The organism is Mycolicibacterium sp. P4_G11 (genome assembly GCF_056555145.1).
Genome location: NZ_JBFUJW010000007.1, coordinates 115,343 through 172,558, shown reverse-complemented (window position 1 = coordinate 172,558; position 57,216 = coordinate 115,343). Strand labels below are relative to the sequence as shown.

Annotated in this window: 52 protein-coding genes and 1 tRNA gene (1 of these 53 running past the window's edge); 32 read left to right on the top strand and 21 right to left on the bottom strand. The window is 65.9% G+C overall.

Annotated elements, in window-relative coordinates:
* The 5 genes from AC1U2B_RS18355 to AC1U2B_RS18335 form a co-directional block, all read right to left on the bottom strand.
* Positions 1-679: the 5' end (the start) of a mechanosensitive ion channel family protein gene (locus tag AC1U2B_RS18355; RefSeq protein ID WP_480217910.1), read on the bottom strand. It extends 719 nt beyond the left edge of the window; 679 of the gene's 1,398 nt are visible here — the first part of the coding sequence; its start codon is at positions 677-679; the stop codon falls past the left edge of the window.
* Positions 679-2,805, bottom strand: coding sequence for an adenylate/guanylate cyclase domain-containing protein (locus AC1U2B_RS18350; protein WP_480217893.1), 2,127 nt, complete (start codon positions 2,803-2,805; stop codon positions 679-681). The genes AC1U2B_RS18355 and AC1U2B_RS18350 overlap by 1 nt, the downstream gene beginning before the upstream one ends.
* A gap of 71 nt (positions 2,806-2,876) precedes the next feature.
* Positions 2,877-3,368 (bottom strand): GNAT family N-acetyltransferase, encoded by a 492-nt coding sequence (locus AC1U2B_RS18345; RefSeq protein ID WP_260939949.1) that lies wholly within the window; start codon positions 3,366-3,368, stop codon positions 2,877-2,879.
* Complete coding sequence (locus AC1U2B_RS18340; protein WP_480217909.1) at positions 3,365-4,411, bottom strand: isochorismate synthase; 1,047 nt, start codon at positions 4,409-4,411, stop codon at positions 3,365-3,367. The genes AC1U2B_RS18345 and AC1U2B_RS18340 overlap by 4 nt, the downstream gene beginning before the upstream one ends.
* 35 nt (positions 4,412-4,446) lie before the next feature.
* Positions 4,447-5,106, bottom strand: coding sequence for an acid phosphatase (locus tag AC1U2B_RS18335; RefSeq protein WP_377042012.1), 660 nt, complete (start codon positions 5,104-5,106; stop codon positions 4,447-4,449).
* Positions 5,107-5,120: 14 nt separating this feature from the next.
* On the opposite strand from AC1U2B_RS18335, the gene AC1U2B_RS18330 reads away from it, so the two are divergent.
* Positions 5,121-5,924 (top strand): ParA family protein, encoded by an 804-nt coding sequence (locus tag AC1U2B_RS18330; protein WP_043392459.1) that lies wholly within the window; start codon positions 5,121-5,123, stop codon positions 5,922-5,924.
* Between the two features lie 9 nt (positions 5,925-5,933).
* Here AC1U2B_RS18330 and AC1U2B_RS18325 read toward each other — a convergent pair whose 3' ends face one another.
* Both AC1U2B_RS18325 and AC1U2B_RS18320 read right to left on the bottom strand, forming a co-directional pair.
* Positions 5,934-7,148, bottom strand: coding sequence for an Rv3212 family protein (locus tag AC1U2B_RS18325; protein WP_480217892.1), 1,215 nt, complete (start codon positions 7,146-7,148; stop codon positions 5,934-5,936).
* A 20-nt stretch (positions 7,149-7,168) separates the two neighbouring features.
* Positions 7,169-8,731 (bottom strand): DEAD/DEAH box helicase, encoded by a 1,563-nt coding sequence (locus AC1U2B_RS18320; protein ID WP_480217891.1) that lies wholly within the window; start codon positions 8,729-8,731, stop codon positions 7,169-7,171.
* Positions 8,732-9,033: 302 nt separating this feature from the next.
* Between AC1U2B_RS18320 and AC1U2B_RS18315 the strand changes: the two genes are divergently transcribed.
* Positions 9,034-9,735, top strand: coding sequence for a ferritin-like fold-containing protein (locus AC1U2B_RS18315; protein ID WP_043392464.1), 702 nt, complete (start codon positions 9,034-9,036; stop codon positions 9,733-9,735).
* A gap of 33 nt (positions 9,736-9,768) precedes the next feature.
* Here AC1U2B_RS18315 and AC1U2B_RS18310 read toward each other — a convergent pair whose 3' ends face one another.
* The gene (locus AC1U2B_RS18310; protein WP_480217890.1) at positions 9,769-10,668 is read right to left on the bottom strand and encodes a hypothetical protein; all 900 of its coding nucleotides are present in this window, start codon (positions 10,666-10,668) and stop codon (positions 9,769-9,771) included.
* Positions 10,669-11,027: 359 nt separating this feature from the next.
* Here AC1U2B_RS18310 and AC1U2B_RS18305 point away from each other — a divergent pair, with 359 nt between their 5' ends.
* Positions 11,028-11,264 carry a DUF3107 domain-containing protein gene (locus AC1U2B_RS18305; RefSeq protein WP_043392935.1) on the top strand — a complete coding sequence of 79 codons (237 nt, stop codon included), beginning with the start codon at positions 11,028-11,030 and terminating at the stop codon, positions 11,262-11,264.
* A gap of 69 nt (positions 11,265-11,333) precedes the next feature.
* Here AC1U2B_RS18305 and fasR read toward each other — a convergent pair whose 3' ends face one another.
* Positions 11,334-12,011, bottom strand: coding sequence for an HTH-type transcriptional activator FasR (gene fasR / locus AC1U2B_RS18300; RefSeq protein ID WP_043392938.1), 678 nt, complete (start codon positions 12,009-12,011; stop codon positions 11,334-11,336).
* Between the two features lie 256 nt (positions 12,012-12,267).
* Between fasR and AC1U2B_RS18295 the strand changes: the two genes are divergently transcribed.
* The 6 genes from AC1U2B_RS18295 (at position 12,268) to AC1U2B_RS18270 (ending at position 18,294) form a co-directional block, all read left to right on the top strand.
* A complete protein-coding gene (locus tag AC1U2B_RS18295) occupies positions 12,268-13,314 on the top strand; it encodes a DUF3152 domain-containing protein (RefSeq protein WP_480217889.1) in 1,047 nt (348 codons plus the stop codon).
* Positions 13,315-13,379: 65 nt separating this feature from the next.
* Positions 13,380-14,558 carry an adenylyltransferase/sulfurtransferase MoeZ gene (moeZ, locus tag AC1U2B_RS18290; RefSeq protein WP_480217888.1) on the top strand — a complete coding sequence of 393 codons (1,179 nt, stop codon included), beginning with the start codon at positions 13,380-13,382 and terminating at the stop codon, positions 14,556-14,558.
* A 36-nt stretch (positions 14,559-14,594) separates the two neighbouring features.
* The gene (locus tag AC1U2B_RS18285) at positions 14,595-15,449 is read left to right on the top strand and encodes a TIGR02569 family protein (RefSeq protein ID WP_043392475.1); all 855 of its coding nucleotides are present in this window, start codon (positions 14,595-14,597) and stop codon (positions 15,447-15,449) included.
* Positions 15,450-15,506: 57 nt separating this feature from the next.
* Complete coding sequence (locus AC1U2B_RS18280) at positions 15,507-16,901, top strand: purine-cytosine permease family protein (RefSeq protein WP_480217887.1); 1,395 nt, start codon at positions 15,507-15,509, stop codon at positions 16,899-16,901.
* A complete protein-coding gene (locus AC1U2B_RS18275; RefSeq protein WP_480217886.1) occupies positions 16,898-17,338 on the top strand; it encodes a nucleoside deaminase in 441 nt (146 codons plus the stop codon). Before AC1U2B_RS18280 ends, AC1U2B_RS18275 begins: the two co-directional genes overlap by 4 nt.
* On the top strand, positions 17,335-18,294 hold the full coding sequence (locus AC1U2B_RS18270; protein WP_480217885.1) for an isopenicillin N synthase family dioxygenase: 960 nt from the start codon (positions 17,335-17,337) through the stop codon (positions 18,292-18,294). Before AC1U2B_RS18275 ends, AC1U2B_RS18270 begins: the two co-directional genes overlap by 4 nt.
* A gap of 39 nt (positions 18,295-18,333) precedes the next feature.
* Here AC1U2B_RS18270 and AC1U2B_RS18265 read toward each other — a convergent pair whose 3' ends face one another.
* Entirely contained in the window at positions 18,334-18,630 is a 297-nt protein-coding gene (locus AC1U2B_RS18265; RefSeq protein ID WP_043392484.1) for an MGMT family protein, read from the bottom strand.
* A gap of 2 nt (positions 18,631-18,632) precedes the next feature.
* Positions 18,633-19,418: an alpha/beta fold hydrolase gene (locus AC1U2B_RS18260; RefSeq protein WP_390892792.1), complete on the bottom strand. Its 786-nt coding sequence runs from the start codon at positions 19,416-19,418 to the stop codon at positions 18,633-18,635.
* An 88-nt stretch (positions 19,419-19,506) separates the two neighbouring features.
* Here AC1U2B_RS18260 and AC1U2B_RS18255 point away from each other — a divergent pair, with 88 nt between their 5' ends.
* Together AC1U2B_RS18255 and AC1U2B_RS18250 are read left to right on the top strand one after the other, a co-directional pair.
* Entirely contained in the window at positions 19,507-22,638 is a 3,132-nt protein-coding gene (locus AC1U2B_RS18255; protein WP_480217884.1) for an ATP-dependent helicase, read from the top strand.
* Entirely contained in the window at positions 22,629-25,889 is a 3,261-nt protein-coding gene (locus AC1U2B_RS18250; protein ID WP_480217883.1) for an ATP-dependent helicase, read from the top strand. Before AC1U2B_RS18255 ends, AC1U2B_RS18250 begins: the two co-directional genes overlap by 10 nt.
* Here AC1U2B_RS18250 and AC1U2B_RS18245 read toward each other — a convergent pair.
* Positions 25,872-26,279 (bottom strand): DoxX family protein, encoded by a 408-nt coding sequence (locus AC1U2B_RS18245; protein WP_480217882.1) that lies wholly within the window; start codon positions 26,277-26,279, stop codon positions 25,872-25,874. The two genes, AC1U2B_RS18250 and AC1U2B_RS18245, sit on opposite strands and share 18 nt — an antisense overlap.
* Positions 26,280-26,339: 60 nt before the next feature.
* Between AC1U2B_RS18245 and AC1U2B_RS18240 the strand changes: the two genes are divergently transcribed.
* Entirely contained in the window at positions 26,340-27,419 is a 1,080-nt protein-coding gene (locus AC1U2B_RS18240; protein WP_043392491.1) for a potassium channel family protein, read from the top strand.
* A gap of 8 nt (positions 27,420-27,427) precedes the next feature.
* Entirely contained in the window at positions 27,428-28,354 is a 927-nt protein-coding gene (nudC, locus tag AC1U2B_RS18235; protein WP_480217881.1) for an NAD(+) diphosphatase, read from the top strand.
* Between the two features lie 48 nt (positions 28,355-28,402).
* On the opposite strand, the gene AC1U2B_RS18230 is transcribed toward nudC, so the two are convergent.
* Positions 28,403-28,639, bottom strand: coding sequence for a mycoredoxin (locus AC1U2B_RS18230; protein WP_043392495.1), 237 nt, complete (start codon positions 28,637-28,639; stop codon positions 28,403-28,405).
* An 83-nt stretch (positions 28,640-28,722) separates the two neighbouring features.
* On the opposite strand from AC1U2B_RS18230, the gene AC1U2B_RS18225 reads away from it, so the two are divergent.
* The 3 genes from AC1U2B_RS18225 (at position 28,723) to AC1U2B_RS18215 (ending at position 31,670) form a co-directional block, all read left to right on the top strand.
* Positions 28,723-30,834 (top strand): ATP-dependent DNA helicase UvrD2, encoded by a 2,112-nt coding sequence (locus AC1U2B_RS18225; protein WP_480217880.1) that lies wholly within the window; start codon positions 28,723-28,725, stop codon positions 30,832-30,834.
* Positions 30,835-30,996: 162 nt separating this feature from the next.
* Positions 30,997-31,257, top strand: a complete 261-nt coding sequence (locus AC1U2B_RS18220) for a hypothetical protein (protein WP_131630703.1) — start codon at positions 30,997-30,999, stop codon at positions 31,255-31,257.
* A gap of 149 nt (positions 31,258-31,406) precedes the next feature.
* Positions 31,407-31,670, top strand: a complete 264-nt coding sequence (locus AC1U2B_RS18215; RefSeq protein ID WP_043392947.1) for a WhiB family transcriptional regulator — start codon at positions 31,407-31,409, stop codon at positions 31,668-31,670.
* Positions 31,671-31,747: 77 nt separating this feature from the next.
* Here AC1U2B_RS18215 and AC1U2B_RS18210 read toward each other — a convergent pair whose 3' ends face one another.
* The 3 genes from AC1U2B_RS18210 to AC1U2B_RS18200 form a co-directional block, all read right to left on the bottom strand.
* Positions 31,748-33,067, bottom strand: a complete 1,320-nt coding sequence (locus AC1U2B_RS18210; protein ID WP_480217879.1) for a macrolide-binding ATPase MABP-1 — start codon at positions 33,065-33,067, stop codon at positions 31,748-31,750.
* Positions 33,068-33,116: 49 nt separating this feature from the next.
* Positions 33,117-33,968 (bottom strand): bacteriocin biosynthesis cyclodehydratase domain-containing protein, encoded by an 852-nt coding sequence (locus AC1U2B_RS18205; RefSeq protein ID WP_480217878.1) that lies wholly within the window; start codon positions 33,966-33,968, stop codon positions 33,117-33,119.
* A gap of 78 nt (positions 33,969-34,046) precedes the next feature.
* On the bottom strand, positions 34,047-35,441 hold the full coding sequence (locus AC1U2B_RS18200; RefSeq protein WP_260939897.1) for a zinc-dependent metalloprotease: 1,395 nt from the start codon (positions 35,439-35,441) through the stop codon (positions 34,047-34,049).
* 89 nt (positions 35,442-35,530) lie between these two features.
* Here AC1U2B_RS18200 and AC1U2B_RS18195 point away from each other — a divergent pair, with 89 nt between their 5' ends.
* The 3 genes from AC1U2B_RS18195 to AC1U2B_RS18185 all read left to right on the top strand — a co-directional run bounded on the left by AC1U2B_RS18195 (position 35,531) and on the right by AC1U2B_RS18185 (position 39,863).
* Positions 35,531-36,556, top strand: coding sequence for a YlbL family protein (locus AC1U2B_RS18195; protein ID WP_480217877.1), 1,026 nt, complete (start codon positions 35,531-35,533; stop codon positions 36,554-36,556).
* An 89-nt stretch (positions 36,557-36,645) separates the two neighbouring features.
* Positions 36,646-39,636 (top strand): UPF0182 family protein, encoded by a 2,991-nt coding sequence (locus AC1U2B_RS18190; RefSeq protein ID WP_480217876.1) that lies wholly within the window; start codon positions 36,646-36,648, stop codon positions 39,634-39,636.
* Positions 39,637-39,789: 153 nt separating this feature from the next.
* Positions 39,790-39,863 (top strand) — tRNA-Met (locus AC1U2B_RS18185).
* Between the two features lie 436 nt (positions 39,864-40,299).
* Here the strand turns inward: AC1U2B_RS18185 and AC1U2B_RS18180 are convergent.
* Positions 40,300-40,611 (bottom strand): hypothetical protein, encoded by a 312-nt coding sequence (locus AC1U2B_RS18180; protein ID WP_480217875.1) that lies wholly within the window; start codon positions 40,609-40,611, stop codon positions 40,300-40,302.
* 732 nt (positions 40,612-41,343) lie between these two features.
* Here AC1U2B_RS18180 and AC1U2B_RS18175 point away from each other — a divergent pair.
* The 5 genes from AC1U2B_RS18175 to AC1U2B_RS18155 all read left to right on the top strand — a co-directional run bounded on the left by AC1U2B_RS18175 (position 41,344) and on the right by AC1U2B_RS18155 (position 46,329).
* Positions 41,344-42,036, top strand: a complete 693-nt coding sequence (locus tag AC1U2B_RS18175; protein ID WP_480217908.1) for an MspA family porin — start codon at positions 41,344-41,346, stop codon at positions 42,034-42,036.
* Between the two features lie 2 nt (positions 42,037-42,038).
* Positions 42,039-43,298: a hypothetical protein gene (locus AC1U2B_RS18170; protein WP_480217874.1), complete on the top strand. Its 1,260-nt coding sequence runs from the start codon at positions 42,039-42,041 to the stop codon at positions 43,296-43,298.
* 134 nt (positions 43,299-43,432) lie between these two features.
* Positions 43,433-44,848, top strand: coding sequence for a hypothetical protein (locus AC1U2B_RS18165; protein WP_480217873.1), 1,416 nt, complete (start codon positions 43,433-43,435; stop codon positions 44,846-44,848).
* Between the two features lie 113 nt (positions 44,849-44,961).
* Positions 44,962-45,537: a DUF5642 family protein gene (locus AC1U2B_RS18160; RefSeq protein ID WP_480217872.1), complete on the top strand. Its 576-nt coding sequence runs from the start codon at positions 44,962-44,964 to the stop codon at positions 45,535-45,537.
* 51 nt (positions 45,538-45,588) lie between these two features.
* Positions 45,589-46,329 (top strand): SMI1/KNR4 family protein, encoded by a 741-nt coding sequence (locus AC1U2B_RS18155; RefSeq protein ID WP_480217871.1) that lies wholly within the window; start codon positions 45,589-45,591, stop codon positions 46,327-46,329.
* 1,208 nt (positions 46,330-47,537) lie between these two features.
* Here the strand turns inward: AC1U2B_RS18155 and AC1U2B_RS18150 are convergent.
* The 3 genes from AC1U2B_RS18150 to AC1U2B_RS18140 all read right to left on the bottom strand — a co-directional run bounded on the left by AC1U2B_RS18150 (position 47,538) and on the right by AC1U2B_RS18140 (position 50,500).
* Positions 47,538-48,539, bottom strand: coding sequence for a GTP pyrophosphokinase (locus tag AC1U2B_RS18150; protein ID WP_480217870.1), 1,002 nt, complete (start codon positions 48,537-48,539; stop codon positions 47,538-47,540).
* 1 nt (position 48,540) lies between these two features.
* The gene (locus AC1U2B_RS18145) at positions 48,541-49,596 is read right to left on the bottom strand and encodes a nucleoid-associated protein (RefSeq protein ID WP_480217869.1); all 1,056 of its coding nucleotides are present in this window, start codon (positions 49,594-49,596) and stop codon (positions 48,541-48,543) included.
* 580 nt (positions 49,597-50,176) lie between these two features.
* Complete coding sequence (locus AC1U2B_RS18140) at positions 50,177-50,500, bottom strand: hypothetical protein (protein WP_480217868.1); 324 nt, start codon at positions 50,498-50,500, stop codon at positions 50,177-50,179.
* Positions 50,501-50,546: 46 nt separating this feature from the next.
* Here AC1U2B_RS18140 and AC1U2B_RS18135 point away from each other — a divergent pair, with 46 nt between their 5' ends.
* From AC1U2B_RS18135 to AC1U2B_RS18125, 3 genes are all read left to right on the top strand, one after another.
* A complete protein-coding gene (locus AC1U2B_RS18135) occupies positions 50,547-50,711 on the top strand; it encodes a TIGR02391 family protein (RefSeq protein WP_480217867.1) in 165 nt (54 codons plus the stop codon).
* Positions 50,708-51,244, top strand: a complete 537-nt coding sequence (locus AC1U2B_RS18130) for a hypothetical protein (protein ID WP_480217866.1) — start codon at positions 50,708-50,710, stop codon at positions 51,242-51,244. The genes AC1U2B_RS18135 and AC1U2B_RS18130 overlap by 4 nt, the downstream gene beginning before the upstream one ends.
* A 459-nt stretch (positions 51,245-51,703) precedes the next feature.
* Entirely contained in the window at positions 51,704-52,168 is a 465-nt protein-coding gene (locus AC1U2B_RS18125) for a hypothetical protein (RefSeq protein ID WP_480217865.1), read from the top strand.
* Positions 52,169-52,264: 96 nt separating this feature from the next.
* On the opposite strand, the gene AC1U2B_RS18120 is transcribed toward AC1U2B_RS18125, so the two are convergent.
* Positions 52,265-52,492: a helix-turn-helix domain-containing protein gene (locus AC1U2B_RS18120; RefSeq protein WP_480217864.1), complete on the bottom strand. Its 228-nt coding sequence runs from the start codon at positions 52,490-52,492 to the stop codon at positions 52,265-52,267.
* 759 nt (positions 52,493-53,251) lie between these two features.
* Here AC1U2B_RS18120 and AC1U2B_RS18115 point away from each other — a divergent pair.
* The 5 genes from AC1U2B_RS18115 (at position 53,252) to AC1U2B_RS18095 (ending at position 56,874) form a co-directional block, all read left to right on the top strand.
* Entirely contained in the window at positions 53,252-53,965 is a 714-nt protein-coding gene (locus AC1U2B_RS18115; protein WP_480217863.1) for a DUF5642 family protein, read from the top strand.
* Between the two features lie 22 nt (positions 53,966-53,987).
* A complete protein-coding gene (locus AC1U2B_RS18110) occupies positions 53,988-54,722 on the top strand; it encodes a hypothetical protein (protein ID WP_480217862.1) in 735 nt (244 codons plus the stop codon).
* Positions 54,723-54,916: 194 nt separating this feature from the next.
* A complete protein-coding gene (locus AC1U2B_RS18105) occupies positions 54,917-55,198 on the top strand; it encodes a transposase (protein ID WP_480217861.1) in 282 nt (93 codons plus the stop codon).
* Positions 55,199-55,248: 50 nt separating this feature from the next.
* The gene (locus tag AC1U2B_RS18100) at positions 55,249-55,446 is read left to right on the top strand and encodes a hypothetical protein (RefSeq protein WP_480217860.1); all 198 of its coding nucleotides are present in this window, start codon (positions 55,249-55,251) and stop codon (positions 55,444-55,446) included.
* Positions 55,447-55,992: 546 nt separating this feature from the next.
* Positions 55,993-56,874, top strand: a complete 882-nt coding sequence (locus tag AC1U2B_RS18095; protein ID WP_480217859.1) for a glycoside hydrolase family 5 protein — start codon at positions 55,993-55,995, stop codon at positions 56,872-56,874.
* Positions 56,875-57,216: the final 342 nt, after the last annotated feature.

Sequence of the window (57,216 nt, the reverse complement as noted above, 5' to 3'; positions counted from 1 at the left end):
GCCGGCTCAGATTGGTGAACGACGCCCCGGCCAGCACCGAGTTCGGCGTGATCCGCAGACCGGAGCCGGTCTCCAGATGTACTGCGCGCCAGTTGACTTCGACCACCCGCCCCCGTGCGGCGGTGGTATCCAGCCAGTCGCCGATCTGAAACGGCTGCTCGAACAACATCAGCAGGCCCGAGATGATCTGGCCCACCGAGTTCTGCAGCGTCAGGCCGATGACGATCGAGGTGATCCCCAGCGCCGTGAACAGGCCACGGACGTTCGCGCCCCAGATGTACGAGAAGATCACCGCGAGCCCGACCGCGATGAGCACGAACCGGGCGACGTCGACGAAGATCGTCGGCACCCGCTTGCGCCACGTTCCGGCAGGGGCGCCCTGGAACAGTGCGGCGTTGACCCCGGACAGCAGCAGGACCAGCACGACGAACGCGAAAAGCGTTGCGACGGTGCGCACCGAGGTGGATCCCGCCGGGACCTGTCGGGCCTCGGTCAGCAGGAGCAGCAATGCGCCGATCGGCAGCAGGTAGTTGCGCAATACGGTCACCGGCCGGAGCAGGAAGCTCTGCTTGCGGCGCAGCGCGTGCTGCCATTCGGTGAGCGCGACCAGCCCGATCGGCAATCCGATTGCGATGCCCACGGCCCAGTAGAACCAGGCCGAGGTGAAGACGTCGGCGATCACCGCGGTTCCACCAGTCGCCAGATCGGCTCGTCCTGTCCGTCAACCGATATCGTGCCGACGGACGTGAAGGTCATGGTGGCCTGCAGCGCCTGATACACCCGGTCGGTGACGTCGATTCCCGGTTGTGGTGAACCGCTCTTGACCTGGTACGCGACGTTGACCGCCGCGCCCCACATGTCGTAGACCACCGAGTGCTGACCGCCCAGGCCACTACTGACGGTGCCCGTGTCGATGCCGGCCCGCAGGCTCAGGTGGTTGCCCGATTCACTGTTGAACCGATCGATGATCCGTTCGCATTCCAGGGCGAAGTCGACGGTCCGCCGGACGTTGTCCAGTCTCGGTACGTTGAGACCGCAGCTGCCCAGGTAGCCGTTGCGGATCGGGCGGCCGCGCTCGATGCCGAGACTGTCTGCGGCCGCGTCGAATTGGCGCTCGATCTCGTTGACGACCGCGAGCGAGCCCTGTGACGTCAGCTGCGCCTGCAGCCGGTCCAGCCCCATGATCTCGGTGAAGATCACCGTGACGTTCTGGTGCTCCTCGGCGACGATCTCCTCGCCCTGCTGGTAGCGCTCGGCGACCGGTTCGGGCATCAGCAGCGCCAAGAGCTTCGCGTTCTCCTTGCGCTGCTCGACGAGGAGCTCTTCCTTGACGGTCAGGCTTCGGCTCATCTCGTTGAAAGCCTCTGTCAGCTCGCCGATTTCGTCTCGCGTCTCGACGGGGACGGTGACGTCGTAGTCGCCCGCGCTGATCCGCTGTGCGCCCGCTTCGAGCCGCCGGAGCGGCCGGACGAAAAGCTGGGCCAGGAACATCGCCGCGATGCAGACGGCGAAGATGATCCCGACGGTCGTCAACACCATGGTCCTGGTGAATGCGGTCTCCCGCTGGAAGGCCTCCGAGGTGTCGATCTTGCCGATGATGGTCCAGTGCAGTTCGGCGTCGGGAATCACGATGGGCGCGTAGGCCAGTAGCACCTCGTGGCCCAGATAGTCGGTGGCCAGTCGGGTTCCCGATTCGCCCCGCAGGGCCTGCCGGTTGGTGTCCGGCGGCACGGGCTGTACCAGGGTGGTGCCGCCCAATTGGATTGCCCGAGCGGCGACGTCGGCCGGCGTGCCCGCCGCGACGACGTCGCGCTTGTAGGCCTGCGGATCCTGCAGGAACATCCGGGAGTCCGAACGCATCAGATCGTCGGGTCCGACCAGGAAGACCTCGCCGGTATTGCCCAGGCCAGATTCGTTCCAGCGCTTGTCGAATGTCATCAGGCGGTTGATCTTCGAGACGGGGAACTGCAGGGCCAGCACGCCCATCGCGCGCCCCGCGGTCACGATCGGCGTGACCATCCAGGCGGTGGGTTCGTTCTCCGCCGGCTGGTACACCTCGAAATCGGTGATGCCGACGTAGTCGACGGCGTTGGCGGACATCGCTTTCTCGTATGCGCCACGGAGTTTGGAGCCGCTGTACGGTCCGGTCAGGATGTTGGTGCCCAGGTCGACGTCCTTGTATGCGGTGTAGACCATGTTGCCGCGGTTGTCGAGCAGGATGGCGTCCTGAAATTCGAAGCGGTTGACGATCTCCCGGAAGAAGTCCTGATACCGGGCATTGGCCGCCGACCAGGTGCTGCCGTCGCGGGCGTCGTCGACTTTGATCGCCGTGTCGTCGTTCTTCCGGACGGCGGTGTAGTTCGCCTGCAGATACCGCTGGGGGTTCTCCCGCGGGAGCAGTTGATCGACGTTCAGCTTGGCGCCGCTGGACTGCTGCACCTGGTTGAGAAACGTGTTGGTGTAGTAGTCGGTGATCGCCTGGGACTGGGCCGGGTTGATGGGCTTGTCGGCCAGTGCGTCGAAGCCCGCGGTGAAGTCCGCCAGCGCGGCCTGGGTGTGGGCGCCGCGCGCGTAGATGATCATCGAGTTCCTCAGATCAGTCAGCTGATCCTTGAGCTCGCGGGACTGGGACTGCCGAAGTTCGGTGAGCCGGTTCAAGACCGAGTCCCGCAGCGAGGCGCGGCCGGCCCAGAACCCGATGACGCCGACGACGGTCGCTGCCACGATGGTGCACAGCACCAGCATCACCACGAGCTTGGACTGGATGCTCACCTTGGACAGCAGTTGCCGACGCTGGAATCGCATTGCCGTCCCTCCGGTTGACCCGGGCGCAGATTAACACCGTTGTGGCGGGTGTGACCCTGGTGTTTGAAAGGTCAGCCCTGGGCCAATGCGGTCAGCTCCGGGCCGGACACCCGGTAGGTCGTCCACTCGGACTGCGGTTTGCCGCCGACCTCGTCGTACAGCGCGATGGCGTTGACATTCCAGTTCAGCACCGCCCACTGCAGCCGCGTGTACCCGCGCTCGACGCATTCGGCCGCCAGCGTCGACAGCAGCTTGCGGGCCAGGCCGCGGCGCCGGAAGTCGGGGCGCACGAACAGGTCTTCGAGATAGATGCCGGAGACGCCGTCCCAGGTGGAGAAGTTCAGGAACCACAGGGCGAATGCCGCCGGCCGGCCGTCGACCTCGACGAAATGCCCCGAAACGGCGGCTTGCCCCGACTCGGCGCCGCCGAACAACGCGGTCCGAATCTGGGCTTCGGTCACCGTGCACTGGTCGGCGGCCTTCTCGAAGGCGGCCAGTTCGTGGATCATCGCGGTGATCTCGACTTCGTCGCCCGGTTGGACTGGGCGGATGATCGTTGTCATAGCGGTACTCCCAACGCGGTCAGCATCGTCCTGAATTTTGTTGTGGTCTCGGTGACTTCGTCATCGGGGTCGGACTCGGCGACGATACCGCCGCCGGCGCGGGCATCGATGGACAGCCGGTCCGCGGCCAGTTGGCCGCACCGGATCGACACCACCCACCGGCCGTCGCCGGCACTGTCGCACCAGCCGACCGCGCCGGCGTAGAACCCGCGGTCGCCCTCCAACTCGGTGATCAGCCGGGCCGCCGCCGCGGTGGGGACCCCGCCGACCGCCGGTGTCGGGTGCAGCGCGATGGCCAAATCCAGTGCGGTGGTGGAGGGTTCGCGCAGGCGTCCCACGATGGGTGTGCTCAGATGCCAGACGGCCGTGGTGGCGCTGACCTGTGGCTCGGCGGCGATGTCGAGTTCACTGCACAGCGGTTCGAGCGCCTCGCGCATGATGTCGACCACCAGCTGGTGCTCATGCCGGTTCTTGGCGGACGCCGCGAGCGCGGCGCCGTTGGCGGCGTCCGTCTCGGGGTCGGGGGACCGCGGCGCCGACCCGGCGAACGGCTTGCACGTCACCACGTCGCCGCGGCGGGCCACCAACAGTTCCGGGCTCGCGCCGAGCAGCGCGGTGCCGGAGTACGGCGGACCGGCCGCGCTGAGATCGGTGAAAAATACTGTGGCGCTGTGATCTTCGGCGAGACGGGCCAGCACCGCATACGGATCCAGCGCGTCCTCGGCGACCAATTGCAGCGCCCGGGCCAGCACCACCTTGTGCAGGCCTGTCGACGGGTCGCGCAGGGCCTGCACCGCGGCGGCCACCCGGGCCCGGTGCTCATCGGGCGACGGCAGGCTGGCCGCGATCCGGACTGCCGGCAGCCGGTCGGCGGTGAAGGGCAGGGCATCGGCATAGGTGACGGCGGCCGGCGCCATCAACGCTGCCGGGGAATCCAGGTCAAAGGGCAAGGCGCCCACCAGAATCGGCACGTCGTCGGCGGCCAGCGCCTGCCGCGCGTCGTCCAGATCCGAGAACGCCTCGGCGGGCCCCTCGGCCAGCATGACCCCGTCGGGACCCGCCAGTACAAAGACCGGGTTCACTCGGGCAGGCACGGGTTGGGGTGGCCGGTCAGACCGAGCGCGACGAGCTGGCGCACGCCATGCTCGAAGCCGCACACCGAGATCGAGGCCGCCGCCATGGAGATCCGGATGCCGTCGGTGATCGGAAGCTCCATCCAGCGGGTCATCACCGCGCGCGAGAAGTGACCGTGCCCGACGAACACGACGTCGCGCGTCGCCAGGTGTTCCAGGGCCAGCGCCACGGCACGGTCGGCGCGGGCGCTGACGTCGGCCAGGCTCTCGCCGCCGGGGCAGCCGTGTGTCCACACCAGCCAGTCGGGGACCTGCTCGCGAATCTGCGGGGTGGTGAGGCCCTCGTAGTCGCCGTAGTCCCACTCGGCCAGTAGCTCGGTGGTCTCGGCGACGTCCAGCCCGGCCAGTTCGGCGGTGACGACGGCGCGTTGGCGCGGGCTGCTGATCACCAGCGGATCGTCGAGCTTCAGCTCGGCCAGTGCCGAGGCGGCGCTGCGGGCCTGCTGCCGGCCTTCCTCGGTCAGCTCCAGGTCGGTGCGTCCGGTGTGCCGGCCGCTGCGCGACCATTCGGTCTGCCCGTGGCGAAGCAGGAGCAGCCGGTGTTTTGACGGGTCGGCTGCGGTACTCACGCCCGAGATTCTGCCCCACGGTGAGCGGCGCCACATGGCCGCGTGTCAGGATGGGCACCGTGACGCGGGTACTTGCGGTCGCCAACCAAAAGGGTGGCGTCGCAAAAACGACAACAGTGGCTTCTCTGGGTGCAGCGCTGACCGAGGAAGGCCAGCGGGTTCTGCTTGTCGACCTCGATCCGCAGGGCTGTCTGACCTTCTCCCTCGGCCAGGATCCGGACAAGCTGCCGGTGTCGGTGCACGAGGTGCTGCTCGGTGACGTGGAACCCGACACTGCGCTGGTCTCGACCGCCGAAGGCATGACGCTGCTGCCGGCCAACATCGACCTGGCCGGCGCCGAGGCCATGCTGCTGATGCGGGCCGGCCGGGAGTACGCGCTCAAACGCGCGCTGGCGAAGATCGCCGACCAGTTCGATGTGGTCATCATCGACTGCCCGCCGTCGCTGGGCGTGCTGACCCTGAACGGTCTGACCGCCGCGAACGACGTCGTCGTGCCGCTGCAGTGCGAGACGCTGGCCCACCGCGGTGTCGGCCAGTTCCTGCGGACCGTCACCGACGTGCAGCAGATCACCAACCCCGACCTGCGGCTGCTGGGCGCGCTGCCGACGCTGTACGACGCCCGCACCACGCACAGCCGGGACGTCCTGCTCGACGTGGCCGACCGCTACAGCCTCGTGGTGCTCGCCCCGCCGATCCCGCGGACGGTACGCTTCGCCGAGGCCAGCGCCTCCGGTTCGTCGGTGCTCGCGGGCCGAAAGAACAAGGGCGCCATCGCTTATCGCGAGCTGGCGTCGGCTCTGCTGAAGCACTGGAAGAAGAACAAGGCGCTGCCCGTCTTCACCCCTGACGTGTGATCGGTCGGGTCACTGACCCAACGCGACCAACTGGCTGCCGCGCTGCTCCAGCAGCGTCGGGCCCGCCATGGTGGGAATGACCGCGGTGTTGACCGGTTGCCGGGCCAGCGCGATGTGCGTCTGGCCGGCGCCGCTCAGCGCGTCGAACGTGTCGTAGCCGCTGGTCACCGGAACCAGCAGATGCCCGGCGAGCATGGTGGCCGGGCCGATCGGTGCCTGCCCGCCCTGCGCGCTGACGGTGTACCGGTAGCGCAGCCCGTTGGCGTCGAAGACCAGCACCGAATCGCCCGTGTACCAGGTGACGACGTCACCGACGCGAGTCGTCGCGGTCACCGGCGTCGGGGGATGCGGCAGCAAGGTGCTGGCGATGGTGTTGCCGGTTTCGTCGATGATGTTCACGCACGGCTGCGGCGTCGGCACGTAGATCGCCGTCTTGGTCTCTGACACCGCGATCACCTGCGCGTCGGAGTCCGCGGTGACTCCCGGTAGCGCCACGCGCTTGACGTCCGGCTGGTCCTCTTCCTTGGCTGCCTTGAGCAGCGTCAGCCGCAGGTCGTTCTGCTTGGGGCAGGCCTCCATCACGGCCACCGACGACGGGCTGGCCGCGGCGGACGTCAGTCGGCACAGGGGAGAGGCCGGGACGCCGGGTTTGACGACCGCGTCGAGGTAGCCGTAGCTGATCATCCGCACCAGGTCGGAGCGCCACTGCTCGAGCCGGCTGTCGCCGTACGACAGGATCGTCGTGCCGTCGGTGGACAGCTTCACCTCGGCGTCGGCCAGGCTGCTGCGGGCGGGGCCGCGTCGCCCGGTGCTCGCATCGATGGCGCTGGCCTGTCCGCAGCCGCGCCCGTCGGGATACACCGCCACCGCGAATTGGTAGACGGTCGTGACGCCGCACAGCTCGCGGTCGCGCGAGTAGCTCCACAGGGTGTTGCCGGTGACCGGGTCGCGACCCTGCATCTCATCGCCGTTGCCCGTGACCACGACACCGCTGACGACAGCCGGCTGGGTGGTCTTGCCGCTGGCCGCGGTCCACAGTTCATGCAGCGCCGTGGGCACCGTCTTCGCGGCATGCAACGCCGGGATGGGACGGTCTGCGGGCCTGCTGACGGTGGCCCGCGCGTCGCTGTTCCACCAGATCACCGCTGCGCCGACGGCGACCACCACCACGATGGCCGCGGCGGCGATCAGATCAGCTTTGGTACGTCGTTCCGGTTTGACCATAGGACGCCGACGACCTGCGGCTACTCGGCTGCAGGCGCTGCGACGGCCGGGGCGTCAGTGGCTGCCCCCGCTGTGGCCTTGCTCGGACGACGACGCCGGCGGCGACGACCCGAGTGGGTCGACTCGGCGGGGCTGTCACCTTCCGGTGCACTGCCTTCGGCGGTCTCGCCGTCGGCGGTTCCGGATGCCTCGACGTGGCCGGTGGCCGACTCGCCGGCGCGGGKGCGGCGGCGAGACCGGCTGCGGCCGCGGGCCGGGCGGTCCTTGTCGGTGCTGGACTCGCGCTTGAGCTCGGGGTCAGCTGCCGACTTCTTCGCGGGCTTGGCCCGGGACGTACCGACCGAGCCGGTGACGTCGGTCGGGATGTCCAGCTCTTCGTACAGGTGCGGCGAGCGGGAGTAGGTCTCGGCCGGGTCCGGGCAGTCCAGGTTGAGGGCCTTGTCGATCATCGTCCAGCGGGTCAGCTCGTCCCAGTCCACCAGCGTGACCGCGATACCGGTCTTGCCGGCGCGACCGGTGCGGCCGATGCGGTGCACGTAGGACATTTCGTCCTCGGGGATCTGGTAGTTGATGACGTGCGTGATGTCGTCGATGTCGATGCCGCGGGCTGCGACGTCGGTGGCCACCAGGACGTCGATTTCTCCGTTGCGGAACGACTTGAGGGCCTTCTCGCGGGCGATCTGGCCCAGGTCACCGTGGACAGCGCCGACCTTGAAGCCGCGCTCGGCGAGCTCGTCGGACACCTTCTGGGCGGTGCGTTTGGTGCGGGTGAAGATCATGGTCGCGCCGCGGCCGTTGGCCTGCAGGATGCGACTGACCATCTCCACCTTGTCCAGCGCGTGGGCGCGGTAGACGTGCTGCTTGGTGGAGTCGTGGGTGGCCGCCGAGTGCGGGGCCTCGGCCCGGATGTGCGTCGGCTGGTTCATGAAGGTGCGGGCCAGCGTGATGATCGGGTCCGGCATGGTGGCCGAGAACAGCATCGCCTGCCGGGAATCCGGGGTCAGGCGCAGGATGCGCTCGATGTCGGGCAGGAAGCCCAGGTCCAGCATCTCGTCGGCCTCGTCGAGGACCAGGACGCTCAGGCCGCCGAGCTGCAGGTGGCCCTGCTGAGCCAGGTCCAGGAGCCGGCCCGGGGTGCCGACGATGACGTCGACGCCCTGCTTCAGGGCTTCGATCTGCGGCTCGTAGGGACGGCCACCGTAGATGGCTTCGACGCGGAGTTTGCGTTCCCCGGACTCGCCGGCCCTGAGGTGTTTGCCGGCCATCGTCAGGTCGCCGTACACCTGGATGCAGAGCTCGCGGGTGGGGACCACGACGAGGGCGCGGGGGGTGCCGGTCAGCGGTAGCGAAGCATCGGAGGCGACGCGGTGCAGCAGCGGCACGCCGAACGCCAGGGTCTTGCCCATACCGGTGCGGGCCTGGCCGATGAGGTCGTCGCCGGCCAGCGCCAACGGGAGGGTCAGCTCCTGGATGGCGAACGGGTGGTGCTTGCCGTCCTCGGTGAGTGCCTGGACGATTTCGTCCCGAACGCCGAGGTCAGCGAAGGTTTTTTCTTCTGTGATCGTTGCAGTTAAAGCGGTCATGAGGTGGCGTGGATGCCTTCCAGTGTCATCGGAGTCAGTGCTCGCTGTTGTTCCACGCGCGCACGAGTCTGACGACAAACACTTGGGGCCCTCGGGGCGATTCTGCCGAATTCAGCCGGGTTTCCGGCGAGCTGGAGAACCGCCTACCGCGTAGGTCGCGGATGGAGGCGGGCCAACACGTGCACGCACATTTCCTTGGTCGCAGCCTGTCTCGCTCTACGGAAACGGCTACAGCCGAGACTATTGTAGCTGGTCGCGTCGCCGGTCGGCTGTGACGCGAGTCGCGGTCTAGAGTTGGGGCCATGCCTTCGACGTCCCAGGCGCAGCCCGAGCAGACGGCAACTCCGGTGCAGCCGGCGGTGTCCGGTGATCATCCCGGTATCAACGAGTTGTTCGCGTTGTTGGCCTACGGGGAGGTCGCCGCGTTCTACCGGTTGACCGAGGAGGCGCGGATGGCGCCGAACCTGGCCGGCCGCATCAACCTGGCGCGGATGGCCGCTGCCGAGATGGGCCACTTCGACGTGTTGCGCGAGGCCTTGCTGCGTCGTGGCGTCGACGTCGTGCCCGCGATGACGAAATACGCTCCAGCACTGGAGAATTACCATCGGCTGACGACTCCGAGCACCTGGCTGGAGGCGTTGGTCAAGACCTATGTCGGCGACGCCCTGGCGGCGGACTTCTACTTGGAGATCGCCGGTTCGCTGCCCGCAGAGGCAGCCGACGTGGTGCGTGCGGTGCTGTCGGAAACCGGACACTCCCAATTCGTGGTGGCCGAGGTGCGGGCCGCGGTCGGCGCCAGTGACCGGCAGCGGCACCGGCTGGCGTTGTGGTCGCGGCGGTTGCTGGGGGAGGCGATCACCCAGGCGCAGTTCGTGATGGCCGAGCACGACGAACTCGTCGACCTGGTGCTGTCCAGCGGCGAGGGCCTGACCCAGATGACCGAGTTCTTCGAGCGCCTGCAGGAGACACACAAAAACCGGGTACGCGAACTCGGCCTCGGCTGAGCTCACGCACCCGGTTCTGTGGTGCCGTGGTGACTACTTCGTGCAGGTGGTGATCAACGTGTTGTTGTTCTGCGCGGCGACCGCTGCGCCCGACCCATCGCTGATCGAGCAGTTCAGCTGACCGGTGACGCTGGTGGCGGTCACCGAGCTCAGCGAGACGCCCGGGTTCAGGGTGACCGTCTTGGCCCACGGCAGGGACACGTTGACGTCCGTCTGCAGCGCGCCCTGGCCGTCTGTGTAGATGACCGTGACCAGGTCCAACAGCGATTTGTTGCCGGTGATCCGGTACGTCACCGTGTTCGGGACGGGCGCCGCGGGTACGGCCGCCGGATCGACCGGCGGGACGGCCTCGGCCGTCGGGGCCGGTGCGGTCGGGGTGACGGTCGTGACGGTCTCGGGTGCCAGCGACGCCGACGGCGGCGCGGCGGTCACCCGGGGGCGCGGAGCCGCTGACGGTGCTGCCGAGGCCGACGGCGCGGCGGACTGGCTGGTGCTGGGCGGGGTGATCGGCGCGGTGACCGGGCCGCTGTCGCCGCCGCCGAGGATCACGACGGTGCAGATGACCGCGACCAGCAGGATGGCGCCGGCGACGCCGGCCACCCACACCCAGCGCCGATCGATGGCGTCGTCGTACTCGTAGATCTCGTCGTCGTCGTATTCGTCGTACGCCGCGTCGGCATCGCTGCCGGCGTAATCGGCGTCTGCTGCCGTGAACCGGTCGGTGTCGCCGTAGGTGCTGGTGTACTCGCCGGTGGGGCGGTCAGCCAGATCGGTGGCCGAACTGTACGAGCCGTACCCGGTGCTGGAGCCGTAGCTGTAGTTGGCGCTGCCGTAGCTGTAGCCGCGGTCGTAACCCTGGTAGCTGGGGGTGTCCCCGTAGCCGTCGGTGGACGCCCCCGACGGTGCTGAATATCGCGAATATGTCCTGCTCATGGCGACTTTCCCCGGTCGAGTTTCACTTACCTCGTCGATGCTAGTGGTGTGAAAGTTACGGATGAGGTTGGCTCGCTGGCCATCGGATAACGGTCGGGACTCGGTTGGGTCCACCGCGCCGAGACGACCCGTCGCGACCTCGCAAAGCGGTGCCGGCGGGCGAGGATTTCCGGGCGGCAACTGTGACGACGTCGTGACCTCGACGGCGCGTCCCACCGGTCCGCCACCGGCACCGCCGTACATGGTTCGCCACTGGCGAACGTGCCCGCGGGTACCGCGGCCATCGTCGTCCACTAGCCTCCTGAGGAGAGTTCGGTTGCAGCTCGAATGAAGTCTTGAAACGAATGAAAGGGGTCAGCGTGGAGGTCAAGATCGGGGTCACCGACAGCCCGCGCGAACTGTTCCTCAACAGCGCGCAGACTCCGGAGGAAGTGGAGGCGTTGGTCACCGACGCGCTCGCCAAGGAGTCGGGCGTCCTGGCGCTGACTGACGAGAAGGGTCGCCGGTTCCTGGTGCAGACCGCCAGGATCGCCTACGTCGAGATCGGTGCGGCCGACGTCCGCCGGGTCGGCTTCGGCGTCACCGGCAAGGACTGACTACTGCCGCAAGCAAAAAACTGCCCCTCTCCGTTCGGAGAGGGGCAGTTTTGTTTGGTTCGAGCCGCGTCAGCGGGTGAGTGGAACGTGTGACAGACCGCCCCAGGCGAACTGCACCGTGCCGTCGACGGCCGCGTCCTTCGAGATGGGGCGGTCGTTGTTGAGCCAGTAGCGGGCGCAGTCGACGCTGATCGCGACCAGGCCGACGGCGATCATCCGAGCGCGGTGCGCTTCCAGGCCCGAGTCGCTGCTGACCAGGTCGAACACCGCATCGGTGCACGAGTCGGTGGCGACCTTGACCTGCGCCGAGACCTGCGGCTCGGTGACGTAGTCGTTCTCGAAGATCAGCCGGTAGCCCTGGCTGTCGTGCTCGATGAAGTCGAAGAATGCCTCGACGGCGGCACGCAGGCGCAGCCGGTTGTCGGTGGTGGTGCTCAAGGCCCCGCGCACACCCTGCAGCAGGTTGTCGACGTGCCGCTGCAGCACCGCCAGGTACAGCTCCAGCTTCGACGAAAAGTGTTGGTACAGGACGGGTTTGCTCACACCGGCGCGCTCGGCGATCTCGTCCATGCCGGCGGCGTGGTAGCCGCGGTCCACGAAGACGTCGCTGGCCGCGATCAGCAGCTGGCCGCGTCGTTCGTCCCGGGGCAGCCGGTTACCCCGCCGATTCGTGGTCGGGCCGCCCTGCGCGCCGTCAGTTCCGGCTTGCGTTCCTCTGGCGTCAGAGGTGTTGGCAACCTCGCTCATCACGTCCTCAATCTGGCATTGTCCGGCACACATGTCCGTGACCAACTGTTCAGGGACCGGTCCGGACCCTGGTGTTCATGGCCGTCCAACCTGTTGTTCAGGTTGACCGACCCGGCAGTTTATCGCCACGACACTACTACCGTTAGTTCGCGGCATTCGCGTGCTACCAGCGGTTCGGCGATTGTGTCTGCCGCACTTGAACGCCCGGTGGCGTGCCATGTCCGGCGTTCGCCCAGCTCTATGCCATCCTGGTTCCGTGACCTACGACCCGGGCCGAGGCACCGGTCGCGTCCCTGTGGTGCGCAATGAGTGGCATGAGCCTTTGCGCGCGCAGCGAGATCCGGTGGCGGAGGACTCAGGGCGGCTCCGATCCAATCGGGACGACCGGCAGCAGTGGCGCAAGCAGTCCTGGCTGGGTCGTTTCGTGTCCACGTACGGGTGGCGCGCATACGCCCTGCCGGCGCTGGCCATCGTCACCGGAATGGTGGTCTACCAGGGCATCTCCGGTCCCAAGCCGATCACGCCGGCGCACCCGCACGTACCGATGGTCGGCCAGCCCACCATCAATTCGGCGAGCACCGCGATCGTCGGCGCACCGCCCAAGGGCCTGACCCAGTTCGACGTCAACCTGCCCACCGGCATCCTCCCGGACGGCGGGCCGTTCACCGAGGCCGGCGCCAAGGCCTGGCACGTCGTGCCGGGCACCACCCCCAAGATCGGTCAGGGCACCACCAAGTCGGTGACCTACACCGTCGAGGTGGAGGACGGCGTCGACACCACCAGCTTCGGCGGCGACGAGGCGTTTGCCCGGATGGTCGCCGAAACCCTCGCCAACCCGAAGAGCTGGACGCACGATGGGAAGTTCGCCTTCACGCGGCTCGACGCGTCGTCGCCGGAGAACCCCGACTTCCGGGTGTCCCTGACGTCGCCGATGACGGTGCGTGAGGGCTGCGGCTACGACATCCCGCTGGAGTCGTCGTGCTTCAACCCGGCGTACTTCCCGGCCGACGGCGGCAAGGCCCAGTCCCGCGTGTTCATCAACGAGGCGCGCTGGGTGCGCGGTGCCGTCCCGTTCCAGGGCGACATCGGCTCCTACCGCCAGTACCTGATCAACCACGAGGTCGGGCACGCCCTCGGCTTCCGGATGCACGAGCCGTGCGGCGACAACGGCGGGCTGGCGCCGATCATGATGCAGCAGACCTTCTCGACCAACAACAACGACGACGCCAAATTCGACCCGGAGTCCGTCAAGGCCGACGGCAAGACCTGCCACGTCAACTCCTGGCCGTACCCCATTCCCTGACCCACGCTCGTCGCCGTTGAGCGGCCCGGAAATGTCCGGCGAAGCGGCTCACTACTGTTGAAGGCATGGCGACCCCGTTGCCGCCGCTGGTGCAGCCGGCGGCCGAACTCACCCATGACGAGGTGGCGCGGTACAGCCGCCACCTGATCATCCCGGACCTCGGGGTCGACGGGCAGAAGCGGCTGAAGAACGCCCGGGTGCTCGTGATCGGTGCCGGGGGACTGGGTTCCCCGACACTGCTCTATCTCGCGGCGGCCGGCGTCGGCACCATCGGCATCGTCGAGTTCGACGTCGTCGACGAATCGAATCTGCAGCGCCAGATCATCCACGGACAATCCGACGTCGGCCGGTCCAAGGCCCAGAGTGCCCGCGAGTCGATCCTGGAGATCAACCCGCTGGTCACCGTCAATCTGCACGAGTTCCGGCTCGACACCGACAACGCGGTGCCGCTATTCGAGCAGTACGACCTGATCCTCGACGGCACCGACAACTTCGCCACCCGCTACCTCGTCAACGACGCCGCGGTGCTGGCCCACAAGCCCTACGTCTGGGGCTCGATCTACCGGTTCTCCGGCCAGGTGTCGGTGTTCTGGGAGGACGCCCCCGACGGCCGCGGGCTCAATTACCGCGACCTCTACCCGGAGCCCCCGGCCCCGGGCACGGTGCCGTCGTGCGCCGAGGGCGGGGTGTTGGGGATTCTCTGCGCCTCCGTCGCCTCGGTGATGGGTACCGAGGCCATCAAGCTCATCACTGGCATCGGCGAGTCGCTGTTGGGCCGGCTGATGATCTACGACGCGCTGGACATGACGTACCGCACCATCGCGATCCGCAAGGATCCGGCGACGCCGAAGATCACCGAGCTCATCGACTACGACGCGTTCTGCGGCGTGGTCTCCGACGAAGCAGCCGAAGCGGCGGCCGATTCGTCCGTCACCCCGGCAGAGCTGCGGCAGCTGCTCGACTCCGGCAAGCCCGTCGCGCTGATCGACGTGCGGGAACCCGTGGAGTGGGCCATCAACCACATCGAGGGCGCCGAACTGATCCCCAAGTCGACGCTCGACTCAGGGGCCGGGTTGGCCCGGGTGCCGCAGGACCGAATTGCGGTGCTGTACTGCAAGACCGGGATCCGGTCGGCAGAGGCCCTGCTCGCCCTGAAACAGGCCGGATTCGCCGACGCGCTGCACCTGCAGGGCGGAATCGTGGCCTGGGCCAGGCAACTCGAACCCGACATGGTCATGTACTGACGTCAGGGATGGGCGGGCACACCTTAGTCTGATCGGGTGACCGTCGACCGTCCTCCCGAACATGTGCTTACGGCGTTCGGCCTGACCGGTCTCCGGCCGGTCCCACTCGGCTCGAGCTGGGAGGGCGGCTGGCGCTGCGGCGAGGTGGTGCTGTCCATGGTCGCCGACAATGCCCGGGCGTCCTGGTCGGCGAAAGTGCGCGAGACGCTGTTCGTCGACGGCGTCCGGCTGGCCCGTCCCGTGCGCGCGACGGACGGGCGCTACGTCGTCGCCGGCTGGCGCGCCGACACGTTCGTCACCGGCACCCCTGAACCGCGTCACGACGAGATCGTCTCGGCCGCGGTGCGGTTGCACGAGGCGACCGCCAAGCTCGAGCGTCCGCGCTTCCTGACGCAACCGCCCGCCGTGCCGTGGAGCGACGTCGACGTGTTCATCGCCGCCGACCGCGCCGCCTGGGAAGACCGGCCGCTGCAGTCGTTGCCGCCGGGTGCGCAGGCGGTGCCGGGTACCTCGGATGGCCGCCGGTCGGTCGAGCTGATCAATCAGCTTGCGTCCCTGCGCAAGCCGACGCGCAACCCGAGCCAGCTGGTGCACGGCGACCTCTACGGCACGGTGCTGTTCGCCGGCACCGCCGCGCCCGGCATCACCGACATCACGCCGTACTGGCGGCCGGCATCGTGGGCCGCTGGCGTGGTCGTTGTCGACGCGCTGTCGTGGGGTGAGGCCGACGACGGTCTCATCGAACGCTGGGCGTCGCTGCCCGAGTGGCCACAGATGCTGTTGCGCGCCTTGATCTTCCGGCTCGCGGTGCATGCCCTGCACCCGCGGTCGACGGCTGCGGCATTCCCCGGTCTGGCCCGAACTGCGGCCCTGGTGCGACTGGTTCTCTAGCCTGCTCGCCGCCATTCGAATGGCAGCGTGCCCCGTTCGGTGAGAAAGTTACCTCGCATGACGGCTGTTGAACCCACCACCGACGGAACCTACCAAGACAGGATCGTTGCGGTCGAACCCGGCGGCAACGAGTTCATCGCCGAGGCGGACCGGCACGGCAAGCCGAGTCAGCTGTTCTGGACGTGGACGTCACCCAACATGGAATTCGCGACGGTGTTCGTCGGCATGCTGGCCGTCCTGGCGTTCGGCATGAGCTTCTGGCAGGCGGTCGCCGGGATCATCATCGGTACCGGGCTGGGTGCCATCGCGCACTATTTCCTGTCCGCGCGTGGACCGCTGCACGGCGTGCCGCAGATGGTATTGGGACGAATGGCGTTCGGGTTCAAGGGAAACGCATTGCCTGCGACGTTGATGTCGATCACCGCGGGCGTCGGCTGGTTTGCCACCAACAGTGTCAGCGGTGCGTTTGCCTTGTCCACCCTGTTCGGCTTCGGACCACTGATCGGCCTGATCATCATCGTGGTGTTGCAGACCGTGTTCGCGTTCTTCGGCCACAATCTGGTGCAGGCGTTCGAGCGCTGGTCGTTCCCGGCGCTCGTCATCGTCTTCGGCGCCGCATCGGTGGGAATTTTCGCGCACGCGGATCTGGGGGCGCCGGCGCCGTCGGGTGGGGTCGGCGGACTCGGGGGCTTCCTGCTCACCGTCGGTACCGCGTTCGGTTACGCGGCCGGGTGGACCCCATACGCCGCGGACTACACCCGCTATCTGCCGTCGGCGGTGTCCACTTTCGCGACGGGGTTCTTCGCCTCCACCGGGCTGTTCGTCTCGTGTGTGGCCCTGGAGATCGTCGGGGCGGCATCGACGACGTTCGGCGCGGCGAGCCTGGGCAATCCGACCGGGTCGTTCACCGCCGAGCTTGCGCCCTGGCTGGCCAAGGCGACACTGATGGCCATCGCGGTCGGTGCGATCGCCGCCAATGCGCTCAATATCTATTCTGGGGCAATGGCTTTCGTGACCATCGGGATCACGTTGCCGCCACACATCGCGCGGGCGCTGGTGACCGTCTTCTTCGGCGTGGCCGGTTTCCTGATCGCCTGGTGGGCGTTGCCCGATGCCGCGCACAGCTATGAAGCGTTCCTCCTGGTGATCGCCTACTGGATCGGCCCCTGGCTGGGTGTGGTCTTCGCCGATCAGTATCTGCGCCGCGGGCAACATATCGCCGGGTACCTCTACGACCGCTCATACTCGAACTGGCCCGGGCTGTTGTCCTTCGCGCTGGGGCTGGGCCTGTCTGTGCTGTTGTTCTCCAACCAGGAGAAGTTCGTCGGCTATATCGCCCAGGCGGTACCGAAACTCGGCGACATCACCTTCTTCGTCGGCTTCGTCATCGCGGGTGCTGCGTACCTGGTGCTGTGTCGAAAGAAAATCGCTGCGGAATGCGCCGCCGTATGACCCCTGAGCAGATGCTCGACGTCGCGGTCGCTGAAGCGCGAACGGGGTTGGCCGAGGGTGGTATTCCGATCGGTGCGGCGTTGTTTCGTGCCGATGGCGAGCTCCTGGGCGCCGGCCACAACCGTCGGGTGCAGAACGATGATCCTTCGATGCACGCCGAGACCGACGCGTTCCGTGCGGCCGGACGTCAGCGCGGCTACCGCTCGACCATCATGGTGACGACGCTCTCGCCGTGCTGGTATTGCAGCGGCCTGGTGCGGCAGTTCGGCATCGGCGCGGTGGTGATCGGGGAGGCCCGCACGTTCCACGGAGGTCATGATTGGCTGGCCGAACATGGTGTGACGGTGACGGTTTTGGACGACGAGCGGTGCGTGGCGATGATGGCAGAGTTCATCAGCGCCAGTCCCGAATTGTGGGCGGAGGATATCGGCGAATGAGTGCCATTGCGACAGTGGATATTTCCCGCTGGTATACCGGCGGAGCCGAGGCTGATGCATTGGCCGCCGAAGTCGACGAGGGTCTGCAGCGAGCCGGTTTCATCGTGGTCACCGGTCACGGGGTGGACCAGGGGTTGGCGGCTGCGGTCCGCGCGGCCAGCCGGGAATTCTTCGCTTTGCCCGACGAGGTGAAGGGGCGGTACTCGGTGCCGGTCGGCGGGCACGGCTGGATCGGCCCGGGCGCCGAGGCCAACGGTTACGCCGAGGGCACCGAGACGCCACCCGATCTCAAAGAGAGTTTCAGTCTGGGCGCGGAAACCTCGACCGGGGATCCGGAGGTGGATCGAATCTGGTTCGCCCCCAACGTGTGGCCCGCCGAGGTGCCCGCATTGCAGACGTTGGTGGATGAATACACCGCCCAGATGCGCCGGCTGTCCGACGATCTGCTGGCCCTGTTTGCCCACGCGCTGGGGTTGCCGGCGAATCCTTTTGCCGCGCTGGCAGATCGGCCGACGTGGACGATGAACATCAACCATTACCCACCGGTGAGTGTGGTGGGTGAACCCGAGCCCGGCCAGTTCCGCATCGGCCCGCACACCGACTTCGGCACCGTCACGGTGCTCGACCGGGAGCCGGGTGCCGGCGGGCTGCAGGTGTATTCCGACGCCGAGGGCTGGGAGGACGCGCCCTGGGAACCGGGCGCGCTGACGGTCAATATCGGTGACCTGCTGGAGTATTGGAGCGGTCGACGCTGGCCGTCCGGCCGGCATCGCGTGCTGCCGCCGCAACCGCACGCTCCGGAAGAGGACCTGGTGTCGCTGATCTACTTCTACGAAGCCAACCACGATGCGCTGATCACGCCGTTGGGGCCGCCCATCGGAACGATGTCCGGGCTGGCGCCGGTGGTCTCCTCGGAGTTCATCAAGGAACGGTTGGACGCCATCACCGTCGGGTGAGCCAGGCCTGGGACTGCTCGAGGTCAGGCGTCTCGAGCATCAGAACTCGTGCCGATACTCCCGCAACCGAACCCGGCCGTCGACGGCCAGCACGCCCTCGGCGCGCAGCCTTTCGAGTTGCCGCGTCGCCAGATGCGCTGCCGGCCGGCCCGACGCGCTGATCACCCGGTGCCACGGCAGGTCCGAGGAATCGGTCCGCATGATCCAGCCGACGATCCGCGGGCTGGAAAGCCCTGCGGCATCGGCGATGTCGCCGTAGGTCGACACCCGACCGGACGGTATCGAGGCGACGAGGTCCCGCACCATCTCCACCTGTTCCTCCGTGACCGCGGCCATGGTCAGACCAGGTGTCGCCGGATCACATCGGCGGTTTCGGCGGGCATGGCGTGCGGCACCATGTGGTCGCAGTCGAATTCGGCCAGCTCGAAGTCGGCGCCCAGCCGCGCCTGCAACCCGGACACCAGCTCACCGGTCACGTACGCCGGGTGGGTCTGCTTGGCCAGCACCAGCGTCGTCGGGGTGCCCTGCTGCGGCAACACAATCGGGCGGGCCAGCTCGCTCCAGTACGACATCATGGCGGGCAGGCTGATCCGCCAGCCGACGCGTCCGCCGGGCAAGGCGACCAGGTGCTCGTCCAGGTCGCGTTCGAGTTCCCCGGGGTACTTCGCCGAGACCTCGCCCCACGATCCGTTCACCTTCTCGGCGTGCGCCTCCTGCCGGTCCGGGTAGTCGGGGGACCCGAGCATGGCGTCGGCGATCTCGCTCATCCAGCTGCCGTCCAGCCCGGTCGCGGGGTCCAGCAGCACCAGGCCCGACACCAGATTGGGGTGGGCGGCAGCGAGATTGAGTGCTATCGCGCCGCCGAACGAATGGGCCACCACGACCACCGGACCGTCGGCCTCGTCGTGGAGCAGAGCAGCCAGGGCCGCGACGTTCTCGTCGATGTTCCACGGCGCCGCCCACGACGAATGGCCATGTCCCAGGAGATCCGGTGCCAGCACGGCATATTCGGGCAGATACCCGTCCGCCAGGGTCTGCCACCGCTTTCCGTGGCCGGTCAGGCCGTGCAGGGCCAGAATCTGTGCCGGCCGCGCCGGTCCGTAGCGGTACACCTGCAAGCTCACCGCAATGATGCTGCCAGACGCTGGGCCGACTGTCGCCGGACACTGTCTTCGACGCAACTTGTCGTACCCCCGTGGTTGCATTCCGTGCATGGCCGCCCCGCACTCCGCACTCACCGCGCCCGGCTCGGTTAATGCCCTGACCGAGCCCGGGCAACGTGGTGTGGTGCGGGTGCTGGGCGGCCCCGGAACCGGCAAGACCGAACTGCTGATCCGCACTGCCGCAACGCATATCGCGGCCGGGACCGATCCGGAGTCGGTGCTGCTGCTCACGGGTTCGGCGCGCCTCGGCAGCCGGGTCCGCGGTGCCATCACCTCGGCGCTGCTCGGCGATTCCGGCCAGGTCACCCGGGAGCCGCTGGTCCGCACCCTGCACTCCTACGCGTTCGCCGTGTTGCGGCAGGCCGCGCAGCGCGCCGGCGACCCGCCGCCGCGCCTGATCACCAGCGCCGAGCAGGACGGCATCATCCGCGAGCTCCTCGCCGGTGATCTCGAGGACGGCGACGATGCCGGGGTGGACTGGCCGCTGCACCTGCGTCCGGCATTGGCCACCGCCGGGTTCGCGACCGAATTGCGGGACCTGTTGGCCCGCTGCACCGAACGTGGCGTCGACCCCGCGGACCTGCGCCGGATCGGCCGCAGGGCCGGACGCCCGGAGTGGGTGGCCGCGGCCCGGTTCGCGCAGGTCTACGAGCAGGTGATGCTGCTCCGCAGCGCCGTCGGCATGGCCGCCCCGCAGGCGACGGTGCCCGCGCTGGGCGCGGCTGAGCTGGTCGGCGCCGCGCTCGAGGCCTTCGCCGTCGATCCCGCCCTGCTCGACGCCGAACGCTCCCGCATCAAGCTGCTGCTCGTCGACGACGCGCAGCACCTCGATCCGCAGGCCGCGCTGCTGGTGCGGGTGCTGGCGGCCGGCGCCCAGCTGACGGTGATCGCCGGGGATCCGAGCCAGACGGTGTTCGGTTACCGCGGCGCCGAGCCGACGCTGCTGTACGGCCCCGACGACCAGCCGCAGGTGGTTCTGACCGAGTCGCATCGGTGTGCACCCGCGGTGGCCGGCGCGGTCACGGCCGTGGCGCGGCGGCTGCCGGGCGTGGATGCGTCACGGACCCTGACGTCGGCGACGACGGACGACCTCGGCTCGCTGACGGTGCGCGTGGCGGGTTCGCCGCATGCCGAATCCGCACTGATCGCGGACGCGCTGCGCCGCGCGCACCTGGTCGACGGGGTGCCCTGGTCGCAGATGGCCGTCATCGTGCGCTCGGTGCCGCGGGCCGGGACGGCGCTGGCCCGGGCGCTGACCGCTGCCGGGGTGCCGGTGCAGCAGCAGGCGGACACCGCGCCGCCGGCACTGCATCCGGCTGTGGGCGCACTGCTCACGGTGCTGGACTGCGTCGCCGACCAGCTGACCGGCGACCGGGCACTGGCCTTGCTGACGGGGCCCATCGGCCGGGTCGACCCGGTGTCGCTGCGCCAGCTGCGGCGCGTCCTGCGCCGCGCCGACGGCAGTGGCCGTGAGTTCGGCGAGCTGCTGACCGAGGCGCTGACCGCCGGCACCGAACGCCCGTTGCCGGATCAGCTGGCCCGGCCGGTGCGCCGGGTGCGCGCCGTCCTCGACGCGGCGCGCCGGGCGGCGACGGCCGGCCAGGACCCGCGGTTCGTGCTGTGGCAGGCCTGGCACACCAGCGGATTGTCGCGACGGTGGCAGGCTGCGGCCGGGCGCCCGGGTGCGGCCGGGGTCGCCGCCGGCGTCGACCTGGACGCCGTCACCGCGCTGTTCGACACCGCCGACCAGTACGTGGCCCGCACCGCGGCGGCCTCCCTCACCGGTTTGATCGACCACGTCCGGGCCCTGTCGTGGTCGGGTTCGACGCCGGAGCGCGCGGAGGCCGCCGAGGTGGCCGTAGTCAGTGCGCATGCCGCGCTGGGACGGGAATGGGATTTCGTGGTCATCGCCGGCCTGCAGGAAGGGCTGTGGCCCAACACCGTTCCGCGTGGGGGGGTGCTCGGGACCCAGCAGCTGCTCGACATCGTCGACGGCGTGGGTGACGTTCGTGGCATGTCGGCCACCGCGCCGCTGCTGGCCGAGGAACGGCGGCTGCTGGTGGCTGCGCTGGGCCGGGCCCGCAACCGGGTGCTGGTGACGGCCGTCGACAGCGACAACGGCGATGAAGCGCTGCTGCCGTCGACCTTCTTCGAGGAGCTGGCGACGCTGGCCGGCGGTCCCGATCCCGACACCGACGAGCTCCCGGTGCACGCGCCCGCCGTGCTGTCCCCGTCGGCACTGGTCGGCCGGCTGCGGTCGGTGGTCTGCGCCCCCGACGGCGCGGTCGAGGAGTCCGACCGGCTCTGTGCGGCAGCACAATTGGCGCGGCTGGCCGAGGCCGGGGTGCCGGGCGCCGACCCGGCGCAGTGGTACGCCAGCACGGAGCTGTCCACTGCCGAGCCACTGTGGTCCGGTGACGACCACGTCGTCACGGTGTCGCCGTCGACCGTGCAGACCCTGACCGACTGCCCGCTGCGCTGGATGCTGGAGCGGCACGGCGGCAGCGACGGCCGCGATCTGCGTTCGGCACTGGGCTCCCTGGTGCACGCCCTGGTCGCCGACTCCGGTCGCAGCGAGGCCCAGCTGCGCGGCGAACTCGAAAAGGTCTGGCAGCACCTGCCTTTCGACTCGAACTGGTACGCCGACAACGAGCTCGAGCGGTACCGCGCCATGCTGGACACCTTCACGACGTGGCGGCAGGAGAGCCGCAGTGAGCTCACCGAGGTCGGCACCGAACTCGAGGTCGCCGGGGTGATCGCCGATGCGGGTCCGCAGGTGCAGGTGAAGGGACGCATCGACCGGCTCGAACGCGACCGCGACGGACGCCTCGTGGTGGTCGACGTCAAGACCGGCAAGAGCCCGGCCACCAAGGCCGATGCCCAGCAGCATGCCCAGCTCGCGCTGTACCAGCTGGCCATCGCGGAAGGCATTGTGTCGCAGGGTGATCAGCCGGGCGGCGGCCGGTTGGTGTATCCGGCCAAACCTGCCAAGGCGGGCGCCACCGAACGCGAGCAGGATCCGATGGGGGAGACGGCGCAGGCGCAGTGGCGGCAGCGGGTCACCGACGCCGCGGCGGCCACGGCCGGGCCGCAGTTCGTCGCGCGCGCCGGCGCCGGCTGCGCCACCTGCCCGGTGCGGGCCATGTGCCCGGCGCAAGGTACGAAGGGTGGATGCCCGTGACGTACAGCCCCGCCGACCTTGCCGAGACGCTCGGGCTGTTCACCCCCACCGACGAGCAGGCCGCGGTCATCGCCGCCCCGCCGGGACCGCTGGTGGTGATCGCCGGCGCCGGCGCGGGGAAAACCGAGACCATGGCCGCGCGGGTGGTCTGGCTGGTGGCCAACGGCTATGCGACCCCGTCGCAGGTGCTGGGGCTGACCTTCACCCGCAAGGCAGCCGGACAGTTGCTGCGCCGCGTGCGTACCCGGCTGGCCCGCCTCGCCGGTTCGGGCCTGTTGGCCGGTGTTTCGCTGGCCGACGAGCACGCCACCGTCAGCACCTATCACGCCTTCGCGGGCACCCTGCTCCGCGAGTACGGGCTGCTGCTGCCCATCGAGCCGGCCACCCGGCTGGTCACCGAAACCGAGATGTGGCAGTTGGCTTTTCGGGTGGTGTCCGATTTCCCGGGGCAGCTGCACACCGACAAGTCCCCGGCCGCGATCACCCAGATGGTGCTGCGCCTGGCCGGTCAGCTGTCCGAGCATCTCGTCGACACCGACGCCGTGCGCGACACCCATCACGAGCTGGAACGGCTCATCCTCACGCTCCCGGCGGGACCGGGCCAGCGCGGTGGGCCCACGCAGTGGCTGCTGAATCTGCTGGCCACCCAGACCGAGCGGGCCGAGCTGGTGCCGCTCATCGACGCGGTGCACCAGCGGATGCGGGATGCGCAGGTGATGGACTTCGGTACGCAGATGTCCGCGGCGGCGCGCTTGGCCGAGGGTTTCCCGCAGGTCGGCGCGCAGCTGCGGGAGCGGTATCGCGTGGTCCTGCTCGACGAATATCAGGACACCGGGCATGCCCAGCGGGTGGCGCTGTCGTCGCTGTTCGGTGGCGGCGTCGACGACCGCCTGGCGCTGACGGCGGTGGGGGACCCGATCCAATCGATCTACGGCTGGCGCGGCGCGTCGGCCACCAACCTGCCCCGGTTCACCACCGACTTCCGGCTCTCGGACGGCTCGCCGGCCCCGACCCTGGAATTGCGGACCAGCTGGCGCAACCCGCCGCGGGCCCTGAAACTGGCCAACGAGGTGTCCGCCGAGGCCCGCCGCCGCAGCGTGAGCGTGCGCGAACTGCTGCCGCGGCCCGGTGCCGAGCCGGGAACCATCCAGTGTGCATTGTTGGATGACGTTGTCGCCGAGCGTGATTGGGTCGCCGATCACCTGGCTCGCCGATACCACGGTGCCGCCGCCGCTGGTGACCCGGTGCCGACGGCCGCGGTCCTGGTGCGCCGCAACGCCGACGCCGCGCCCATCGCCGAGGCGCTGAACGCACGTGGGATCCCCGTCGAGGTGGTCGGTCTGGCCGGGCTGTTGGCCATCCCGGAGGTCGCCGACGTGGTCGCGATGCTACGTCTGGTCGCCGAGCCGACCGCCGGGGTCGCCGCGATGCGGGTACTGACGAGCGCGCGGTGGCGGTTCGGTGCCGCCGACCTGGCCGCGCTGTGGCGCCGCGCCTCGGAACTGGATGTGCCCGACGCCGCGCGGACGTCCGGTTCGGCCGCCGAGCAGGCCGTCGCCCACGTCGCTCCCGACGCCGACCACGCCTGCCTGGCCGATGCGATCAGCGACCCAGGTTCGGCCGACCGCTACTCGCCCGAAGGACACCGTCGGCTGCTGGCCCTGGCTGCCGAGCTGAGCCAACTGCGCGCGCACCTGCATCAGCCGCTGCCCGACCTGGTCGCCGAAACGCGTCGGGTCCTGGGCATCGACGCCGAAACCCGCGCGGCCAGTGGGGTTTCCGAGGGCTGGCGGGGTACCGAGCATCTCGATGCGTTCGCCGATGTGGTCGCGGGCTACGCCGCGCGGCCGGTCACCGACGCCGACGCATCCGCGCCCATCGCCGGACTGCTGGCGTATCTGACAGCGGCCGCCGAGGTCGAGAACGGGCTGGCGCCGGCGCAGGTGACGGTGGCCTCGGACCGCGTGCAGATCCTGACGGTGCACGCCGCCAAGGGGCTGGAGTGGCAGATCGTCGCGGTTCCGCACCTGGTTGCCCGGGTGTTCCCGTCCACCGCGTCGCAGCGCACCTGGCTGACCGACGCGGGCGACCTGCCGCCGTTGCTGCGCGGTGACCGCGCCGAGTTGTCCGAACACGGGGTGCCGGTGCTCGACACGTCCGACGTCAACGACCGGAAGGTGTTGGCGGACAAGATAGCCGCGCACAAGGCCCTGCTCGATCAGCGGCGCACCGATGAGGAACGCCGCCTGCTCTACGTGGCCCTCACCCGCGCCGAGGACACCCTGCTGCTCTCCGGGTACCACTGGGGGACGACGGCCGCGAAGCCGGCGGGGCCATCCGACTTCCTGATCGAGATGCGCGACATCATCGAACGCGCGGCCAATGATGGCGACCCCTGCGGCGAGATCGAGCAGTGGGCACCCGCACCGCCCGAGAGCGCCGTGAATCCGTTGCGCGACAACATCGTCGAATGCGCATGGCCCATCGACCCGGCTGGCGCCCGCCGCGGTGACGTCGACCGGGGCGCGGCCCTGGTCGCGCAGGCGCTCACCGCCACGGGTGATGAGAACTTCGACGACCGCCATGGGTGGTCCGCCGACGTCGATGCCCTGCTGGCCGAACGCGCACGGATCCAGGAGCGCGGTCCGGTCGAGTTGCCGCCCCAGCTGTCGGTCAGCACGCTGGTCGATCTGGGCAGCGACCGGTCCGGCGCGCTGCAACGGCTGCAGCGCCGGCTACCGTCGCGCCCGGACCCGCAGGCATTGCTGGGCACCGCGTTTCACGACTGGGTGCAGCGGTACTTCTCCGCCGAGCGGCTGTTCGACCTCGACGACCTACCCGGTGCGGTCGACGCCGAGCTGGGGCAGGCCGTCGCCGACGAACTGGCCGACCTGCAGGCCGCGTTCGCGCTGTCGGACTGGGCCGCCCGCACCCCGATCGACATCGAGGTGCCGTTCGACATGGTGATCGGCGACCGCGTGATCCGTGGCCGCATCGACGCGGTGTTCGCCGACGCCGATGGGGGCTACACCGTGCTGGACTGGAAGACCGGCGATCCGCCGACCACCCCGGAAACCATGCGCAACAAGGCGATTCAGCTGGCGGTGTACCGGCTGGCCTGGTCGTCGATCCAGGGCGTACCCGTCGATTCGGTGCGGGCGGTCTTCCATTACGTGCGGGCCGGGCAGACGGTGGCACCCACCGACCTGCCCGGCGCCGACGAACTGGCGGCGCTAGTGCGCGTCGGGTGAGTTGCGGTAGACCTTGAGCGCCTGGGTCACCATCGGCACCTGCAGCGGCAACCGGCCCAGGGCGGCGATGCGGGCGGGCCAGCCCTTCGGCCACCACAGCCGGACCATGTTCACGTTCGCGGGGAACACCCCGATGAACAGCGCGACCGCGGCCAGCGCACCGAGCTTGCGGGTACGCGGAATGAGCAGCGCTGCGCCGGCGGCGACTTCGGCGACGCCCGACGCGTAGGTGTAGAACCGGGCAGTGCCCGGCAGTTCTTCCGGAACGATGCCGTCGAACGGTTTGGGTGCGACGAAATGCAGGGTGCCCATTCCGACGAGCAGTGCGCCCATTCGGTATGCGGGGGCCTGGCTGTGGGCGGTGTTATCCGAAGCGCTGGGGGCGGTCATGGTTACATAGTGCTGTGCTGAGCCGTCCCGTGGTGAGCCTCCGCCAGATATTGGCTCGTCGTGGCTCGCGTTAGATTGTCGCGGCGCATGGCCGCCATGGAGCAGAACCTCACCAGCCGACAGAACGCGGATCTGGTTGACGTACTGCAAATCCCGGAGCCGTTCGTCAGCCCGGCCCGCCGGATCGCGCGCCGCGTGATCTATGCGCTGGTGGTGCTCGGCGCGGCGGTACTCGTCGTGTACATCGATCGCGACGGCTACCGCGATGTCCAAGACAACGAGATGTCGCTCCTGGACTGCATCTACTACGCGACAGTGTCGTTGTCGACCACCGGCTACGGCGACATCACGCCTTTCACCCCGAGCGCGCGCCTGGTCAACGTCCTGGTGATCACCCCGATGCGGATCGCGTTCCTGATCGTGCTGATCGGTACGACCGTCGAGACGCTGACCACGCAGTCGCGTCAAGCCTTGAAGATTCAGCGATGGAGGAGCAGCGTGCGCAATCACACCATCGTCGTCGGTTATGGAACCAAGGGCCGCACCGCGGTCCAGGCCATGGTCGGCGACGAGGTCGCACCCGGAGACATCGTCGTCGTCGACGAGAACCCGGCGGCACTGGACCGGGCGCGGGCTGCCGGACTGGTCACCGTGGTCGGCGACGCCACCAAATCGGAGGTGCTGCGCCTGGCCGGGGCACAGCACGCCAAATCCATCGTGGTCGCGACGGACAAGGACGCCACCGCCGTGCTGGTCACGCTGACCGCCCGCGAAGTGGCGCCCAAAGCCAAGATCATCGCGTCGGCCCGCGAGGCCGAGAACCAGCATCTGCTGCGGCAGTCCGGCGCGGACTCGACCGTCGTGTCCTCGGAGACCGCCGGCCGGCTGCTGGGCATCGCGACCCAGACCCCGAGCGTGGTCGAGATGGTCGAAGACCTGCTCACCCCTGACGCAGGCTTTGCGATCTCCGAGCGTGAGGTCGAGGCCAAGGAACTCGGCGGCTCGCCGCGGCACCTGTCGGACATCGTGCTCGGCGTGGTGCGTGGCGGGAAGTTGCTCAGGGTCGATGCCCCTGAGGTCGACGCCCTCGCCGCCGGGGACCGCCTGCTCTACATCCGCAACGCCGAAGTCGAACGGTAGGCGCGGCGATGAGCGATTTCACCCTGCGTAATGTCCCGCTGCTGTCTCGGGTCGGTGCGGACCGGGCCGACACGCTGCGCACCGATGTCGACGCCGCCATCGCCGGCTGGAAAGACGCGCTGCTGCTGCGCGTCGACCGGCGCAACCAGGTGCTGATCTCCGGCGGCCAGGTGGTGCTGGGGCGTGCGGCGGAACTCGGGGACAAGCCCGACGAGCACGCGGTGTTCCTGGGCCGGATGCCCGACGGCCGGCACGTGTGGGGTGTGCGCGGCGCACTCGAAGAACCGGCGGAGCCGTCCGGTCAACCGGTCGAGGTGCTCGACCTGCGCCGGGCCGGGACCATCTTCGACGACATCAGCGCGCAGCTCGTCTCGACCGCGACGGCACTGCTGAACTGGCACGACAGCGCCCGTTTCAGCGCCATCGACGGCGCACCCACCAAGGCGATCAAGGGCGGCTGGGCGCGCGTCAACAGCATCGGTGGCCACGAGGAATTCCCGCGCATCGACCCGGCGATCATCTGCCTGGTGCACAACGGCCACGACCGCGCCGTACTGGCCCGGCAGACGAATTGGCCGGAGCGGCTGTTCTCGCTGCTGGCCGGGTTCGTGGAAGCCGGTGAGTCGTTCGAGTCCTGCGTGGTCCGCGAGATCGCCGAGGAGATCGGCCTCGCCGTCACCGACGTCAAGTACCTGGGCAGTCAGCCCTGGCCGTTCCCGCGCTCGCTGATGGTCGGCTTCCACGCCATCGGCGATCCGGAGCAGCCGTTCGCGTTCAATGACGGCGAGATCGCCGAGGCCGACTGGTTCACCCGGGCCGAGGTGCGCGAGGCGCTCGAGCACGGCGACTGGAACAGCACGTCGGATTCCCGGCTGCTGCTGCCCGGCTCGATCTCGATCGCCCGGGAGATCATCGAATCCTGGGCAGCCCTGTGATTTGTGCACGAAAATCCGCGGCTGGCGCGGAAAATCGTGCACAAATCGCTAGTTCAGCTTGGCTTTGACGTCCTTGATGCTGGGGTTCGTCAGCGCGCTGCCGTCCGGGAACTTCACCGTCGGCACCGTCTGGTTGCCGCCGTTGACCGACATCACGAACTTGGCTGCGTCCATGTCCTGCTCGATGTCGATCTCGGTGTACGGGATGCCTTCGGCCTTCAGCGCGGTCTTGAGCCGCTTGCAGTAGCCGCACCAGGTCGTGCTGTACATGATCAGTGCACTCATAACGCGACTCAACGTATCCGATCGCCGCGTCATGCCGCCCAGCGGTGCCACGTGTGTCACACCCAGCTGCCATGATGTAGGCCATGCCAGCCGAGGCCCCGCCGTCCACGCTCCTCGAGGACCTCGACGACGAACAGCGCGAGGCTGTCCTCGCGCCTCGCGGTCCGGTATGCGTGCTGGCCGGTGCCGGCACCGGCAAGACGCGGACTATCACCCGCCGCATCGCGTATCTGGTGGCCTCCGGCCATGTCGCGCCGAGTCAGGTGCTGGCCGTGACGTTCACCCAGCGCGCGGCGGGTGAGATGCGCAGCCGCTTGCGCAGCCTGGAGCAGGAGATCGACGGCGCCGCCGGCTCCGGGGCCGTGCAGGCCATGACATTCCACGCCGCGGCGCTGCGGCAACTGCGGTACTTCTGGCCGCGGGTGGTCGGCGATACCGGCTGGGAACTGCTCGACAGCAAGTTCGCGGTCGTGGCGCAGGCGGCGAATCGGGCGGGTATCCAGGCCAGCACCGACGACGTGCGCGACCTGGCCGGCGAGATCGAATGGGCCAAGTCGTCCCTGATCAGTCCCGAGCAGTACCCGCAGCAGGTCGCCGCGATCGAGCGGGACATCCCGCTCGACGCCGCCAAGGTCGCCGCGGTGTACGCCGGGTACGAGGGACTCAAGGCCCGCCGCGACGGCTCGGCCCTGCTGGACTTCGACGATCTGCTGCTGCACACCGCCGCCGCCATCGAGAACGACGCCGCCGTCGCCGGCGAGTTCCGTGACCGCTACCGCTGCTTCGTCGTCGACGAATACCAGGACGTCACCCCGCTGCAGCAGCGGGTGCTCAACGCCTGGGTGGGGGAGCGGGACGACCTGACCGTGGTCGGCGACGCCAACCAGACCATCTACTCGTTCACCGGCGCCACCCCGCAGTACCTCCTCGACTTTTCGCGAAGGTTCCCCGATGCGGCGCTGGTCCGTCTGGAGCGCGACTACCGCAGCACGCCCCAGGTGGTGTCGTTGGCCAATCAGGTGATCTCGGCGGCTTCCGGCCGCATGGCGGCCAGCCGGTTGCAACTCATCGGTCAGCGCGATCCCGGTCCGAAACCGGTGTTCCGGGAGCATCCCGATGAGGTTGCCGAGGCCAACGCGGTCGCCGCCGCCATCAAGAAGCTCATCCAATCCGGCACTGCCCCTTCGGAAATCGCGGTGCTGTACCGCATCAACGCGCAGTCAGAGGTGTATGAGGAGGCGCTCACCGCGGCCGGTGTGGCGTTCCAGGTGCGCGGTGGTGAAGGCTTCTTCAGCCGCCAGGAGATCCGGCAGGCGCTGCTGGCGCTGCAGCGCGCCGCGGGACACCAGGGGGATGTCGCCGGCGTCGAGCTGCCGCAGCTGGTCCGGGATCTGCTGGAACCGCTGGGCCTGACGGCCGAGCCGCCGGCGGGTACCAAGGCCCGGGAACGCTGGGATGCGTTGCTGGCCTTGGTCGAATTGGTCGAACAGGAAGTCGCGGTACGCGCCAACCTGGACCTGCAGGGGCTGCTCGTCGAGTTGCGCCAGCGCGCCGATTCCCGGCACCCACCGGTGGTGCAGGGTGTGACGCTGGCATCGCTGCACGCGGCCAAGGGTCTCGAGTGGGATGCGGTGTTCCTGGTCGGTCTGGTCGACGGCACGTTGCCCATCTCGCACGCGTTGTCGCACGGCGCGGACAGCGAACCCGTCGAGGAGGAGCGGCGTCTCTTCTACGTCGGAATCACCAGGGCCAGAGTGCATTTGACCATCTCGTGGGCGCTGGCCCGGGCCGCCGGCGGACGGCAGAGCCGCAAGCCGTCGCGGTTCCTCAACGGGCTGACGCCGCAGAGCCGGCGCGAACCCCAACAGCCGCAACGCAAACGGGGGCCGGCGCCGCGCTGCCGGGTCTGCAATTCGGCGCTGACGACGTCGACCGCGATCCTGCTGCGGCGCTGCGAGTCGTGCCCGTCGAACCTCGATGAGGAGCTGCTCGGCCGGCTCAAGGAGTGGCGCCTGCGCACCTCGCAGGAGATGAAGGTGCCTGCCTATGTGGTGTTCACCGACAACACCTTGATCGCGATCGCCGAGGCTTTGCCGGCCGACAATGCCGCGCTGGTGGCCATTCCCGGGATCGGGGCGCGCAAGCTCGAGCAATACGGCCCGGATGTCCTGGCATTGGTGAACGCGTCCCGTTAGCCCACCTAAATTGCGCCAAACATGACGCAAATTGTGCCAAAACCGCTGGTCAAAAAATCGCTTGTCATATTTCGGTGGTAACGTCTAGCCTCGAAGCCGCAACGAAATCCCGCGAATTCATGACCTGTGAATCCGCAGTCGACCGCTGAGGAGGTGGCCCAGATGATCAATTTTGATGCGTCCCGAGGCGCTGTCCTCGCTGTCGCTGGCCTCCGTGCGCCGTTGACCGATGCTGCCTATGAGGCGGTATCGCGCGTCGGCGTCAGCTGGCATCAGATCGTTGACGTCCCCGCCGTTCCCGCTGCCGCTGCAGCCGCCGCTATGTCGGCGGCACGTCTCGCGACGGCTGGGCATGTCGCCGACATCCCGCAGCGCAAGCGCAACGGCAAGACCTTCGCGTCCGTGAAGCGGGGCACTACTTAGGTAGAGCCCACACAAGCCATCTGGCCACGGACCCGAAACCACCGGATCCGTGGCCATTGTTTTTGGGGCACAACCTCAAAACCACCACCTGGTCACCGATCCATCAGACAGATGAGACGCAAGAAGACCAGGAAGTAGGTGATGAGGACATGACTAGCCAGACTTGCCGACAAAGGCTGGCGGTGCCATGTCATGTCGGCGACCCCGATATGTGGTTCGCGGACAGCCCCACTCAGCTGGAACAGGCCAAGGCGCTGTGCGCCGACTGCCCGATCCGGCGCCAGTGCCTCAGCGAGGCGCTGGAACGTGAAGAGCCGTGGGGTGTTTGGGGTGGGGAGATCCTCGAGCGGGGTGCCGTCATCGCACGCAAGCGTCCGCGCGGTCGTCCGCGCAAGGACGTCGTCGCGGCTTAGGTTCAGCCGCGAGCAGACGTAGAACTGTCCGAAAACCGGTGATTCAGGACAGTTTTACGTCTGCTCGCGAGAGAAACCTAGGGCATGAAGCCCGGAACCAGTTCGGTGGCAATGGCTTTCACGGGGACGTGGGCGTCCAGCTGACAGCAGATCGCCACGGTTGACGCGATCACGCGCAGCGGGATGACCAGGTTCGGCGGCAGATCGAGCTGCCGGGCCATCTTGATCTGGGCCACACCGTTGTCGAGCTGGCCTGCGGCCATTCTCATGATCCACCGGCGCGTGTAGTGGAAGACGTCGGTCTGGATCGGTTCGACGTACTGGCGCAGCATGTCGTCGACCTCGTCGATCGGGACCTGCTCGCCCTTCTGGATGAACCCAGCGTCCTCCATGACCGGAAACAGCTTGTCGTAGTTCTTGTCCCGCGCCAGGCTGATCATTTCGCCGATCGCGGTCGGCAGCCCACCCGGCAGCGGCGCCACCGCGCCGAAGTCGATGACGCCCATCCGGCCGTCGGGCAGCAGCATGAAGTTTCCGGGGTGGGTGTCGCCGTGCATGATCTGCAGGCGGGCCGGCGCGTCGAACGTCAGCTCGGACAGCCGGGTGCCCATCAGGTCGCGCTGCTCGACGGTGCCTTCCCGGATGATGACCGACATCGGGATGCCGTCCATCCACTCCGCGATGACGACCTTCGGGGCGCTGGCGACGATCCCCGGCACCTTGAAGTGCGGGTGGCCCTGGTAGGCCTTGGCGAACGCCCGCTGGTTGTCGGCCTCGAGCCGGTAGTCCAGCTCCATCTCGGTGCGGTCGATCAACTCGTCGACGACGCCCTGGACGTCGGCACCGGGTGCCAGCTGCTTGAAGACGCTGACCAGACGCTGGATGGTCTTCAGGTCCGCGCGCAGCGCCTCGTCGGCGCCCGGGTACTGGATCTTGACCGCGACCTCGCGGCCGTCGGACCAGACGGCCTTGTGGACCTGCCCGATGCTGGCCGACGCGACGGGGGTGTCGTCGAAGGACTGGAACCGGTCGCGCCACTTGGTGCCCAGCTGGCCGTCGAGCATCCGGTGCACCTTGGCCGCCGGCAGCGGCGGGGCGTCCTTCTGCAGCTTGGTGAGGGCCTCGCGGTACGGCTTGCCGTACTGCTCGGGAATGGCGGCCTCCATCACCGACAGGGCCTGGCCGACCTTCATGGCACCGCCCTTGAGCTCACCGAGCACGGTGAACAGCTGGTGTGCGGCCTTGTCCATCAGTTCGGCGGTGACCTCGTCCTTGGGCTTGCCCGCCAGGCGCTTGCCGAAGCCGAGCGCGGCCCGTCCCGCCATGCCGCCGGCCAGGCCGGCGAGTTTCGCGTTGCGTGCCACACTGCCCCGTTTGATATCAGCCACGTTCAACATCATCCACGACGTTGCTGAGTGCACGGCGGCGACATGGCAACGCGTGTTGTCACGGTTTCCGGTCGCACCAGTCACACAGGGGATGACGGGACCATCGGCGCACCACGGTGGTCCGCGAGCCGATGTCGAATTCGAGGGTGGCATCCAGTGTGGGCGGCGGTTTTGCGCGGCATCCGCCGCCACGAATCGCGTCGATCACCTGGTCCACCTGATTGAGCGCCACCGCCGCGGTGGCGAGCACGGTGGCCCGGTCCGCGCTGCCGACGGTGCCCTCGAGTTGGGCGGCCAGCACCGGCCACGACGCGTCGCGGTCACTGCGGTGGAGGTCAGCGCAATTGAGGCAGCTGGTCGCTCCTGGCAGCACGAGCGGGCCGATCAACCCGGTGCCGTCCCGGATCCGCACCGGCAGATGCGGTACCCCGGCGCGGTGCAGGTCGCGCACCAGGCGTCGGTCGGCCACCAGGAAATCCGACAGCACCACCAGATCAGCGCCTTCGCGAGCCACATGCCCGAAGCGACTGGTCCGCACCCGGGCGCCGGAACAGGTCAGGGCGCCGGCCAGTAGGTCCGACAGGGGACCGCTGCCGTGCACGCGCACCGATACCGGTCGGCGGTCAGAGTTCGGCTCCGGCCGCAACAGGCCTGCCGTGCTCAGCGCGCCGAGCAGCCCGGCCCAGCCGTCGATGTCGGTCAGCCCGGCCGCCATCGCGAGCGACTGGCTGCTCTCGACGTCGACGCCGCTCTGCATGCCGCGGAGTAGATCGGCCAGAGCTCCGCCCGACAGCCCGGCCGGTGGCCGAATACCGATGGCGCGCCGTGGGTCCCACCCCAGCTGCACCGTGCCGTCGGGACGTTGCAACACCGGCATGGCCGGGTTCAAGGTCTGACGGGCCGCGGTCATGGCCCAACTGTGCCAATGGCACACCGATTCGGCGAATTAGTTATCCACAGGCTCGCCGAAGCCGCTGCTCCGGGTCGGCTACTCCTCGTCCGTGTCCCGCTTCAGGTCCTTCTCGAGGTCTGCCAGCGCCTGGTCGAGCCCCGTGGTGTCGCCGCCGAGCGCGCGGTCGATGAAGGCCGCGGGCTCATCGAGATCGGCTGCGCCGGGCAGCAGGTCGGGGTGCTGCCAGACGGCGTCGCGCTGGTCGGCGCCGACGGCCTCGGTCAGCTTCTCCCACAGCGTGGCGGCCTCGCGCATCTTGCGCGGCCGCAGCTCCAGGCCGACGAGGGTCGCGAACGTCTGCTCAGCCGGTCCGCCGGTGGCGCGACGACGACGCAGCGTCTCGCTCAGCGCCGATGTGCCCGGCAGGCGGTCACCCAGTGCCGCGGTGACGACGGTCTGCACCCAGCCCTCGATGAGCGCCAGCAGCGTCTCGAGGCGTTCGAGCGCCGCGGCCTGCTCGGGCGTGGCCTTGGGCTCGAACATGCCCTGGCTCAGCAGCTTCTCCATGGCACCGGGGTCACCCATCAGCGAGGCGGGGTCCAGGCCGGACGCCATCTCTTCGAACCCGCTCATGTCGATCTTCATGCCCTTGGCGAAGGCTTCGACGGCGCTGAGCAGCTGCGTGGCCAGCCACGGCACGTGACTGAACAACCGGTGATGGGCTGCTTCGCGGGCCGCGAGGAAGGTCAGCACCTCGCTGCGCGGCTGCTCGAGACCTTCGCCGAATGCCTCGACGGCCTCGGGCATCAGCGCGGCAACACCGGACGGACCCAACGGCAGGCCGATGTCCGTGGAGGTCAGCACCTCTTTGGACAGCGTGCCCAGGGCCTGGCCCAGCTGCGAGCCGAATGCCATGCCGCCCATCTGCGACATCATCGCCATCAGCGGGCCGGCCATGGCCTTGGCCTCTTCGGGGAGCGCCGAGACCCAGACGCTCGACAACTGTTCGGCGACCGGGTCGCACAGCCGCTTCCAGGTGTTCAGGGTGTTGTCGAGCCAGTCGCTCGGGGTCCAGGCCATCGCGCGGGTGGTGCCGGCCGGCAGGGGAGTGACACCGTCGAGCCACGTCTCCGCCAGATGCACCGCATCCGAGATGGCCGTCGCGGTCTGCTCAGGCACCGGCTTGACGAACCCGATCGAGTTGGACGCCAGCTTGCGGGCCAGGTCGTAGTTGACCGGACCCGCCTGCGGGTTGTTCATCGACGCGCCCGCGCCGCTGAACATCGCGCCGAGCTGCGTGAAGATCTGGCCCAGGTCGGGCATGCCGGCGCCGCCGGGACCACCGAACGCACCGCCGAACCCGAACGGATCCGACGAACCACCGGACGAACCCCCGGAAGAGCTTCCGGAGGAGCCTGGTCCAGGCTCTTTGTTCGATTTGTCGCGGTCGGGGTCTTCGCCGCTGGAGAAGCCGAAAGGCAGGTCAGCCATACCGTCAACCGTACTGCCAGCACGGCCCGCCGGTGGCTTCGCGGGTCATGCTGTCAGCGAACCGAGCCGCGAGCTTTACTGTTGGCGGCGTGAACAGGCGGATTTCTACGCTCGTGGTCGCTCTGGTGCCGATCATCGTGTTCGTCGTGCTGGTGTCGGTCGTGACCGTGCCGTTCGTGTCGCTGGGTCCCGGCCCGACGTTCGACACGCTCGGTGAGGTCGACGGCAAGAAGGTCGTCGACATCAAGGGCGACGTCAAGGTGCACCCGACTTCGGGGCATCTCAACATGACGACGGTGTCGCAGAGCGACGGGCTGACGCTGGGGCAGGCGCTGGCGCTGTGGATGTCGGGCCGCGAGCAGTTGGTGCCGCGCGATCTGGTGTATCCGCCGGACAAGTCCAAGGACCAGGTGGACAAGGCCAACAACGCCGACTTCAAGAACTCCGAGGAAGACGCCGAGTACGCGGCGCTGAGCTACCTGAAGTACCCGAAGGCGGTGACGGTCCAGGCTGTCGCCGATCCGGGGCCGTCGGCCGGCCAGCTGCGCCCGGGCGATGCCATCGACATGGTCAACGGCGTTCCGGTGGCCAACGTCGAAGAGTTCACGTCACTGCTGAAGAAAACCAAGCCGGGTGACCACGTCGTGCTCGACTACCGGCGCAAGAACGCCGGGATCGGCGTCACGACCATCACCCTGGGTTCCAACAAGGACCGCGATTACGGCTACCTCGGCACCACGGTGCTCAACGCGCCGTGGGCGCCGTTCGCCATCGACTTCAACCTGGCCAACATCGGTGGCCCGTCAGCCGGCCTGATGTTCAGCCTGGCCGTCGTGGACAAGCTGACCGACGGAAATCTCAACGGCGGCAAGTTCGTTGCGGGCACCGGCACCATCGGCGACGACGGCAAGGTGGGCCCGATCGGCGGCATCACGCACAAGATGCTGGCCGCGCGGGAGGCCGGTGCGACGGTGTTCATGGTGCCCGCCGAGAACTGCGCCGAAGCGGTCTCGGCCCATCTCGACGGGCTGGGGTTGATCAAGGTCGAGAACCTGAACGGAGCGGTCGACGCGCTGCATGCCGTGTCCGCTGGTGGCGAACCTCCCCGCTGTTGAGCGTGCGGCCACCCCAGAATGCGTAGAGTCGTGGCACAAGCTGGCCTTACTGATTTTCAAACGGACTTTCAACAGACTGGAGCTGACGAGTGGGGATGCGGCCTGCGGCGAGGATGCCGAAGCTGACGCGACGAAGCCGGATTCTGGTCGGGATCGCGTTGCTGATCGTCGGTTTGTTGATGGTCGGCCCGCGGCTGGTCGACGCCTACGTGGACTGGCTGTGGTTCGGCGAGATCGGTTTCCGTTCGGTGTTCAGCACCGTGCTGGTGACGCGCCTGGTGGTCTTCCTGGTGGCCGGCGTGTTCATCGGCGCCGTGACATTCGGTGGAATGGCACTGGCGTACCGGTCGCGGCCGGTGTTCGTGCCCGCGTCCGGGCCCAACGATCCGGTCGCCCGCTACCGCGCGACAGTCCTGTCGAGGCTGCGGCTGTTCGCCATCGGTGTACCGGCCTTCATCGGATTGCTGGCCGGATTCGTGGCACAGACCTACTGGGTGCGGGTGCAGCTGTTCCTGCACGGCGGCACGTTCGGCATCAACGACCCCGAATTCGGCAAGGATTTGGGCTTCTACGCGTTCGATCTGCCGTTCTACCGACTGGTGCTCGGCTATCTGTTCGTCGGGGTCTTCCTGATGCTGGTCGGGAACCTGTTGGGCCACTACGTGTTCGGCGGTATCCGGCTGTCGGGCCGCCAGGGCGCGCTCAGCCGCGCGGCGCGGATGCAGTTGGTGGCGCTGGTGGGAATCCTGGTGCTGCTCAAGGCCGTTGCCTACTGGTTCGACCGGTACGAGCTGCTCAGCCACACCCGTGCCGGCAAGCCGTTCACCGGTGCCGGCTACACGGACATCAACGCGGTGCTACCGGCGAAGCTGATCCTGCTGGCCATCGCGGTGATCTGCGCCGTGGCAGTGTTCTCGGCGCTCGTGTTGCGGGACTTGCGGATTCCGGCGATCGGTCTGGTGCTACTGCTCCTGAGCTCGGTGATCATCGGCGCCGGCTGGCCCATGCTGGTCGAGCAGTTCAGCGTCAAGCCCAATGCGGCGGCGAAGGAACGCGACTACATCAGTCGCAGTATCACGGCGACCCGAGATGCGTACGGGTTGACCGGTGATTCGGTGACGTATCGCGACTACAGCGGCAACGCGCCCGCCACTGCCGAGCAGGTCGCCGCTGACCGGGCCACGACGTCGAACATCCGGCTGCTCGACCCGACCATCGTCGGACCGGCCTTCACCCAGTTCCAGCAGGGCAAGAACTTCTACAGCTTCCCGGACCAGCTGTCCATCGACCGTTACAACGGACCCGACGGCAAGCTGCGCGACTTCGTCGTGGCGGCACGGGAATTGAACCCCGACCGGCTGATCGACAACCAGCGCGACTGGATCAACAAGCACTCCGTCTACACCCACGGCAACGGGTTCATCGCGTCGCCGGCGAACACGGTGCGCGGAATTGCCAACGACCCCAACCAGAACGGCGGTTACCCCGAGTTCCTGGCCAGCGTGGTCGGTGCCAACGGCGCCGCGGTGTCGCCCGGCCCGGCTCCGCTGGATCAGCCCCGGGTGTACTTCGGTCCGGTGATCGCAAGTGCCGCGTCGGATTACGCGATCGTCGGCAAGAACGGCGCCGACCGGGAGTACGACTACGAGACCAACACCGAGACCAAGAACTACACCTACGGCGGTACCGGCGGTGTCGATATCGGCAACTGGCTGACGCGGTCGGTCTTCGCCGCGAAGTTCGCCGAGCGAAACTTCTTGTTCTCCAACGTGATCGGACCGAACAGCAAGATTCTGTTCAACCGAGACCCGGCCCACCGGGTCGAGGCGGTGGCGCCGTGGCTGACCACCGATTCGACGGTGTACCCGGCAATCGTCAACAAGCGCATGGTGTGGATCGTCGACGGCTACACCACTCTGGACAACTACCCGTACTCGGAGCTGACGTCGCTGTCGAGTGCGACCGCCGATTCCAATGAGGTTGCGGTCAATCGGATGTTGCCCGACAAGCAGGTGTCCTACATCCGCAACTCGGTGAAGGCCACCGTCGACGCCTACGACGGCACCGTCACGCTGTACGAGCAGGACGAGCACGACCCGGTGCTGCAGGCGTGGATGAAGGTCTTCCCGGACACCGTGAAGCCGAAGTCGGCGATCTCCCACGAGCTGGCTGAACATCTGCGCTACCCCGAGGACCTGTTCAAGGTCCAGCGCATGCTGCTGGCCAAGTACCACGTCAACGATCCGGTGACGTTCTTCTCGACGTCGGACTTCTGGGACGTGCCGCTTGACCCCAACCCGACGGCCAGCAGTTTCCAGCCGCCGTACTACATCGTGGCGAAAGACCTTGCCACCGGCGGTGATTCATCGTCGTTCCAGCTGACCACGGCGATGAACCGGTTCCGGCGGGACTTCCTGGCCGCGTACATCAGCGCCAGCTCCGACCCGGCCACGTACGGCAAGATCACCGTGCTGACCATTCCGGGCCAGGTGAACGGCCCCAAGCTGGCGTTCAACGCGATCAGCACGGACACCGCGGTGAGCCAGGATCTGGGTGTCATCGGCCGGGACAACCAGAACCGGATCCGCTGGGGCAACCTCCTGACACTGCCCGTGGGGCAGGGTGGGTTGCTTTATGTCGCACCGGTTTACGCCTCGCCGGGGGCCAGTGACGCGGCGTCGTCGTACCCACGGTTGATCCGGGTGGCGATGCTGTACAACGACAAGATCGGTTACGGCCCGACGGTGCGGGATGCCCTCAACGGCATCTTCGGGCCCGGTGCGGGGGCGACCGCCACCGGTCCGGCCCCGACTGACGTGCCGGCCGGTACGCCGCCTGCTGTGGCCGTGCCTGGTGCCGTCCAGCCGCCCGCTGCGGGGCCGCAGCCGCCGGTGCCGGCAGCGGTGCTGCCACCGGGCGTCCCGGTGACGCTGTCGCCCGCGAAAGCCGCTGCCCTGCAAGATGTCAATGCGGCGCTCGACGGCATGCGTGCGGCCCAGCAGAGTGGCAATTTCGCCCAGTTCGGTACGGCGCTGCAGAAGCTGGACGACGCCATGGCCAAGTACCGCGAGGCGAAGTAGTCGAATCACCGCGCGAAAGACACAAAACTGCCCAATTCCTCCGGGAGTTGGGCAGTTTTGTGTCTACCGGCCATCGGGCACGCGGCCCAAAAACCCTGTCTGACCATACGATTTGGTTCATTCGGCAGCGTTGGGTAACGTTGTATTCACCAACGCGGGGTGGAGCAGCTCGGTAGCTCGCTGGGCTCATAACCCAGAGGTCGCAGGTTCGAATCCTGTCCCCGCTACTAGTGAGAACGGCCCCCGGAGAACTCTCCGGGGGCCGTTCTTCATGTCGGTGGGGAACACGATTGGGAAAGTTGGCATTGCTAAAACACCGACCGAACGGCTGTGGGTCAGAAGGTCGCGCCGAACGCATCTCTGATGGCCGGGTCCGGTGGACGACAGGGGTGCGTGTCAGATGCGCGGTGTTGGGGTGCCGAGATGTCCGACTAATCCGCTGATTTTGGGAATGTTCAGAGGCTCATGTCCGGCCCGTTTCATTCGATCCTATTGCAGCCGGGACAGTGATCGCCTGACGCGATCAATGTCGGTGCAGGCGGCCACACATAGCAGGTTAGTGCTTGTGGACCCGCCGCAAAGCAACCACGGCTTGACCTCGCCTTTACAAACGGGGTTGCGCCGCAACAACACTCAATCGGCGCCAGCCCACCCATGTCGGATCTAGGCGGGCACGCAATCGCGCAGCTCAGGTGACATCCCGTACGGGCCCCACATCTGCCGTTCAGCGTCAGCGCGTGCCGCACCCTCGTCGGGGCCCCGCCCGATGACGGTGCCCGCCCACTGCTTCATGCCGAAACCCATGCCCATGCCGGGCATGCCACCCATCCCGAAGCCATTGCTCGCCCACACCTGGCACTGCACCGCCACCAGCCCCGGTCCTTGGTCGCCGGGCGCCGCAGCCACCGCAGGCGCGGTAATCCCCGAGACGGCCACCCCCAACACCACCACACAAGCCCGCATCATGATCCGCATATTTTCCTCCCCAGAAGTTTGCGATAAACCGAGTGTGACACACACAGCAAAGGAGATCCTGCGTGTAAGCGTTCCGCCTACGCACGTGACCACCGCCGTGCCCCAGCAGTTCCCAGACCACGCCTGGGGTGAATCTCGCCGCAGCGGTGTCGGATTCAGGTGGCGAGCCCGACGGGGCGTCGGAGGCGATTGCAGTGACGCGGCGCTTTGCGCTGTGCCTCTGGGCGCTGGAGCGCGTCGTCTGCAATCGGCGGCCGTCTGCCCCTCGCCGAGTCAAGTGAGTTCACTCACAGAAGGTCACTGGTTCGACCCCGTCGCCACCGTCCAACACCCGGCTGAACAGATTTGAAGCCGGATCGCGGATTAGTGCTTATGGACCGTTGTATCGATTCGCGGTCAGTGCTGTCACGTCATCACTGCACGTCGTCGCCCCGGCGCAACGTTGCTGGACCGGGGTCCGTGGTTGCGGCATTTCTCCGACTGATGACTGCGTCGTTGCCAGTGGGTGGCCGTATTGGCGAGTCGAGTCGATCGAGCCTGATTGGATCGCCTAATTGGTTTGCTCAGTTTTGGGTTTGCGTACGAGTTGACGCGTCAGTCGCTTTATGCGAGTGTTCGCGGTATTAGGTGAAATGCCAAGCGGGCCGGGGGGCTTGAGGCTGGCTTTCACAGGGGGATTCGTGCATGGTCGTATTTGGCCTGTCGTCGCGGCATGTTGTCGCGACGTTGGGGATGTTCGCTGTATCTGTCGCATCGTGTGTATACGGTGGGGGTATCGCGGGTGCTGATCCGCAGCCGATGCCGGATCGGTGGACGCAGTTCGTCACCGATGACGGCTGGGTGGTGGACGTGAACACCACCAACGAGGTGATCGACCACATCGACAATCTGGCCGGGGCGTCGAACTCGTGGCAGGCGCGGGTGACACTGCGCTCAGAGGCGCGAGTGAGCGGTTCCGGTGGTGCGGTCATTCAGGACGCCCAACTCGAATCTGGGTATTTCGTAGGTTGCCGTACTGACTCCTCGCCTGGTGTCGAGGTGGGCGTGGATGCGGGGATTGACCCGTATCAGCAGATCAACGGCCAGGTGTACGGCGGTGGCTTTGGGCAGGGCCAAGGCGGTGCCGGTGGTGGTGGCGGCGGTGGAGGCGGTTTCGCCGGCGCGTCGGCAGGTGCCACGCTCGGGGTGCAGGAGCACCTGGGTGGTCATATCCGGGTGTTATTGAAACCTGGTGGGCTGGCGCAAGTTCCGATGGACCGGATCAGCTTGCGCTCTATGCATGCGGTGTCGAATCTGCGGGATCAGAACATTGAAGCCGACGGGTGCGGTGGCCAGGTGAAAATCCAGTCCTACACCACGATCCGGGTGCGCACCGACAACGGCAACGACACCCAAACCCTCTACGGCGAACCCAAGGACCTGTGATCGTGGCACCCCTACAACGTTCAGGACATCGGTTGCGCGGCGCCCGTCGTTGTGCGTCCATCGCGGCGGCGGTGTTCCTGACGATGGTCAGCGCTTGTGGTGTATCTGCCGGCAACGCCAGCGCGGACCCCGCGGCACCGGCACCGAATCCCCCCGTGCCGGGGTCGGTGTCGCGGCCGCCGGTTCCGCTGCCGCTGCAACGCCCGATGCCCGAGGACCCGGGCCGGGTGAATCCGATTGGCGGGGCGCGGGTTTCCTCGACCACCCCCCAGGGGGAGACCGCCGGGATGGAGCGCCCGTTGGCTGCGCAGGGGGAGCGGGGTGCGGTGACGGTGCCGATGTGGGCCAAAGACGGCATCTTCGCCCCCACTGCCCACCCGAATCGGCAGATCGCCATCCACCTGCCCGGCGAGGTCACCCTGGGCCCGGCGGCCTGGCTACCCGGCGGCGGCGCCGTCTACGGCTCGAACGATGTTGACTACCAGGTCATCCCGTACGCCGGAGGCGGGGTCGACATCACCGTCACACGCAAAACCGTATTCTCCGCATCGACGATCCCGTTCGGCGTGAAGCTGGCTGCGGCGACACATCTGCGGCAGGGCAACAACGTGGTGCTGGTGGAAACCGATGCCGCACCGGGTAATCCGGCCCGCGTCATCGGTACTTTCAGTATTCCGGCTGCCACCGACGCCAACCAAGCCCTCGTCGGCGTCACTCCCACGCTGGGGCCCGGTTTCCCACCAGGACAGTCGAATCTGACTGTCGATCTGGGCCCGACAAGCGTTTTCGCCTTCCCGGTCACCATCAGCCTGTCCTACCGGGCTTCCGACGCCGCGACCACCGGGGCACCCGGCCCGAACTGGGCCGGCCTGCCCACCGGCACACCCACCGGATCGGTGACGCCACCGAACCCGACGGGGTACGTGACCGACCCGGTCGGAGCGCACCGCTCGGACAACGTCGACCCGACCGTATACGCCCAGCGACATTCCGGGCACTGCCAAGGCGGCCCGGACAGCTACACCTCTGGTGATGGCCGTTCGGCGAACTTCGTGGCTGCCTGCCAAACCCAACAGCTCTGTCTCGCAAGCACTCCCGCAAGCACGTCGGTGGACTCCTGCAATGACCGCCTGCTGGCCCACATGTCCATCTCATGTGTGACGGTGTTCGGCCAAACCGGCGACGACTACAACACCTGTACCCGCATCGCCTCCGATGAGGTCGCCTGGGTCAAAGCGAACATGGCCGGCGGACCTGGCTGACCCGGCTTCACATGTCGCATTGATGCGCTCGCAGAGCTCTTGAGTTGAAGGGGAATTGGGCCATGACACCGATGAAGCCGCGGCCGAGGGCGAGTGTGCACCGCTACCGGCGAGCACTGGCCATTTTCTCAATCGTGACATTGCTGTTGGCCGCGATCATCACGACCAGCCGCGACGACCACGGCTCCACCATCGCAGCGCTGCCTGGGGCGACCGCCCAACCCAGTATCCCCGGCGGCGGCTCAGGTGGCTCCGGCGGCAGCGGTGGTGGACCGCCGTTCCCGTTGCAGCCCCCGGCGATGCCCGATGCCCCCGCGCCATACAACGGCGGGTCGTACCCGGCGCCCTACCAGGGCAACGGGATCGACATCAATAACCCCGCCGAACAACCGGCTCAAGCGCCCCAACAACAATCCAACTCCCAGCAAAGCAACCCCCAACAGCTCCAGCCCGCCAACGGCCAGCAGCCACCGGACTACGACGCCCCACTGCAAACCGCGCAACCACAGCCACAGCAGCAACCGCAACAGCAGCCGACCCCGCAACAACAGCCCCAGCAGCAAGAGCAGGAACAACAGCAAGAGCAAGAACAACAGCCCGAGCAACAGCAGCAGGAGCAAAAACAAAACGACTGTGAGCCGAATCAATTCTTTGGGCAGCAGGTGTACGACGGCATGTCGCCTGAGCAAATCGCAGAGGCGCAGAAAGCCGAAAAGGAGGCCTACGACAAGTTTGAGCCGATCGCTCGAAAGTTGCAGAGGAAGCTCCGTGGCAAAATCGATCGCGGAGAGTTGGGCGACGATGTTCCTCAAGCGCGAAAAGATGCTATTTATCGAGCGGTGAAGGACATTGAATCGGGTAAATACGGGGACACCGACGTGCTGAAAAAATGGGATGCTGACCACACCATCCCGTTGGGGGCGCTTCCCAGGAATCCGCAGTTTCGGAACCTTAGTCCTGAAGACATGGCCGAGGTCGCGAATTTCATCGATAACGTTTTCCCAAATACTCAGACGTTCAACCGTGCTCGTCAGAACAAATTGCCGAGCGAATGGACGACAGTTAAGGGGCAGCCGGTCCCTCCCGACGTCGCGATCGACTGGTGCCAGGAAGAGAAGACCGCGACGCAGGCGGTTCTCAACGAGATCGCAAAGCGCGACGTAGCGGGCAAAACCAAGCCAAGCGTGTCACCGCCCAGTAACTCCTCGGTAGGCGAGAGCCCTGATCAGCACGCTACGGCAGCACCGACGGCCAAACCTCAGTCACCCGCACAACCGCCAACGCAAGCTCCCACGCAGGCTCCGACGAGCCCGCCCGCACCCACGGAGGCACCGACACCTGTGCGCATTCCACGCACGACACCTCCGGAGACATCCGCACCACCTTCCACTCCGCCTAGCGGAGCTCCTGCCGACAATCCGATCTTCGATTGGTTGCCGAGCGAAAGAGATGTGGAAAAAGTACTCGGCGGAGTCGCCGGGGTCATCGTCGGAGGCGGAGCCTTGATCTATGGCTTGGCCAAAGCCGTTTCGGGGGCAGCGCCAGCATGATCATCGTTTCCCAGAGAACCCAGGGGCTTATCGGAGTGCTGGCCGTAGTTACCGCCGGAACCCTCTCGTGCTCGAGCACTACGGCACCGCAAAGCCCTGCGCCCACACACGTCATGATCGCCAACATCTCACAAGTCGCGGGAGAATTTCCGCAGGGTTGGGCCGTCCAGAACAACCCGCGCGAAACCGTCGACCAAGACGCAGTGAATCGGGATCAAAATGTGGGGTTCGGACTAGCGGTGCGGCCACCGCAATGCGCCGCCCGACTGCGTTCGACCCCGAAGGGAGTGGTAGGCCAAGTCATCGAGTCGCTCGCAGCGCGCACGCACGGCATCATGATCGGCGTTGCCGCAACAGAAGCCCCGGGCGCCGTGCCGATGGCCGCGGCTGACGGCCTGGACTGCTCGTATGCGACGTTTGGCCAGCCCGGAGTGGTGAATGGGACCATCACGCCAGCGCCGGCTGTCGCTGTTGATGGTGTGAAGGTTGACGCGGTACATGTCGTCACCGACTACGATGACAAATCTGGTCGAACTGTTGACCAGTACATTTACGTTGGGATTGTCGACGACCGGCACGCTGTCGCGGTCAGTGCGACCGCTGGACCAGCATCGGAGAATCTGGCGAAAATCGATGTTGGCCTCGTCCAAAAGATATTTGTCAAAGCAGTAGCGAGTGTGCGCAGCTGATCAATGGAATGAATAGGGCCTCCGGCGTCACCAGAGGATAGGATTTTCTATATGACACACAGAGATGATCTGCAGGCCTTCTTGCAGGGGCGGCGCAACCGCCTTGGCGGTCCGGAAATAGTCTTTGTCACGAACGATGACCTCGGAGAATCACATTTACCGGCATGGTGGTTCGAGGTGAATGAACTTGACGGCCAAATCGCAGTAGAACGTGCGCTCGCAGAATGGGAATCTTCCGTCGGTCCCTTTCTTCCCGATTTAATGAGCTACTTACGTCAGAACGGAAACGATGTATTCATCGTTCAGGTATTAGCCGCTGGCGCTACGCAGTCGATAGCGCAGAATTTTTTGCTGTACTCCATGAAATATGGCGACAGCTCCACAACGTTTACGACACGCGTCGGATCTCCAGCTGCCGACGCAACGCATCTGCCGCCGTATTGGTCGTCGTTGCCAGCCGAACTTCGGGACTTCTACCTTCAAGTTCACAACGGCTTCACCGATCTTGGCGGCGCGGGACTCGCAGCTGTGCAGGACTTCAGGCCCGTATCCGACTATGGCCACGCGGACGAATATGAACTCCGCCCACGTGCCAACATAGATGCGGGCGCGGAGGCAACAGTTTTGCCTGATATTCACAGGCTGGTCGAGTTGGCTAGCGATGGAGCCGGCGGTGCGTTGTGCATAGACAGTGCTCATGCCGATGGATTCGCTTGGGACCTATACGAAGGACGTCTCACGGAGAAACCGCTGTGGGCCACCCTGGATGAAATGCTCCTCCCTCCTGAGTGATGGGATGGAAGCTCGCCATAGCGCGTCTTTTGATCCCAGTATGGAAATTCTTCATCGCAGGTCAGCGTGGGTGCTGTTTTTGTCAGGTGATGTGCGGCATCGTTGCGCCAGGTGAGTTGTGGCGGGTTGTGTTTTGGTCGTGGCGTGCCTGAATGTTGCTGCTTGGCCAGTCGCATGAGTGTCGAGCGGACGACGGCTAGCTCGTCCAGCATCCGCCTGCCAGCCTCGTCGTTGGCAACTGCCGTCAGCAGCTGTGGGGTGATCTCGTCGGCGTAGCACCGGCCATGGAGGTGTGCGACGAAGTTGGTCGCCTGTCTCGTCCTATGCCCAGTCAGAGATAGCGCGTCTCGGTGGCCCTGCGCCCGACAGTGAGTACTGGAAACACGGTGATGGTGAGGTGTATCTGCCCTCGGAGGCTGTTTCGTGGATCATCGAGTCGCCGGATTTCAACGCGCTCAACGCGCCTAAAAAGCCAGACTCGCGAGCTGCTTACACTTTCGACGCGGCTGGCCGCACCGCCACCGTAATCATCTGCAACGCTTGGCTTATGGAGACAGTCGGCGAACAGATTCACCGGCGCTTCGCTCGGGCAGCTCCCGTCGTTTGGCCAAGGTGCCTCGCATACTGGAGGGCTACAACGAAAGGGTGTAGTCGACGTCCCTCGTCTGCCACTGCGGGGGCTTTGCCGAGCTGGCTTGCTAACTACGAGTGCCGGTCGGAGCGGCATTACCGAATTCGATGTTTGGAGGGGAAGCCCGACAGTCCGAACGGAAAATCCACAAGTGGCGCAGAAAGGAGGAGGTCACCATGGCTAAGTCGAGTAGCACTCGGGTCGCCAGCGCCAAAGTCGCGAAGCAAGCTTCGTCGCTTCTGAGCAACCCGAAGACCCCGGCGAAAACCAAGTCGGTAGCGGCCAGCGCCTTAGCGCAGGCAAGGGCAAGCGGAAGTAGTATCCGCTGATTAGGGCTGGCGGAGCCGGCTCCTCTGCTAGCGCCCCGTTCGGCCGGATAAGTCTATGTGTGCCGGATAACGGACCTGGCACGACACAGTTGCCGGTTGCGCCTCGCGGGCATCCCGCACTTTCCTGCGGACGCATGTGAAGACTGCAGAATTGTTGAATTCTGCGGCTTACTGAATTTGATCTTCAAGCGGTTTTAGATCGAGCTGTTGCCCGGTCTTATAATTGCGAAGGCACGTGATGGAGGGTGCTATTCGATGGGTAGCGACTTACCCCATACATCAGCGAGTGCGATGACCGCAGGCTCGATTTCAGACCCGCGTACCGTGCGTGTAAGCGCAAGGGGTGCATTCTGTATCCGTTCCCAGATGATCAGAGACTCGGGCTGAGTGAACAGAACATAGTTGAATTCGCCTTCGTACGCTGAGCCGGCACCGTATTCGCGAAGTGCGTCTTCGATCTGTGTCCGATGCTGTGCAACGAATGCTGCAAGCGTCGGTGTGTAGTCGGCAGGCTGGGCGAGGTTCATGCTCGACTTGATCTGGTCGATCACCTCCAAAGACAGCTCATGTTCGCCAGGCTCGGTGACGAAAGTCAAGAACCATCGCTCGGCTTCGTGCAGGAGGAGCGCGCTGTTGTAGCGTGGGTCCTGCTCGAGTTCGGCGATCATGGTGTTCACCTCCTCGTCGAATATCTCAACGAGCACCGACAATCTTTCGATTTTTCGGGCAATCTTGGGTGGAGGATCGATCACGGGCTTGTAGACGAGGCCGTGTTCGAGAAACGCCCACGCGTCTTGTGTCTGTGTCCGGAGCTGGATTTCGCACTCGATGGGCTCACCGCCCTTAGCCACGACGTCGAGGAATCTCATCTGAACGTGGAGGCCAGAATATCCGAAGACCTTCGGGTTTCGGTTGGCTGGAGACTTGTCGGTTTCGTCGACATACTCCAATCCCTCGACTCCAGCCTTGAGGACCGTGTGGAGACGCTTCACCGCATCGAGTGTGTGCACAACGATCTGGGCACCGACCTTATCGGTCGTTTTTTCCCAGCAGTCGTCTCCGTACTTGCGGAGCTTCTTGACGAGGCTGTTGATCTCCTTAGCTCTGACTTTGATGTGGGCGAACGGAATACCTTCACTCTGAAGAACTCCTCGCAGCCGCTCCTCGAGCAACTGTGCGGCGTGTTTGAACGTCGGGTACTCATCGATGTATCTGCGCCGCGCAGCGTCCCGAGCGGAGGGCGCACTCACGTCAGTCTGCGCGCTTTCCGCTTGCGCCGCTGATTCTCTTGACGTTGTCGCGCACGGTGATGATGGATCGACCGTCGTTGGTGTTCTTGATTGCGACCGAGCCGTCGGCGTGCATGTCCGGTGGCGCATACACGTCGGCGCCGCGATCGGTGGTGATGCGCATGCGCCGGATCTTGCTCTTCACCAAGGTCGTGTCCTTGGGGAACGCGTTGGTGGGTACGCCGGCATCGAGGAGACTCTGCAGGAACAGGTCCTGGTCGTCTCCTTCGAGGTGATTGGCGGCAAACTTCGCGGGTTCTATTGCCTTAGCACCACTTTGCATCTCCGAGAGGAGCGCGATCTCGTAGGTAGCGTTCTTCTCGGGATCATCCTGGCTGCGGTTTGCGATGAAAGTCTGTGCCGTCTTGAAGAACCTTTCGGTCACCACGTCGGGCTTCTGGCGGAACTGACATCCGAGGAAGTCGATGAAGTAGTCGGCAACGCCTCCAAACCCCTGCTGATCGTCGACGACATGTCCATCCAGCAAGTGTTGGCCTGACGCCACGAACAGTCCGAGCTTGAACACCCGGGTGCCGTCGCCAAGAATAAGATCCTTCAGATGCTCGGCCTTGTACGTGCGTCGGCCTTCCGCGTTCTTCGTCTGCTCGACGCGCATGCCTTCTTGATGCTCCATCTTCGCGATGACCACACATCGAGCCCCCGAGTGCTCGCCGATCACGGTCATCACCAGACCACCGGGACTGCTCCACTTCTGCTTTAGATACAGGTTTCTGGCGATCACGCGGCTGTGCTCGATCAGGCCATCAGAGGATGCGAGGAGCTCGCGCACCATAGCTGGAACCTGCGATGCGACGTCCGTGTCCTCGACCACGGGGCGCGCGTACTTGCTCAGGCTCTGGCGTAGCCGTCGCTGAAGGAAGGCGGTGTCGTCGGCGTCGAGTTCGATCGGGGCTTCGGAGTATTCGAGCTGACTGTCGTCTTCCGTGCCTCGTCCATTTGGGACGGGGTGCATGATCACTTCGACAGGCTTGAACGTGCCCGCTTCTAGTACAGCCACATCTGCCCCTCTGCGTGGCGTCCTTGGGGTTTGTGGAGAACCTTGGTAGGACTCAAACCCGTAGACGAATCGCGGTTGGCCCCCCGGTCAATAGCGGCCTCAACTCGGCAACTTATGACCATGGAGCACATGTTTGTGGACGGCGCGCCGGTCCAGATGTATGGAAATCCCTAAAGAAATGTGAAGCAGGCACACCTGCCTCCTGGTTCACAGACACACCGCTGTGAATGCTCCGCGAAGAATCGCCCCAATTTTGAGTCTTGGCGGACTGGATCAAATTCGACCGAGGTCTAACCCCGTCGTGGACGCGGCTGGTGCTGGACGCCTTGTTGGCGGAGGGCGGCGGCGATGGTCGTATGGGAGACGCCGAAGCGGATGCCAACACCAAACAGTGACTCGCCTTCTACGTAGAGCCTTGCTGCTGCGGCTACTTGGTCGTCGGTGAGTCTTTGGCGGCGGATGGTGACACCCTGCTCGCGAAGGATGGTGGCGACACGGGTCTTTGGAGATGCCATAGCCAGTACCGATGTGCTGTGTTGTATGGGAGCAGGTGTATGTCTGTACGCGAGTGTGCCTGCCGTTATGGACTAAGTGCCTCGTCGGCAACATTGGTGAATCCGGCTGGCATTGCGATGGAGCCAGCGAAGCCGGGGTATCCGGGGTAGCCGGGATAACCCGGGTACCCCGGGTAGCCGGGATAACCACGATATGGATACGGAGATTTCCGTAGCAAGCGGTTACCTACCAATGACCCGAGATACCTGCCTTTTTGATCCACGGCGTCGTTGTCGCCCCATGGAAACCACCCGACCCATCGCGCCTTGTTGTTGTAGAGGTAGCGGCCGTTGGCAGTGGTTCGGAATGCAATCCATTTGCCGTGTGAGTCGTAGTAGTAGACAGTCATGAAAGTAAAGTACGACTTAGGTACGACAAGTTGGTTGAACTGAGCGATGGGTGCGCAAATCACGATCCGCAACCCTGCTGCACACGGCACAGGGCAGATGACCCAGCAGGAGGCCGTCGAATGTTTGCCCGTGCTTAGCTTGCTTGCGCGGTGGGGCGACGAATGCGATCTCCACGAAGCGCCTGGCCCGTCCTCGTCGGGCACCCCGTGACTGTCGCCGCTTTCGTCCTGGGGGTGCTCGGGTTCGGCGTTGGCATTGCATCACTGACGTGGCAGGTCTATACGTTCCTGATGCAGGGCGCACGACCCAAGCTGACTCCAGTTATCGGTATGTTGACCGCAGGCGGTTCCGGCATCGTGACCAGCGACGCCACCCGCGACATTCGTGAATCGTTGGTGAGCGTCGCGAAGCAGTTGCAGCCCGGTCCGCCGATCGTCGGCGTGAAGGTTGTCAACGCGGGGCGCGCGTCGTTCCATGTCGCGGAGTGGGCGATCCGCGCAGACCCGTGCGGCACTTCCTTCAACGTCGTCGGCGAACAGATCGGATCGCCCGTCGTTCCGTGCGACATACCGGCGGGTGCGCAGCAGACGTTCTTCATGTACCTGGACGCGGCGACCAATCTCAAGGCCGGCGCGGACCGGATTGAAGGCGCGCCACAACAAATCGTTGCAACGGTGTCGAGCGGTGGCCGCACGTTCGCGTCGAAACCGATCGCAGCGGTGAATCTGACCAGCGCGTCATAAACCGGTGCACCTGGCAGTGTGAACCACCCGATGCACCACCGGAAAACGATTGCGGCGCAGCGACACCCGGCCCTCAGCACCCCATGCGATCTCCGCCCATCGCTGACCAGGTGAAATTCCTCACCCTGGCCGCCCAACATTCTCGGCGCCTAGTACTTCCAGGCTGGTCTGCCCAGCTTCGTAGGCTTCGACCATGGATCGAGAACCATACTGTGGGCTTCTTGACCGCATTCCATCGAATGAAACCGCCATACCACCGAGAAATTGTGGCGCATCCTAGTCGCGGAAGCGAGGTTTTGAGCCTCGGTGAAGGCCGGCTGATCAGGGGGTATCGATGTGTTGTTGTTCCTTGCCGATCAGCCACAGGCGCCTGTTGCCCCTGGCACTCCCGGGTGGTTCGCGTGGGTACCGATAGCGATCTCCCTGTTGGCGCTGACGGTTAGTGGATTGCAGTTCTCTATGAACCGCGCCGAGCGTCGCCGCGTCATGCCCAAAGTCAAGGTGCTTCCGTTCTTCACCGATCAGTACAAATTTGCTGCCCTGCCGCGAAAAGTGATCTCGGCGTCCATGGCTAACGAGGGCCGCGAGGGCACCAACCTGATCGACATCCTTGTGTATACGGGAGACTCACAGTTTAGTGTCGCCGGCCGCCTACTGAATAACTCGGGTCATGGCGTTGACGAGCCCGTCACGCGCGAAATCGGTGGCTTCTCAGAAACAACCATCTACATTGACGCGTCCGAGATTGGACGACGTGACGTTGGACTGACCTTCGAGTTTGGTCACGCCGTCGACCAACACTTCTACATACCGCTCAACGGGAGAGCCGAACAGAAGCAGTACTTCTCAAGGCGGTATCGCCTTCTCCGCCGCTCTGTACCAGCTGTGTTCGCTGCTCGGTCACATGCGATGCAGCGGCGATAGCGTCGCCTTGTGCCTTTGGAACTCGTCAGTCCACCGTCGTATGCGAAGCTGCCATACACCGAAGCGGGGATGCTCCCCTCATGAGAGCGATTGCCGCTAGTAGCTTTGCCTCTGAGGTCGCACCATCACACTGGCCTCCTTCAATATCTTCAGGACTGTTGATCGCCCGACGCCACAGGTTTCCGCCACTTGCCGACTGGTTTGTCCAGACTCATACGCTTCGATGACCCGTACTCGGAGCCGGGGAGTGATCCGTCGTCGTTGCCGTGGTGGCGACACGATCGACCAGGTTGAATCGACCTCAGATGCATCATCTTGCCGCATGAGTCACCAATTTGTTCGAACTAGATTCACTCAGGGCGGTGCGGGTGGGAAATATGGAGAAATCACCGGAAAATGGGATGTCGACCACATAATTCCGCTACGGCGATTGTGGGAAATTCCTGGCTTCAGGGACCTTAATCGGGCCGACCAGATTGCGATCGCAAATCACCCGGATAACTTGTTCCCCAATCCTGAGGGATACAATCGGTCACGACAAGACAAGCTGCCAAGCGAGTGGACTCTTTATAAAGGCCAGCAGGTTCCTGAGGATTACCTGCAAGATTGGTGCGGCAAGGAGACTAAGGCCACCGACATGGTCGAAGAGCAAATCTCCGAGCGCTTACTAGCTGAGTCCAAATCTCGAACTCAGCCCCCCGCGTCCGCGTCCGCGTCGCAGGCCGCGCCGGTCCACACCGCACCGCCAGTTCAAGCCCCGCAATCACCGGCTGCGCCTGCACCGGTGACAGTGCCCGCGCAGCCGCCTGCTCCGGAAACGGTCGCCCCGTCTGTAGTCCCGACTCAGCCGCCAGCGCCGCCCTCGACGGCGGCGCCTGCACCACAATCGGGGTGGTGGGAACGCAACGCAGGGAACGTCGCCGACGGCGTCGGATGGACCGTCACTATCGTCAGCTGCATACTCGATTGCGTTGAGTCGTTGGGGACCGGCGCAATAGCTGATCGAGCAATCGGTATCGCGGCGAGAGAAGGCACCAAAGAACTCATACTCGACCTCGTGGGCAGCAGGTGAGGACACACTTCATGACACGATTCAATGCTGTGCTACCGAAGATCAATGCTGTGCTACCGAAGACTATGTGGGGTCGCGGTCTGCTCGCAGCAGCAGTCATTTCACTGACGGCGGCGGCCGTGGTCGGTGGCGTTTACTGGCTCCGCGACACCTCGTCAGATCGCGATGTTGACCCCTCCCGCGTGGTGCAGATCGTTCAGAAGTTTCCCGTGGGCTACGAATCCCGCAGCGGTCAGCGAGTTATCAACCAGGTCACTGTCGACTCGTTCAAGGCGCCCAAACCGGGCGAGGTCCATCCGGCGGCATGCGCGAAGCAGCAGATCGAAGGAATTCTGGGCGAGACGATCTACGGGGTCAACGCCTACGGCAAGGGGCTGTTCTATGTCATATCCGCACAACAGTTGCCTTCTGGCGGGGGCCCCCACCAAGATTCCGCCGTGGACTGTTCCTATATGAACGCCACTTTCCCAGACGGCTATGCGATCACGACCCCTTCCGACGCGCCCCAGATAGCGGGACTGAAGGTGGAAGCGACTCATACCGTGAGCAAGCGGGGTGGGCGCGTAATAGATAACTACTATTACAAGACGTGGCTGGACGGATTTCATGCTGTTACGTTGATCGTGAACTCAGACCCGAGCGTGACGCCGTCGTCTAGCCCGATCGATCCTGCCTTGGCTAAAGAGATTTTCACCGAGTCGGTGGCGCTCGTGCGCGGCCACTAGTCCGAGCGCCGAAGGGATAACCATGGGCAGAGCCGAATTCTTTGAGTACCTGGCGGGCGCACTTGGCGCGAAAGTTGAACCGCTACAGCTGCAGGACCAGCCCGGATATGAGGGCCTACCTGAGTACTGGCGGGACATCGCCGGCCTGGAGAATCAGGCAGCGCTGTCGTGCGTCAACCAGTATTGGAAGCCGCTGGCCAGCGGTGAGGTGCCGGTCTGGTCCCGCCGTTTGTCTGAGACGCTTCACGGTGTGTATGCAGCGAACTTGTACACATCTGAGCGAGACACACCCGAGCTAGTTTTGTTGTACTGCCTTAAGGATGGTTCGGGCCCGCAACCTTTCCGTGCCTGGATTGGCTGTCTACCATGCCCCGCGTCCTATGCGGAATACTGGTTAAACTTTCCGGACTCGCTGCGCGATTTTTACCAAAACATCCATGATGGGTTTACGGTCGATACGGGGTTTGGGAGCGTCGGACTACGACGTTCTCAGCATTTCTGGACGCCGGGAGACTTCGGAAGCGTAGATGACTACGAGTATCTTTCTGACGGCAATGACGACGAGCTGTACCTACCTGAGTCTGAATGGCCCGAGCTGGACAAGTTAATAGAGGTTTGCTCAGACGGTGCCAACAACCGCGTTTGCGTTGACGTCTCGACAAACCTCGATGTCGGCTGGACGTGGATCGGCGGCGAGCTGACTCGATCAGCGCGACCAATATGGACACTTATCGATGAATGCTTGCGCTACTACTGACACATGCCTCGATACCAGTAAAGAAAGTTCTCACAGCACGGTCGTCCCCGGTTTCTGACAAGCACGGATGATTATGTTTGGCGTGGTTGGGCGGCAGACGGAGGGCGTGCGCAGCTGGCGTGTTCCCTGTGAATGAGACCGACCAGTTTTAGAGTCCTGTGGCCGGAGTTCGGGCTGGAAGGGACGATGAACACATGGCTGGTCGCAAGCGCCATTCGGCGGAGGACATCGTGCGCAAACTGCGCCGCGCCGATGAACTGGCAGCCGAAGGCAAGACCGGTGAGGAGATCGCCACCGATCTCGGGGTCTCGCCGGCCACGTTGTACAACTGGCGCCGCGCCTACGGCGGCATGGACACCGACGCCGCCAAAGAGCTCAAGGAGCTGCGCGAGCAGAACGCCCGATTGAAGCGTCTGCTGGCCGAAGCCGAGCTGGAGAAGGACGCGCTGCGGGAGGTCGCGAAGGGAAAATTCTGAGCCCAGCAGCCAAGCGCCGCGCCGTCGACATGCTCAAAGACACCCTGTGCATGTCGGAACGGTTGGCGTGCAAAGCCGTTGGGCTGGCCCGCTGCACCTACCGCCGGCTCCCACAAGCCCAGACCTCGTCCGATCCGGACGCCCAGTTGCGGGCCTGGCTGCGCGCCTACGCCACCAAACATCCATGCCATGGGTTCCGGCGCGCCTGGGCCGCGCTGCCGTGCAGAACCGGTGATCTATGGCGGTAGGGCTCGATTGCGTGTAACAATATGGCGGTATTGGCAATACGACCATATTGTTCTGTCGGGGCTACGCGTCTGGTGGGGGCCAGCTGCTCGGGACTATTGGCGACCTTCCCGGTCTCCGCACAAAGGGGCGGCAATGCTGCGTATGGGTGGACCACACCGGACATCCGGCCGGTTCCTGACATGCGGGAAGTTCGGTCGTCCTCGCGCCGGTCCCAAGCGTCAGGACTAAACCATTGCTCGCTGCTGAGAGGGTGAGTACCTGGGGCACTTGAGTTTTGGTGAACGTTCTTATCGACAGATGAGTTGCCGGCTTGTCGGCAACGGCGGCCTTGCATGGTGTGGATGAGCCGCTGCGGCGTGGCCGCAGGCAAGCAAGTCGGGTGATGGATACCGCCGCGCAGGATGCGGTCCTTGTTGACGACGCAGTGAGCCCGCTCTGGCGGAGCCTGCTGCGCTGGCAGTACCAGACGAGCCCCACAACCTTGTGGGGCTCGCTGTAACGATCGCCCAGACGGCGGGGCGATACACCGAAGAGGGGGAACTCAAATGACCATCGGTATCAACCAGAGCAACCTGTGTCAGTTGTCGGCGGCCAATCTGGCCACCACATTGGATGGCATTGCCGCGATGGGCTTTACCTCTGTGCGGTTCGCGGTCGACTGGAGCCTGCTGAGTAACCCGCAGGGCTCGACCAATTACGCCCCCGTGACAGCGGTGAACAACGCATTGGTCGCGCGCGGCCTGACTCCCATGCCCTGTCTGGGTATCCACTACCCGTTCGTCCACAGCTCCACGGCGTTCGGAGGCTTCGTGGGCAACTGTGTGGATATCTTCGGCAGCATTCCGTTTTACGAGGTGTGGAACGAGCCCAACCTTCTCGCGTTCAGCATCGGTACGCCGGCTACCTATGTCAAGTATCTCAAGGCTGCTGCTCCGAAGATCAGAGCTGTTGGTGCACAGGTTATTTCAGCGGGATTGGCTGCGTTTCCGACCTATTCGTCCATCGTGGGTAAGACGTACTCTCCGGTGGACTGGCTCAACGGCATGTACGCCGGCGGTGAGACTGGCGATTACGACCTACTCGGTTATCACCCGTACAGCTTTACCAATAAGCAGGTGTGGGCGGATCCGCGGACAAACCCGTTCGGGATCGCGCAGATCAACGCTCTCAAGGCGGTGCAGGCGACCAAGGGTGATACCCGCGGCATGGCCTTCACTGAAGTTGGCTACGACACACCGGCCAAAGTGACCCTGGCCGATGCGTCCGATTGGCTGACATGGCAACTGGCCAATGAAGATCCGACCAACCCGCCCACGTGGTTCTTCTGTTACCAGGACACCTCAGGCGATGGCGGTGGTTACGGGATCAAAAACAGCTCAGGGGTTTCCAAGGGCGTGTATTACGACACGGTTGCTGCCCTGGTGTAGAGCGCTACGTCGAGCGACTTACCCGAAACCCTGACCGAAAGAGATCTGCACTCTGCAACGCACTCGTAGTGGAGTGCAGGTCCACGGGCGGAATGGGTCAACCGCAGACGCAGCCGTCGGACCCGCCGAAATCCACCGTCGTTCTCTTGCGCGGAAGCCGAGAACGACGGGTGCCGTGACTACCATCCGAGCCCGCTGCAGCGACAAAGCAGTCCCACGCGCTGGGCGCTGACAGTTATCTGCCTGCGCAGTCGTTGCCTACGACGGCGTCTGCGCCGACTGTCTCCACGAATCCGACATGACGTGCCAGGATGGTCATGGAACGAACAATCGGGCGGTGTA

Excerpts from the sequence above, each read along its gene's own strand:
- AC1U2B_RS18350 (WP_480217893.1), bottom strand. The coding sequence starts at position 2,805 with ATGCGATTCCAGCGTCGGCAACTGCTGTCCAAGGTGAGCATCCAGTCC.
- AC1U2B_RS18345 (WP_260939949.1), bottom strand. The coding sequence starts at position 3,368 with ATGACAACGATCATCCGCCCAGTCCAACCGGGCGACGAAGTCGAGATC.
- AC1U2B_RS18340 (WP_480217909.1), bottom strand. The coding sequence starts at position 4,411 with ATGCTGGCCGAGGGGCCCGCCGAGGCGTTCTCGGATCTGGACGACGCG.
- AC1U2B_RS18335 (WP_377042012.1), bottom strand. The coding sequence starts at position 5,106 with ATGTGGCGCCGCTCACCGTGGGGCAGAATCTCGGGCGTGAGTACCGCA.
- AC1U2B_RS18330 (WP_043392459.1), top strand. The coding sequence starts at position 5,121 with ATGGGCACCGTGACGCGGGTACTTGCGGTCGCCAACCAAAAGGGTGGC.
- AC1U2B_RS18325 (WP_480217892.1), bottom strand. The coding sequence starts at position 7,148 with ATGGTCAAACCGGAACGACGTACCAAAGCTGATCTGATCGCCGCCGCG.
- AC1U2B_RS18315 (WP_043392464.1), top strand. The coding sequence starts at position 9,034 with ATGCCTTCGACGTCCCAGGCGCAGCCCGAGCAGACGGCAACTCCGGTG.
- AC1U2B_RS18310 (WP_480217890.1), bottom strand. The coding sequence starts at position 10,668 with ATGAGCAGGACATATTCGCGATATTCAGCACCGTCGGGGGCGTCCACC.
- fasR (WP_043392938.1), bottom strand. The coding sequence starts at position 12,011 with ATGAGCGAGGTTGCCAACACCTCTGACGCCAGAGGAACGCAAGCCGGA.
- moeZ (WP_480217888.1), top strand. The coding sequence starts at position 13,380 with ATGGCGACCCCGTTGCCGCCGCTGGTGCAGCCGGCGGCCGAACTCACC.
- AC1U2B_RS18280 (WP_480217887.1), top strand. The coding sequence starts at position 15,507 with ATGACGGCTGTTGAACCCACCACCGACGGAACCTACCAAGACAGGATC.
- AC1U2B_RS18275 (WP_480217886.1), top strand. The coding sequence starts at position 16,898 with ATGACCCCTGAGCAGATGCTCGACGTCGCGGTCGCTGAAGCGCGAACG.
- AC1U2B_RS18270 (WP_480217885.1), top strand. The coding sequence starts at position 17,335 with ATGAGTGCCATTGCGACAGTGGATATTTCCCGCTGGTATACCGGCGGA.
- AC1U2B_RS18265 (WP_043392484.1), bottom strand. The coding sequence starts at position 18,630 with ATGGCCGCGGTCACGGAGGAACAGGTGGAGATGGTGCGGGACCTCGTC.
- AC1U2B_RS18255 (WP_480217884.1), top strand. The coding sequence starts at position 19,507 with ATGGCCGCCCCGCACTCCGCACTCACCGCGCCCGGCTCGGTTAATGCC.
- AC1U2B_RS18250 (WP_480217883.1), top strand. The coding sequence starts at position 22,629 with ATGCCCGTGACGTACAGCCCCGCCGACCTTGCCGAGACGCTCGGGCTG.
- AC1U2B_RS18245 (WP_480217882.1), bottom strand. The coding sequence starts at position 26,279 with ATGACCGCCCCCAGCGCTTCGGATAACACCGCCCACAGCCAGGCCCCC.
- nudC (WP_480217881.1), top strand. The coding sequence starts at position 27,428 with ATGAGCGATTTCACCCTGCGTAATGTCCCGCTGCTGTCTCGGGTCGGT.
- AC1U2B_RS18230 (WP_043392495.1), bottom strand. The coding sequence starts at position 28,639 with ATGAGTGCACTGATCATGTACAGCACGACCTGGTGCGGCTACTGCAAG.
- AC1U2B_RS18225 (WP_480217880.1), top strand. The coding sequence starts at position 28,723 with ATGCCAGCCGAGGCCCCGCCGTCCACGCTCCTCGAGGACCTCGACGAC.
- AC1U2B_RS18220 (WP_131630703.1), top strand. The coding sequence starts at position 30,997 with ATGATCAATTTTGATGCGTCCCGAGGCGCTGTCCTCGCTGTCGCTGGC.
- AC1U2B_RS18215 (WP_043392947.1), top strand. The coding sequence starts at position 31,407 with ATGACTAGCCAGACTTGCCGACAAAGGCTGGCGGTGCCATGTCATGTC.
- AC1U2B_RS18210 (WP_480217879.1), bottom strand. The coding sequence starts at position 33,067 with ATGTTGAACGTGGCTGATATCAAACGGGGCAGTGTGGCACGCAACGCG.
- AC1U2B_RS18205 (WP_480217878.1), bottom strand. The coding sequence starts at position 33,968 with ATGACCGCGGCCCGTCAGACCTTGAACCCGGCCATGCCGGTGTTGCAA.
- AC1U2B_RS18200 (WP_260939897.1), bottom strand. The coding sequence starts at position 35,441 with ATGGCTGACCTGCCTTTCGGCTTCTCCAGCGGCGAAGACCCCGACCGC.
- AC1U2B_RS18180 (WP_480217875.1), bottom strand. The coding sequence starts at position 40,611 with ATGCGGATCATGATGCGGGCTTGTGTGGTGGTGTTGGGGGTGGCCGTC.
- AC1U2B_RS18175 (WP_480217908.1), top strand. The coding sequence starts at position 41,344 with ATGTTCGCTGTATCTGTCGCATCGTGTGTATACGGTGGGGGTATCGCG.
- AC1U2B_RS18160 (WP_480217872.1), top strand. The coding sequence starts at position 44,962 with ATGATCGCCAACATCTCACAAGTCGCGGGAGAATTTCCGCAGGGTTGG.
- AC1U2B_RS18155 (WP_480217871.1), top strand. The coding sequence starts at position 45,589 with ATGACACACAGAGATGATCTGCAGGCCTTCTTGCAGGGGCGGCGCAAC.
- AC1U2B_RS18140 (WP_480217868.1), bottom strand. The coding sequence starts at position 50,500 with ATGACTGTCTACTACTACGACTCACACGGCAAATGGATTGCATTCCGA.
- AC1U2B_RS18135 (WP_480217867.1), top strand. The coding sequence starts at position 50,547 with ATGGGTGCGCAAATCACGATCCGCAACCCTGCTGCACACGGCACAGGG.
- AC1U2B_RS18125 (WP_480217865.1), top strand. The coding sequence starts at position 51,704 with ATGAACCGCGCCGAGCGTCGCCGCGTCATGCCCAAAGTCAAGGTGCTT.
- AC1U2B_RS18120 (WP_480217864.1), bottom strand. The coding sequence starts at position 52,492 with ATGCGGCAAGATGATGCATCTGAGGTCGATTCAACCTGGTCGATCGTG.
- AC1U2B_RS18115 (WP_480217863.1), top strand. The coding sequence starts at position 53,252 with ATGACACGATTCAATGCTGTGCTACCGAAGATCAATGCTGTGCTACCG.
- AC1U2B_RS18110 (WP_480217862.1), top strand. The coding sequence starts at position 53,988 with ATGGGCAGAGCCGAATTCTTTGAGTACCTGGCGGGCGCACTTGGCGCG.
- AC1U2B_RS18105 (WP_480217861.1), top strand. The coding sequence starts at position 54,917 with ATGGCTGGTCGCAAGCGCCATTCGGCGGAGGACATCGTGCGCAAACTG.
- AC1U2B_RS18100 (WP_480217860.1), top strand. The coding sequence starts at position 55,249 with ATGTCGGAACGGTTGGCGTGCAAAGCCGTTGGGCTGGCCCGCTGCACC.
- AC1U2B_RS18095 (WP_480217859.1), top strand. The coding sequence starts at position 55,993 with ATGACCATCGGTATCAACCAGAGCAACCTGTGTCAGTTGTCGGCGGCC.